The 57671-nt window shown below is 28.9% G+C and carries 53 protein-coding genes (2 of these 53 running past the window's edge); 9 read left to right on the top strand and 44 right to left on the bottom strand.

What is annotated here, in order from left to right; translation table 11 throughout:
* On the bottom strand, positions 1-175 hold the 5' portion of the coding sequence (gene rsgA / locus HNP68_RS03785; RefSeq protein ID WP_183220618.1) for a ribosome small subunit-dependent GTPase A. It extends 749 nt beyond the left edge of the window; 175 of the gene's 924 nt are visible here — the first part of the coding sequence; the start codon lies at positions 173-175; its stop codon lies beyond the left edge, outside the window.
* The gene (murI, locus tag HNP68_RS03780) at positions 172-954 is read right to left on the bottom strand and encodes a glutamate racemase (RefSeq protein WP_183220616.1); all 783 of its coding nucleotides are present in this window, start codon (positions 952-954) and stop codon (positions 172-174) included. The genes rsgA and murI overlap by 4 nt, the downstream gene beginning before the upstream one ends.
* A gap of 162 nt (positions 955-1116) precedes the next feature.
* Here murI and asnS point away from each other — a divergent pair, with 162 nt between their 5' ends.
* Both asnS and HNP68_RS03770 read left to right on the top strand, forming a co-directional pair.
* Positions 1117-2505: an asparagine--tRNA ligase gene (gene asnS, locus HNP68_RS03775; RefSeq protein WP_183220614.1), complete on the top strand. Its 1389-nt coding sequence runs from the start codon at positions 1117-1119 to the stop codon at positions 2503-2505.
* Between the two features lie 23 nt (positions 2506-2528).
* On the top strand, positions 2529-3047 hold the full coding sequence (locus HNP68_RS03770) for a hypothetical protein (protein ID WP_183220612.1): 519 nt from the start codon (positions 2529-2531) through the stop codon (positions 3045-3047).
* Here the strand turns inward: HNP68_RS03770 and HNP68_RS03765 are convergent.
* The 7 genes from HNP68_RS03765 to HNP68_RS03735 form a co-directional block, all read right to left on the bottom strand.
* A complete protein-coding gene (locus tag HNP68_RS03765; RefSeq protein ID WP_183220610.1) occupies positions 3044-3637 on the bottom strand; it encodes a phosphoribosyltransferase in 594 nt (197 codons plus the stop codon). The two genes, HNP68_RS03770 and HNP68_RS03765, sit on opposite strands and share 4 nt — an antisense overlap.
* 187 nt (positions 3638-3824) lie before the next feature.
* On the bottom strand, positions 3825-5249 hold the full coding sequence (htrA, locus tag HNP68_RS03760; protein WP_183220608.1) for a DegQ family serine endoprotease HtrA: 1425 nt from the start codon (positions 5247-5249) through the stop codon (positions 3825-3827).
* Between the two features lie 66 nt (positions 5250-5315).
* Entirely contained in the window at positions 5316-6071 is a 756-nt protein-coding gene (gene map, locus HNP68_RS03755) for a type I methionyl aminopeptidase (RefSeq protein ID WP_183220606.1), read from the bottom strand.
* Positions 6064-7731, bottom strand: coding sequence for a tetratricopeptide repeat protein (locus tag HNP68_RS03750; protein ID WP_183220604.1), 1668 nt, complete (start codon positions 7729-7731; stop codon positions 6064-6066). Before HNP68_RS03750 ends, map begins: the two co-directional genes overlap by 8 nt.
* Positions 7718-8146, bottom strand: coding sequence for a transcription antitermination factor NusB (gene nusB, locus HNP68_RS03745; protein WP_183220825.1), 429 nt, complete (start codon positions 8144-8146; stop codon positions 7718-7720). Before nusB ends, HNP68_RS03750 begins: the two co-directional genes overlap by 14 nt.
* 40 nt (positions 8147-8186) lie before the next feature.
* Positions 8187-9197: a peptidylprolyl isomerase gene (locus HNP68_RS03740; RefSeq protein ID WP_183220602.1), complete on the bottom strand. Its 1011-nt coding sequence runs from the start codon at positions 9195-9197 to the stop codon at positions 8187-8189.
* A gap of 78 nt (positions 9198-9275) precedes the next feature.
* Positions 9276-10469, bottom strand: a complete 1194-nt coding sequence (locus HNP68_RS03735; protein ID WP_183220600.1) for an acetyl-CoA C-acyltransferase — start codon at positions 10467-10469, stop codon at positions 9276-9278.
* A gap of 141 nt (positions 10470-10610) precedes the next feature.
* Here HNP68_RS03735 and HNP68_RS03730 point away from each other — a divergent pair, with 141 nt between their 5' ends.
* Positions 10611-11975 carry a hypothetical protein gene (locus tag HNP68_RS03730; RefSeq protein WP_183220598.1) on the top strand — a complete coding sequence of 455 codons (1365 nt, stop codon included), beginning with the start codon at positions 10611-10613 and terminating at the stop codon, positions 11973-11975.
* Positions 11976-11985: 10 nt separating this feature from the next.
* On the opposite strand, the gene dnaB is transcribed toward HNP68_RS03730, so the two are convergent.
* The 6 genes from dnaB to HNP68_RS03700 form a co-directional block, all read right to left on the bottom strand.
* Entirely contained in the window at positions 11986-13353 is a 1368-nt protein-coding gene (gene dnaB / locus HNP68_RS03725) for a replicative DNA helicase (protein WP_183220596.1), read from the bottom strand.
* 31 nt (positions 13354-13384) lie between these two features.
* On the bottom strand, positions 13385-13885 hold the full coding sequence (rplI, locus tag HNP68_RS03720) for a 50S ribosomal protein L9 (protein WP_183220594.1): 501 nt from the start codon (positions 13883-13885) through the stop codon (positions 13385-13387).
* Positions 13886-13900: 15 nt separating this feature from the next.
* Positions 13901-14191 carry a 30S ribosomal protein S18 gene (rpsR, locus tag HNP68_RS03715; protein ID WP_183220592.1) on the bottom strand — a complete coding sequence of 97 codons (291 nt, stop codon included), beginning with the start codon at positions 14189-14191 and terminating at the stop codon, positions 13901-13903.
* A gap of 14 nt (positions 14192-14205) precedes the next feature.
* The gene (locus tag HNP68_RS03710; RefSeq protein ID WP_183220590.1) at positions 14206-14655 is read right to left on the bottom strand and encodes a single-stranded DNA-binding protein; all 450 of its coding nucleotides are present in this window, start codon (positions 14653-14655) and stop codon (positions 14206-14208) included.
* Positions 14656-14669: 14 nt separating this feature from the next.
* Positions 14670-15098 (bottom strand): 30S ribosomal protein S6, encoded by a 429-nt coding sequence (gene rpsF, locus HNP68_RS03705; protein WP_183220589.1) that lies wholly within the window; start codon positions 15096-15098, stop codon positions 14670-14672.
* A 141-nt stretch (positions 15099-15239) separates the two neighbouring features.
* The gene (locus HNP68_RS03700; RefSeq protein ID WP_183220587.1) at positions 15240-16934 is read right to left on the bottom strand and encodes a PTS transporter subunit EIIC; all 1695 of its coding nucleotides are present in this window, start codon (positions 16932-16934) and stop codon (positions 15240-15242) included.
* Between the two features lie 209 nt (positions 16935-17143).
* On the opposite strand from HNP68_RS03700, the gene trhA reads away from it, so the two are divergent.
* The gene (gene trhA, locus HNP68_RS03695; protein WP_183220584.1) at positions 17144-17848 is read left to right on the top strand and encodes a PAQR family membrane homeostasis protein TrhA; all 705 of its coding nucleotides are present in this window, start codon (positions 17144-17146) and stop codon (positions 17846-17848) included.
* Here trhA and rseP read toward each other — a convergent pair.
* The 16 genes from rseP to HNP68_RS03615 form a co-directional block, all read right to left on the bottom strand.
* Positions 17841-19142, bottom strand: coding sequence for an RIP metalloprotease RseP (gene rseP / locus HNP68_RS03690; RefSeq protein ID WP_183220582.1), 1302 nt, complete (start codon positions 19140-19142; stop codon positions 17841-17843). The two genes, trhA and rseP, sit on opposite strands and share 8 nt — an antisense overlap.
* An 18-nt stretch (positions 19143-19160) precedes the next feature.
* Positions 19161-20018, bottom strand: coding sequence for a phosphatidate cytidylyltransferase (locus tag HNP68_RS03685; protein ID WP_183220580.1), 858 nt, complete (start codon positions 20016-20018; stop codon positions 19161-19163).
* Positions 20008-20700 carry a polyprenyl diphosphate synthase gene (gene uppS, locus HNP68_RS03680; RefSeq protein WP_183220578.1) on the bottom strand — a complete coding sequence of 231 codons (693 nt, stop codon included), beginning with the start codon at positions 20698-20700 and terminating at the stop codon, positions 20008-20010. Before uppS ends, HNP68_RS03685 begins: the two co-directional genes overlap by 11 nt.
* A gap of 4 nt (positions 20701-20704) precedes the next feature.
* On the bottom strand, positions 20705-21259 hold the full coding sequence (frr, locus tag HNP68_RS03675; RefSeq protein WP_006068344.1) for a ribosome recycling factor: 555 nt from the start codon (positions 21257-21259) through the stop codon (positions 20705-20707).
* Positions 21260-21299: 40 nt separating this feature from the next.
* Positions 21300-22136: a translation elongation factor Ts gene (gene tsf, locus HNP68_RS03670; RefSeq protein WP_183220822.1), complete on the bottom strand. Its 837-nt coding sequence runs from the start codon at positions 22134-22136 to the stop codon at positions 21300-21302.
* Complete coding sequence (rpsB, locus tag HNP68_RS03665; RefSeq protein ID WP_183220576.1) at positions 22136-22924, bottom strand: 30S ribosomal protein S2; 789 nt, start codon at positions 22922-22924, stop codon at positions 22136-22138. The genes tsf and rpsB overlap by 1 nt, the downstream gene beginning before the upstream one ends.
* Positions 22925-23150: 226 nt before the next feature.
* Entirely contained in the window at positions 23151-23429 is a 279-nt protein-coding gene (locus HNP68_RS03660; protein WP_183220574.1) for a hypothetical protein, read from the bottom strand.
* Between the two features lie 19 nt (positions 23430-23448).
* Positions 23449-24144: a hypothetical protein gene (locus HNP68_RS03655; RefSeq protein WP_183220820.1), complete on the bottom strand. Its 696-nt coding sequence runs from the start codon at positions 24142-24144 to the stop codon at positions 23449-23451.
* A gap of 87 nt (positions 24145-24231) precedes the next feature.
* Positions 24232-24840: a tetratricopeptide repeat protein gene (locus HNP68_RS03650; RefSeq protein WP_183220572.1), complete on the bottom strand. Its 609-nt coding sequence runs from the start codon at positions 24838-24840 to the stop codon at positions 24232-24234.
* Complete coding sequence (locus HNP68_RS03645; RefSeq protein WP_183220571.1) at positions 24840-26495, bottom strand: 30S ribosomal protein S1; 1656 nt, start codon at positions 26493-26495, stop codon at positions 24840-24842. The genes HNP68_RS03650 and HNP68_RS03645 overlap by 1 nt, the downstream gene beginning before the upstream one ends.
* 2 nt (positions 26496-26497) lie before the next feature.
* On the bottom strand, positions 26498-27163 hold the full coding sequence (gene cmk / locus HNP68_RS03640) for a (d)CMP kinase (protein WP_183220569.1): 666 nt from the start codon (positions 27161-27163) through the stop codon (positions 26498-26500).
* Positions 27147-27890 (bottom strand): pseudouridine synthase, encoded by a 744-nt coding sequence (locus HNP68_RS03635; protein WP_183220567.1) that lies wholly within the window; start codon positions 27888-27890, stop codon positions 27147-27149. Before HNP68_RS03635 ends, cmk begins: the two co-directional genes overlap by 17 nt.
* A complete protein-coding gene (locus HNP68_RS03630) occupies positions 27877-28638 on the bottom strand; it encodes a hypothetical protein (protein ID WP_183220565.1) in 762 nt (253 codons plus the stop codon). The genes HNP68_RS03635 and HNP68_RS03630 overlap by 14 nt, the downstream gene beginning before the upstream one ends.
* A gap of 11 nt (positions 28639-28649) precedes the next feature.
* Positions 28650-29747 carry a recombinase RecA gene (gene recA, locus HNP68_RS03625; protein ID WP_183220563.1) on the bottom strand — a complete coding sequence of 366 codons (1098 nt, stop codon included), beginning with the start codon at positions 29745-29747 and terminating at the stop codon, positions 28650-28652.
* Positions 29748-29759: 12 nt separating this feature from the next.
* On the bottom strand, positions 29760-32462 hold the full coding sequence (greA, locus tag HNP68_RS03620) for a transcription elongation factor GreA (protein WP_183220561.1): 2703 nt from the start codon (positions 32460-32462) through the stop codon (positions 29760-29762).
* A gap of 36 nt (positions 32463-32498) precedes the next feature.
* Positions 32499-33443, bottom strand: a complete 945-nt coding sequence (locus HNP68_RS03615; RefSeq protein WP_183220558.1) for a tetratricopeptide repeat protein — start codon at positions 33441-33443, stop codon at positions 32499-32501.
* Positions 33444-33625: 182 nt separating this feature from the next.
* Between HNP68_RS03615 and HNP68_RS03610 the strand changes: the two genes are divergently transcribed.
* A complete protein-coding gene (locus tag HNP68_RS03610; RefSeq protein ID WP_183220556.1) occupies positions 33626-34753 on the top strand; it encodes a tetratricopeptide repeat protein in 1128 nt (375 codons plus the stop codon).
* Positions 34754-34799: 46 nt separating this feature from the next.
* On the opposite strand, the gene hisS is transcribed toward HNP68_RS03610, so the two are convergent.
* Positions 34800-36173, bottom strand: coding sequence for a histidine--tRNA ligase (gene hisS, locus HNP68_RS03605; protein ID WP_183220554.1), 1374 nt, complete (start codon positions 36171-36173; stop codon positions 34800-34802).
* 130 nt (positions 36174-36303) lie between these two features.
* On the opposite strand from hisS, the gene HNP68_RS03600 reads away from it, so the two are divergent.
* The gene (locus tag HNP68_RS03600) at positions 36304-38193 is read left to right on the top strand and encodes a penicillin-binding protein (RefSeq protein ID WP_183220551.1); all 1890 of its coding nucleotides are present in this window, start codon (positions 36304-36306) and stop codon (positions 38191-38193) included.
* Here the strand turns inward: HNP68_RS03600 and HNP68_RS03595 are convergent, their stop codons facing one another.
* The 5 genes from HNP68_RS03595 to HNP68_RS03575 form a co-directional block, all read right to left on the bottom strand.
* Positions 38194-40086, bottom strand: a complete 1893-nt coding sequence (locus HNP68_RS03595; protein ID WP_183220549.1) for an AMP-binding protein — start codon at positions 40084-40086, stop codon at positions 38194-38196.
* 551 nt (positions 40087-40637) lie between these two features.
* Positions 40638-40946 (bottom strand): PG0541 family transporter-associated protein, encoded by a 309-nt coding sequence (locus HNP68_RS03590; RefSeq protein ID WP_183220547.1) that lies wholly within the window; start codon positions 40944-40946, stop codon positions 40638-40640.
* A 1-nt stretch (position 40947) separates the two neighbouring features.
* On the bottom strand, positions 40948-44163 hold the full coding sequence (locus HNP68_RS03585) for an efflux RND transporter permease subunit (protein WP_183220545.1): 3216 nt from the start codon (positions 44161-44163) through the stop codon (positions 40948-40950).
* 18 nt (positions 44164-44181) lie between these two features.
* On the bottom strand, positions 44182-45147 hold the full coding sequence (locus tag HNP68_RS03580) for an efflux RND transporter periplasmic adaptor subunit (RefSeq protein WP_183220543.1): 966 nt from the start codon (positions 45145-45147) through the stop codon (positions 44182-44184).
* 21 nt (positions 45148-45168) lie between these two features.
* Positions 45169-46344: a TolC family protein gene (locus HNP68_RS03575; RefSeq protein ID WP_221240642.1), complete on the bottom strand. Its 1176-nt coding sequence runs from the start codon at positions 46342-46344 to the stop codon at positions 45169-45171.
* A 191-nt stretch (positions 46345-46535) separates the two neighbouring features.
* On the opposite strand from HNP68_RS03575, the gene yidD reads away from it, so the two are divergent.
* The gene (gene yidD / locus HNP68_RS03570) at positions 46536-46826 is read left to right on the top strand and encodes a membrane protein insertion efficiency factor YidD (RefSeq protein ID WP_183220541.1); all 291 of its coding nucleotides are present in this window, start codon (positions 46536-46538) and stop codon (positions 46824-46826) included.
* Here yidD and HNP68_RS03565 read toward each other — a convergent pair.
* The 5 genes from HNP68_RS03565 to fliD form a co-directional block, all read right to left on the bottom strand.
* Positions 46815-47699: a glycine betaine ABC transporter substrate-binding protein gene (locus tag HNP68_RS03565; RefSeq protein ID WP_183220539.1), complete on the bottom strand. Its 885-nt coding sequence runs from the start codon at positions 47697-47699 to the stop codon at positions 46815-46817. The two genes, yidD and HNP68_RS03565, sit on opposite strands and share 12 nt — an antisense overlap.
* Positions 47700-47713: 14 nt before the next feature.
* On the bottom strand, positions 47714-48613 hold the full coding sequence (locus HNP68_RS03560; protein WP_183220537.1) for an ABC transporter permease: 900 nt from the start codon (positions 48611-48613) through the stop codon (positions 47714-47716).
* 6 nt (positions 48614-48619) lie between these two features.
* On the bottom strand, positions 48620-49738 hold the full coding sequence (locus HNP68_RS03555) for an ATP-binding cassette domain-containing protein (protein WP_183220535.1): 1119 nt from the start codon (positions 49736-49738) through the stop codon (positions 48620-48622).
* 150 nt (positions 49739-49888) lie between these two features.
* A complete protein-coding gene (flaB, locus tag HNP68_RS03550) occupies positions 49889-50899 on the bottom strand; it encodes a flagellin FlaB (RefSeq protein ID WP_183220533.1) in 1011 nt (336 codons plus the stop codon).
* Positions 50900-51025: 126 nt separating this feature from the next.
* Complete coding sequence (gene fliD / locus HNP68_RS03545) at positions 51026-53023, bottom strand: flagellar filament capping protein FliD (RefSeq protein ID WP_183220531.1); 1998 nt, start codon at positions 53021-53023, stop codon at positions 51026-51028.
* Positions 53024-53161: 138 nt separating this feature from the next.
* Between fliD and nagA the strand changes: the two genes are divergently transcribed.
* On the top strand, positions 53162-54367 hold the full coding sequence (nagA, locus tag HNP68_RS03540; protein WP_183220529.1) for an N-acetylglucosamine-6-phosphate deacetylase: 1206 nt from the start codon (positions 53162-53164) through the stop codon (positions 54365-54367).
* Positions 54368-54393: 26 nt separating this feature from the next.
* Positions 54394-55200, top strand: coding sequence for a glucosamine-6-phosphate deaminase (gene nagB / locus HNP68_RS03535; RefSeq protein WP_183220527.1), 807 nt, complete (start codon positions 54394-54396; stop codon positions 55198-55200).
* Positions 55201-55225: 25 nt separating this feature from the next.
* Here nagB and HNP68_RS03530 read toward each other — a convergent pair whose 3' ends face one another.
* Together HNP68_RS03530 and secA are read right to left on the bottom strand one after the other, a co-directional pair.
* The gene (locus HNP68_RS03530; RefSeq protein ID WP_183220525.1) at positions 55226-55837 is read right to left on the bottom strand and encodes a superoxide dismutase; all 612 of its coding nucleotides are present in this window, start codon (positions 55835-55837) and stop codon (positions 55226-55228) included.
* Positions 55838-55851: 14 nt separating this feature from the next.
* Positions 55852-57671: the 3' portion of a preprotein translocase subunit SecA gene (gene secA, locus HNP68_RS03525; RefSeq protein WP_183220523.1), read on the bottom strand. The gene runs 880 nt beyond the window's last position; only the last 1820 of its 2700 coding nucleotides appear in the window; the start codon falls outside the window, past its right edge; it ends in the stop codon at positions 55852-55854.

Genomic DNA, 57671 nt, shown 5'->3' with positions numbered 1-57671 from the left:
CACCATAAATATACCCCAAGACTATGTCTCCTGGAACTAAAGGGTTATACTCCTTACAACCTGTTTCTAATACCTTACCTTTAAAAATTCCTTCATAAATTAATTTACTACCAAGTTCTAAAACAGAATATATATTATTAACCCCCCAAATAACTTCAAATTCAAGATAATTCAAATTATCATTCCTTTAAAATGGAGATTATATTTTTTGCAAAAATTTTGATAAAAAGTTAAATTTTCGTTTTTAGTTAAATAAAACTCATCCACAAAATCAACATCATTTTTATAATAATTGCCTCTATATTCAAAAAAATTTATTGATCTAATTAGACTTTGCACCACTAATTCACGATTTTCATAAACAGGAATTTTTAAAAAATCTTCTATCATTGTCTTAAGATGTAAATAATGGGTGCATCCAAGAAAAACAATTTCTCTACCGGTATTTACAACTTCAAGCCTTAAAGCTTCCAAACACCTAAGAGCGTCTTTTCTGAACTTTTCCCCATATTCAACAAAATTAACAAGCTCTCCAGCAGCTTTTATAATCAAGTCGTCATGTATATTTACTTGATTTTTAACAAATTCGCTTTCAAGTGTAGTATTTGTTGCTATCAAAAGAACTTTTTTTAAAACAAGATCTGAAACTGAACTTACCTCTGGCAAAGTATAGATCACCGGAAAAACAAAATTTAACTTATTGTATACACTAACAGAAATTGTGTTGCAAGCCAAAACTAATGCGATAATATTATATATTTTTTTAAGTTTCTCAATTAAAAAAAAAATTGATTGTAAAAGATATTCTGAGCTCTTTTCTCCATAAGGAAAATTTTTATTATCGGCAACATAAACATATTGGTACCCCTCTATTTTACTTTTAATATATTTAAAATAAGAAAGTCCCCCTATTCCCGAATCAAAAACAATTATTACTTCTTTGAAACTTTTCATTACAAAATAATAATCACCCCTAAAAAATAAAGTATATATATTAATAAAGTTAATTTCAAGAATTAAAATAATAAAAATTGTTGAATGTTTTTTTAAAAAAAGTTTTAAGCTATAATAAAATTGATTTAACAATATTAATAAGTATTTAGGGTAATAAATAAAATGTTTAAAAGCATTAAAGATATTTTAGAAAATCCAATTTTAAACAGTAATGTTACAATAAACGGTTGGATTAGAACTGCAAGAAGTAATGGTAAGATTAGATTTATAGAAATTAATGATGGCTCAACGCTTAAAGGCATTCAAGCTATAATAAACGAAGAAGAAAATCAATTTAGTGAAAAAGACCTAAAACAACTAACAACAGGGGCAAGTATATCGTTAACGGGCCTATTAATAGAAAGTCCCGCAAAAGGACAAAAATATGAAATAAAAACATATAGTTTTAATGTAATAGGAGAAACAGATCCAAAAACCTATCCATTACAAAAAAAAAGACATACTTTTGAATTTTTAAGAGAAATACCTCATTTAAGAATACGAACTAATACATTTGGAGCTATTGCTAGAGTAAGAAATAAAATTTCATACAAAATTCATGAATATTTTCAAAAAAATGGTTTTTTTTATATCAATACACCGATCATTACATCAAATGATGGAGAAGGTGCCGGGGAAATGTTTAGGGTTTCTACACTAAAATTTAATAAACCAAACGATACGCTTACCAATATCGATTTTAAAGACGATTTTTTTGGGAAAGAGGCTTTTCTATCAGTTACCGGTCAATTGCATGGAGAAGCATACGCCATGGCTTTATCTAAAATATATACATTCGGCCCAACATTTAGAGCAGAAAATTCCAACACCACTCGCCACGCTTCAGAATTTTGGATGATAGAACCAGAAATGGCTTTTTACAAACTTGACGACAATATTATACTAGCAGAAAATCTTTTAAAATATCTTTTAAGTTCAATTTTAAACGAATGCTCACAAGATATGGACTTTTTAGAAAATTACATTGAAAAAGGTTTAATTAAAAAATTAGAAAACGTAATAAATTCAAATTTTGAGGTTATTACCTATACTAAAGCAATAAAAGTTCTTGAAAACTCAAAAAAAAATTTTGAAATAAAACCTTACTGGGGAATAGATCTGCAAACAGAACACGAGAGATACTTAACAGAAGAAACTTTTAAAAAACCAGTAGTGGTTATTGATTATCCAAAAAATTTCAAAGCATTTTATATGAAAATAAACAAAGACAATAAAACCGTTAAAGGAATGGACATACTTGTTCCAAGAATTGGGGAGATTATAGGAGGAAGCGAAAGAGAAGATAATTTACAAAAATTAGAAAATAGAATAAAAGAATTAAATCTAAACATCGAACATCTAAACTGGTATCTTGATTTAAGAAGATTTGGCTCCACTCCTCATTCTGGTTTTGGACTTGGACTTGAAAGATTAGTGCAATACTCAACAGGAATATCTAATATAAGAGATTCAATACCATTCCCAAGGACTCCTAAAAATCTTTATTTTTGATCAAAAAGAAAGGAAACAAGGAAATGAAATTAACAAAACTATACAGATTAATATTACTCTTTCTTTTTGCAACAAGAATATTCCCAGTAAAAGATGAAAAATTCAACAATAAATTAGAATTATTTTCAAATGTAGAAACAAAAATCAAAAAAAATTCTAAAACTTACGATCCAAATTCAAACCTCAAAAAGATACAAAAAGAATCAATTTTAAAAGATACAAAAGATAAAAAAAATATAAATTCCAATATATACATACAAAAATCAAAAAAAATTAATTACCCTAACAGGAATTTAAACAATAACATCAATCAAAAAACTGCAAATAATGGAAGTTACATAACAAATCATTATGTTAAAGTTTATCCTAACTATAAAAATGATAACTTTGAAGCAATTAAAAATACTAATAAGTTTTCAGTTAAAAATGAAAAAACTCATGCACTAATCGGTCCAATATTAAAGGATAACCTGGGAATAATAATTAAAATATTAAAAACAAAAGGATATACTTTAATAGAATATATAGAGGACAATAATTAAGATTTATTTTTTGCCAAAAACTTTAAAACCTCATTAAGCTCATCATCTATATATTCGAAACTATTCTTATATTCACTTTCATTCAATCCTGTCAACTCATGATTTCCATAATGAATCCAAGTATTTAATTCTTCTTGGCTAGAATATTTATTAACATAATAATCAGGAATATAATCTACAAATCCATGATCCTTATAATCATAAACTGCTATTTTAACATTTTTATTATCTATCCCCTTTTTTAAAACTTCACCTCTCAAATAAACAATAGTACGACCCGTATCAAAAATATCATCAACAAATAAAACCTTATCGCCCGCCCTTAAATATTTTGGATCATAAGTCCATCCATCTATCATTATTTTTTTTTGCTCATTATAAATATCATAAGATCTAGCAACAACAGCCGCATATAACAGGGGTTTATCTACTTTTACAAATTTAAAAAATTCACTAATAATATTACCAAGATAGGCTCCTCCCCTCAAAGAGACATACATAATATCTGGAATAAAACCATCTTTATAAATTTTATAAGCAAGTTTAAACCCATTAATTCTTATCTCCTCATAAGAAACATATTTTTTCATAATCCAAACTTATTCCTTTTTAATAAAAACAAATTTTATTTTTATTAAATATTTTATATTTTATTTTCAAATACACGCAAATATTTGCACAAAATAAATACATTACAGCCCAAAAAAAAGCTTAATAAATTATACATAAAGCAAAAAAAGGGTTAAGATCGAACTCTTAACCCAAAACTAAAATTCACTAAAAAGAAATTTTAAAAGAATCATTTCCTCTTAAAATTTTATAAGTATTTTTTCCAATCTCAAGAGCGTCGTAAAATTCTCTTAAATTAGAAACACTTTTTGAATTTACAGAAAGAATCACATCTCCTGATTTCATCTTAATACTTGATGCTAAATTTTTATCAATATAATCAACAACAACACCTTTAATCCAATTTCTTAAATTAAGCTGTGCTTTAATATCATCAACTAATGGATACACAACAAAGCCCGGAAGCATTTTTGAAGAAGAAAGCTCTTTATCCTTAGGTCTAACAGCAAGAATAATTTCAATATTTTTTTTGACATTACCCCTTAAAACTTCCACATTTACTTTCTCGCCAGCATAAAAATCACTAATATATGATGTAACGTCTTGAAACACACTCATGGAAACTCCATTAACCTTCACAATAATGTCCCCTGCTCTAAGCCCTGACTTAATAGCAGGTGAGCCTGGATAAAGAGAAGCAATAATTGCAGCTGAAACATCACTACCCTCAACTCCCAAGCTTTTTAGCACTTCAGAATCTCTTGTTTTTAACGGATAAAAAGAAATTCCAAGCCATGCTGATTCAATTTTTTTACCTTTAAGGAAAAAATCCACTGTACTTTTAATATTATTAACAGGAATTGCAAAACCTAACCCAATATTTCCGCCAGAATTTGAAGCTATCCAAGCATTAATCCCAATAACTTCACCTTTTATATTTACAAGAGGCCCGCCTGAATTACCTCTGTTAATTGCAGCATCAGTTTGAATAAATAAATTTCTTGATTGTAAATTAGGATTTGCAGAACGTTGCAATCCACTCACAATGCCCGCTGTAACTGTAAAACTAAATTGGAAAGGGCTCCCTACTGCCATAACCCAATCGCCTATTTCAAGCTTATCACTATCTCCAAGATCAGCTACTTTAATAGTTGCGTCATCACTTTCAAAACTAATAAGAGCAATATCTTTTTTTTCATCTTTGCCAATTAACTTAGCCTTGTGCTTCTTCTTATCATAAGATACAACTTCAAGTTCAGTAGCCTTATCTACTACATGGCTATTTGTAACCACATAAAATAATGATTTTTTTTGAGAATCTCTACCAATTATTACTCCAGATCCTGCCCAATTGCTTTTTCTCTCAGAATCAAATTCTGGCATATCAAAAAAGAAAAATGGAATAGGAAAACTCTGCTTAATTACCCCTGTTGCATGAACTTCTACAGACGATGGTAAAATTTTCTTGGAAACCTCTCTAAAAGAATCTTGCAGAGCTTGTACTGTATTGTCCTTTTCCTCTGCAAAAACAATGTTACTTCTATTAGAATCTAAATAATGCATTCCAATAAAAAACCCAATACCCAAAGCCAAAAAACTGAGAATAAATCCAGAAAAAAACTTTTTTTCCACTTTTATAACCTCCACATAATTACTTAATTTTATAAACAAAATTTTAATATTTGATTAACTTAAAATTTAAACTTCACTTAAAATTACAGGCAATCCATCAACAACAGCAACAGTGTGTTCAAAATGTGCAGAATAACTAAGATCAGATGCAAAAACAGTCCAACCATCACTTCTTATTGAAACTTTATGCCCTTTTAAGTTTACCATAGGCTCAATAGCCAAAACCATACCTTCTTGAATTCTAATATTTTTAAAAAAAGGGGCATAATAATTGGGAACACTTGGTTCTTCATGAAGTTGAAATCCAACACCATGCCCCGTATATTCTCTAACTATTCCAAAACCAAATGGTTTTATATATTCCTCTATTGCTTTTGATATATTTAAAATTCTATTTCCCACTTTCATCTCAGCAATACCTTTGTAAAGAGCAGTATTTGTAACTTCTAAAAGTTTGTCGATACTAGAATCCACACTTCCCACTTTAAAAGTCTTTGCCATATCGCTATAAAACCCATCAAGAATAACCCCACAATCAATGCTAACAATATCTCCATCAGCTAACTTTCTTTTCCCAGGAATACCGTGAATAACCTCTTCATTAACAGACGCACAAATAGTGCCCTTAAACCCATGATATCCTTTAAAAGCGGGCTTGGCTCTATTTTTAATAATAAAGTCATAGGCTATTAAATCAAGTTCCTTGGTGCTAATACCAGGGACAATATTTCTTTCGACTTCTAACAAAGTAAGCGCTAACAAACTAGCTGAAGCTTTTATTTTTTTAATCTCATCTTTAGATTTCAATCTCAGTTTAGTCAAAATTCAACTTCCTTTCTCTAAGTGTATCTATCATATTTTTATAAAGTCTTCCCTCATCAGTTTCGTAAAAAGAATAAGAAGCTAAAATAGCCCCTTTGCCTTCTTCCATTTTACCCAAATAAAGATAATTAATGCCTTGTTTTAAGTAGATTTTTGATACAAATTCAAGCTCATAATCAGTACTAGCATCTTTATCATAAAAACTGCTAGGTAATAAAGATATGCCTTCATTAAAATACCTTTCTGCTTCTTTATAATTTTTCTCAGAAAAACTCAAAACTCCAAGATTATAATAACTTCCAAACATATATTTTTGAGCTTTATTGTCAAGAATTACCTTTTTTGCACTAATAAAATCTCTTTTAAGAAAATAATAATAAAATTTATAAAAATCATACCAATCTTGCTTATTTTCAGAAAAACCATAAATTCTAAAAAATAAATCCAAGTCCTTTAAATCTGAATAAAGCAGCAAATTCCAAGCCAAAAATTGAGCAATATTAGAATTGTACTCTGTTTTATAAAATATTCGCCACAAATAAGACTTTTTTGCCTCATACTCAGAATTTGCATAATTCAATGCAAAATAAATTTTAAAAAATAAAGGGTCTTCTTTGTAATTAGCTATAATTTCATTAGCTTTAGAATAATTTTTAATTCTAAAGTAGATGTTTGCTAAATAATAATTTATTATCTTATTGCCTTTAAATACCTCATTAGCCTTATTCAAATAAGAAATTGCTCTTTTAAAATCATTTTCATTATTAGCTATAAGTGCAAGATTTAAATAAACAAGAACATTATAATCAGGAAATTTTGTATAAAGCTTTAAATATTCATTTTTAGCATTCTTAACATCTCCCTTTTTAAAATAAGCATCAGCAAGTAAAAAAAGTAAAGTGGGGTCATTTCCATTTTCAATAAACTTAAGATTTGAAATTGTAAAATCTAAATCGTTAAGATTGTAAGAAATATATGCAAGCTCTTTGAAAAAGTTTTTGTCTTCTTTAATTTTAGAAAGTATACGCTTGGCAGCCTCCATGTTTTTTTTCTCTATATACAAAAGCATTGCATTTACTAAAAATGCATTATTTTTAAGATTTAAACCGATCTCTTCAAAAATACTAGCATCCTTTTCTCTATAGATTTTATCAATAAATTTGTTAAAATCTACAATCTGATTATCTACACTTAAATTTTTAATAAAAACTTCATTATAAAGACCCCGATACTCTTCACTATCTAAAAGATAGTTATTTGCAATTCTGTAAGCTTCTTTTAAAGACCCAACTTTAAGTTTAGAATAAACTTCTAAAGCTCTAAGCTTCAAATTACCCGGCAAAGCTTTAACACTAAGATTTACTATATCCCCCATAAGACTAAAGTCGCCCGTATATAAAGCCCAAACCTTACTTCTTTTAATAAGAGCTAGCCATTTAAATTCAGTATTGGCGTAATATGATGAAAATTGTATTGCTTTTTTAGCACCAGCAAATTTTTTTCTATCAATATAAAAATCAATTTCTACAATAAGCTTGCTAAAATCTTTTTCGCCTTTAAAAAAATATAAAATATTGGGATTGAAATAGAAATAAAAACCACCTAAAAAACACGTTAATAAGAATAATAAAACGAACACTAAAGTTTTATTTTTTTTCAATACAATTCTCCATATTTTTCAATAAAGCATCAAGTATACCATTTATAAATTTGTAAGAGTTTTTACTGCCATATTTCTTGGCAATCAAAATTGCCTCATCAATTACATCACGCTTTGAATTTTCGAAATTTTGGAACTTCAAAGAATAAACACCCATTCTAAGTATTGCAAGATCAACCTTATCCATTCTATCTAAGGACCAATTCAAAGAAATATCTCTAATCAAGTTATCAATATGTTCTAAATTATTAAAGGTACCATTTACCAAAGAAGAATACAACGATTTAATAGATTCATTTTCTATATCTAATCCTTTATCCTCAATATTAAAAATATCAAAAATGTCGTCCATTGCGCTTTGATTAATATCAATACTATAAATCTTTTGAAAAGCCAAAACTCTAACTTCATGCATTAAGTCCATACCCAAAAAATTATCTAAATAAAAATATGTTTTATTTTAAACTGGAATCCAAAATTTGTATATTTGCAGACTTATTAAGCTTACCATACACATCTTGTTGCACTTGAACAACAATTTGCTGTTGTTGAACATTAATCATGTTATTTCTTATTGCATCCTTAACAATCAAATCTGTAGTAGGCGATACTTTATCATTCAAGCCTAAAAATCTCTGAGCATATTTTTCTGTAACTTTAATAATATGAAATCCTTCCTTTGAAGCAATGGGCGAAGATATATCTCCCTTATTAAAATTAAAAACCTCTTTTACAAAATCAGCCCCAAGAAGATTTTGAGCATTTTGATCGCCCCTCGATAAAAACCCAAGATCTCCATTTTTGGCTTTAGAAGATTCATCATTTGAATATTTTCTTACAGCTTCTTCAAAAGTAATTTTTTTTGATCTTATTTGGCTTAAAATATTTTTTGCTTGATCTAAAACATCTGACCTTTTTTTATCTTTAGTAGAAAAAAATACATGACTAACTCTTGAAATATCAGGATTTACAAATTTAGTTTTATTGGCCTCATAATACTCAACAATTTCCTTCTCACTAGGAGTTTTGACTTCAGAAAACTTAGGCTGAGCTTGCTTTAAAACAAGTTTTTGAGAAGACAAAGATCTTTTCATTGAAGATAAAAGCTCCCCCCAATTTGTACCTTGTTTTTCTATCATCTGCTTTATTTGCTCATCAGTAAGATTTACAAGTCCAAATTGGGTTCTAATTGTTTGCATAACCTCATCATCTGAAATTTGAATTCCTTGTTTTGAAGCCTCTTGACTAAAAAGAACATCTGCTATTAAAACTTGCAAAACTTGCTTTTTCTCAGCAACAGTCAAATCTCGTCCTTGAGTCTTTTTAAATAGATTAACTTTAGAATCAAAACCGGTTTTAGTAATAATTTCATTTTTATATAAATTAATAATAGCAACGGGAGTATTTTGAGCATAAGAGTTAATCCCTACAGTTCCTAATATTACCCAAAATAAAAAACTCTTCATAACATAACCTCTATTAAAGAATCACTTACACACTAATTTAACAAAATTTTACATTTAAATCTAGTTAATAAAACATTTTCATCTATACAAAAAACTAGAAATTCCTTGCCCGCCACCAATACAAACAGATGCTATTCCTTTTGTTTTATTTTTCATTTTCATAGAACGAGAAAGTGTTAATAAAATTCTTGCACCACTAACTGCAAATGGATGCCCCAAAGCAATAGCTCCGCCATTTATATTAATAATATCGCTAGCTATATTGTATTTTTTAAACAAGGCATTTTCAACACTTAATGCTTGAGATGCAAATGCCTCATTCACCTCAATCAAATCTATTTCGCTAGGATTTAAACTTAATTTATTAATAATACCCTCAATAGCAACATAAGCTCCAAAACCCATATAAAGCGGATCAAGTCCCACACTTTTAAATCCTCCAATATAAGCTAATGGCTTTAGCTCTAAGCTTTTTACTTTCTCCTCACTTGCCAAAATCAAAAAACAAGCCCCATCATTTAAACTAGAAGAATTTCCCGCGGTTATTGTGCCTGATTCTTTAAAAACAGGATTAAGGGATGCCAGCTTATTTAGAGTTAAATTATCTCTTATTTCTTCATCACTTGAGACAACCCTGCTAGAATTAGTCTTTTTATCAAAAACAGTTAGGGGATAAATTTCATCTTCAAAATATCCAAGTTCTCTTGCCTTTAATGCCTTTATATGAGAGTTATATGCAAATACATCTTGCATCTCTCTTGTTATTTTATATTTTTCTGAAAGATTTTCAGCTGTAAGTCCCATGGAAATAAAATTTAAAGAATCTATTAAGGCATCTTTTTGGATTGAATCTTCAAGCCCAAAATTACCAAATTTAAGTCCATCAAATCTAATCTTTTTGGGCAATAAATAAGGAGAATTGGTCAAATCTTCCACCCCTCCAGCTAAAACAATATCATTGTCTCCAAGAATAATAGAATTAAATGCAAGCTCTAAAGCCTTAAGGCCAGAACCACAAACTTTGTTAACACTAAATGCAGGCACACTATCGCCCAAACCAGACTTTAAAGTAATTTGCCTTGCAACATTTTGACCAAGTCCCGCAGATATTACATTCCCAATAATGACCTCATCCACTTTACATAACTTGTTTCTTCCAAGTAAAGCTTTAACAACTTTTGAAGATTCATCAATAATATCTAAAAATTTAAAAGAACCCCCAAATTTGGCATTAGGTGTTCTAAGTCCATCAATAATAGCTACCTTTTTCATTACAACTACTCCTTAAAAGTCTTAGCAAGCTTCATTGAATTATACAATAGCTAGCTGTAAAAACTAAGTTTATTCAATAAAAAAAGTAAACTATTTAACCTAAATTACTTAATAAAAAAGCTAAAGTGTTATAATTTTATAATGCGCTTTAGAAAAATAATATTCATAATGCTTATAATTTCTACTTTAAAAGCTTATTCTTATAATCATGCAATCCAATATAAAAATGAAGGTATTGACAAGTATTATTTTGAAATACTAAATGATGGATTTGGATTTTCTTTAAGCGATTTTTTTGATGATTCAAGAAGTGGTTCCCTAATTTTTACTTACACTTCAAAATACAATTTTATGGTAAATATAGAAGCACACATGTTAACTTTTAGAGGCTATAAAGACTCCCCAAAATCTTTAATTAGTAGAACAGACTTAATTGAAATAGGTTTTATGTATTACTTTCCAATTTTATTGCTAATTAATGGAAAAAATTTCGGAGAAATAGACTTAGGGATTGGAATTAAAAACTTATTATTTGGAGACTGGGGAGGACACTTAATGCAAAGCATAATTCACCTCATCTTAAATCAACACCGACCAATTCCAAGTATAAAAAGCTATGATAGCTACAATTACAGGGGATTTTTAAGTTTTGCTCTAAATTATTCTTACATGAGGTTTTTAAATTTAGAAAATTACATGGATTTATCTTATTTTGCAGATTATTTTATCAAAAATAGTATTGGCATTACCTTAAAAAATGAAAATATTGGATTTGATATAAAATTTTACACACAAATTCAAAATCAAATTAACAGCCTTAAAACATATTCAAAAATACAAGAAGCAGAAACGGGAATTGGAATAAATTACCAATTTTACTCTAAAAATTTTTTCATAACAAATAATTTAAATATTAAAAATTTTTCAACCAAAGAAAATTTTTTAAGTGTTGGGGGATTTGGAATCATCATTACACCTGAAGAACACACAAAAATATCAGAACCGAACAATGAATTTAATATTATAAGCAATAATTTTTATTTTGGATTTGATATTATGATCCCATTTAAAATAAGAAATTTAATATTTTATAAAATAACTGAAAACATCAACCATTACTTTTCACTATCAACAAATTATTACACCAATTATAATGAAACTAATAGTTTTACAAATCGATTATCGTCGGGGATCATGTATGAATTTTTACCCCAAAGAACATTCAATCCTTACATCATTTCGGGATTATTTTTTGCCTATAATCAAAATAACCGAGATATTAAAAGCATCTTCAGACCAATAAGAATAAATAACATTCTTCAAGCTGGAATTGAAAATGAATTGGGATTTTTGTTCAAAATGCTAAAATACCACAACACAGAGTATACTTTTAAAATATACTCAAAAGTCAGTTATGTTCCTCTGGCTTATAACCTAGATGAAAAAAAATTAGAAAAACATTCTATTAACTTTAATTATTTAGGAATTGGAGTGGTCATTAAATAACAACATTAAATTAATAATGGTGGTCCTTGTTAACAAACTTAGTAATGTGTGGTAAAAATAATATATCCGCCCTACCTGTAGGGCCATTTCTATGTTTTGCGACAATAACCTTAGTTTCTATTGGTTCTATCTCAGCAGAAGACTCAAATTTAAAATCTTTATCTCTATGAAGTAAAATTACAATATCAGCATCTTGCTCTAATGCTCCCGATTCCCGTAGACTAGCAAGATTAGGTTCACGCCCTTCTGTATCTCTTGTAAGCTGAGATAATGCAACAATAGGAATCTCAAGCTCTCTAGCAAGCTCTTTGAGAGATTTGCTAATCGAGGCAACTTGTTCATGCCTTGGAAGATTTTTTGTTTCAAAAGAAATCAAACTGATATAATCAACAAATATTATATCTATACTATAAAATCGCTTAAGCTTTCTAGCTTGAGTTGCTAAAGTTAGCAAACTAATATTGGGAGTATCTTCAATATAAAGCTCAGAATCACTAATCTCATTTACAATATCATTTAATGATTTTATTTCTTGTCCGGATAAAATACTATTTTGAACTTTAAAGCTATCAATACAAGATTGAGACGATATTATTCTTTTTATTAAAGCATCCGCTGTCATTTCAAGGGAAAAAAATCCCACTTTTTTCTTTCCTTCTTTTCTTAATGCTATAGCAGACGCAATATTTAAAGCAAATGCTGTTTTACCAATACTAGGGCGAGCACCAACTATAATAAAATCACTATTTCTAAAACCCCCAATAAGAGAGTCGACCTTTTTAAATCCACTTGGAATGCCAAAATTTGCTTCCTTTTTTTTCATACTACGTTCATATATCTCATTATGAACACGTTCTGCAATAACCTTAGCATGATAGAGATTTTTACTAGAATAATCTAACTCGATTGAAAGAATCTTTTGTTGAGATTCTTCAACAATCTCATTAATAGTTTTAGTAGAATCATTTATATAATCATTAAGTTCTTTAGAAACATTCAAAATACTTCTACGAACACTCTGTTCTTTTACAATTTTTGCATAAACATTTATAGTTCTATCTGTTGGCAAATAAACTGAAAGTGAATCTAAATAATCTGGTAAATTAATTAAATCTTTTTTAACCAAAAGCTGTGTTTTTGAAACATTCTTAGACACTTCTTCAAAAACAGTAATAGGGTCGATATTCTCTCTTTTTTCATAAAGCGAAACCATTGCTTTGAAAATCAACTTGTGGGTCTCATTGTAAAAATCATCGGCTCTCACATGAAAAGCAATTTGCTCTAACTTATCTGAATTATAAAATATACTAGAAATTACCGCTTTTTCCGCACCATCATTAAAAAGAAGTGCAGAATTAGAAAAAGCTGCTAAAGCCACAAACTACACCCTCTACCCTTTCTCTTTTAGCTTACTCATCTACTTTATTTAACTTTTTATTTAAAGGCTTTTTATCCTCTTGCTTTTTTTCTTTTTTTATCTCTACTTTAATAATAGAACTAATACCTTCATAAAGCTTGACTGTCACATCATAAGTTCCAAAAGTCTTTAAAGTTCCATGATGTATATCTATTTTTTTTCTCTCTATATCAAAACCAAGTTTAAAAAGTTCATCAGCAATATTCAAACTGTTAATGCTATGAAACAATTTTCCAGAATCATTGGATTTCATAAAAAATTCTAATTTAACAAGATCAAGCTTAGATTTCAGATCATTGGCAATTTGTTTTTTTGCCTCTTGCTTTTTTAATATCGATCTTCTTTTTTGATTAAAAATCTCAACATTATGTTTATTTGAAAAAACTGCAAAACCTTTGGGTAGCAAATAATTTCTTGCAAACCCATCTTTTACTTCTACAGTATCTCCCTCTTTCCCAAGGTTAATAAAATCTTCCTTTAATATAACTTTCATAACTACCCCAAACAACTATTTTTTTACAAAAGGCAACAAGGCCATATATCTTGCCCGCTTAATTTCTAATGCCAAGCGCCTTTGATGCTTGGCAGAAGTTCCAGTAATTCTTTTAGGTAAAATTTTACCTTGCTCGGTAATAAACTTTTTAAGAAAATCAAAATCTTTATAATCAGGATGCTTGCCAGAATCACAAAATTTACATGACTTTCTCTTAAAAAATCTGAAATTTGAATTTTTTTTGAAACCATCCTGCTGATTTTCAAATCTTAAATCTTTTTGATTTACATCTCTATCTTTATACATAAACTTAAACTCCATTAAAAAGGTATATCCTCGCTAAATGTATCATCAACAATATCAATATCTTTACTTGCATCTTCTTTTTTATAACTTGACAAACCATTAATATCTGAATCTTGCATTTGAAAAGTATTAGAACCTGAACTAAACATTTGTAAATTATCTACAAATATATTCACCTTACTTTTCTTATCACCCGTATTCCTATCTTGCCAGCTTTCATATTTAAGAGACCCACTTACTACAACTTGTTTACCCTTTTTTAAATAATCATTAAGACTTTCGGCTCTTTTTGAAAAGATAACACAATCAAAATATTGTGGATAATCAATCCATTCATCATTTTTCTTCATTCTTCTGTTATTAGCTAAAGAAAACCTAAGAACAGCCATGCCACTTTCTGTATAAGAAAGCTCAGAATCTCTTGTAAGTCTACCAGATAATACTAATGAATTAATATCAGCCATTATTAAAAACCCTCTTACTTTTCCTGAATATATGAGTTTTCAGAGTCCGCTGATGTTTCAATTTTATTAAAACCACCCTTAAGACTGTCTTTGTCTTTGTCAATATTGTCTCTAAATTCCCTAAAATTTCTTCTTTTAATTTTTTTAGTATTGATCTTTCTAACTATTTTGACCAAAATCATATACCTAAGCAAATTTTTAATTAACTTAAGCCTTGATTCAAGCTCCTTTAAATTATTACCTTCCATACTAAATTCTATTATTTCGTAACGACCTCTGACTTGCTTTTTGATAGGATATTCTAAGGCTCTCTCCCCAATAAAATTACTAACAATATCAGTTGCACCAAAAAACTCTAAAGATTTTTTAACCTCTTCCAAAGAACCTTTATACTCAATCTCTTCACTTTTAAACAAAAAACATGCCTCATACCTTTTAATCATTATTAAAACTCCTTATGGTCTATCGCATTGCAAAATTTGCAACAAAGGTTATTAGTTAGTATATAAAAGAGATTAATTTTTTTCAACAAGAAAAATTTTATTTATAACGCAAAAAAAGTAATTAAAAAATAATCTCAACCCTTAATCTTCTTCTGATTCGCTAAGCTTATAGGCTTTCCCCAACTTGCCTTGTTTTTCAAGTTTTTTATCTTCTTGCATATCAACATAAGTTTTAAAGCCCTTTTTTACATTATCAACCGCAACCATAACGCTAGCTTCAAAAAGACTTTTTGGAGAATAGGTATCAATGGCCTGTTTAATATAATATGCATTAGATCCATAAAAAAGCTGCACCCTACCATTAATAAACCCTATCTTTAGGGCTCCAGCCTCTTTAAGCAAATTATTATCAACAAGCTCAGTATTAACAACATCTACATGCAACCTTGTAGAACAAACATCAATCTTTGTAATATTGTCAAATCCTCCAAGGCCTTGAATTAAAAGATGCGCAATCCCAAGGCTCTCCAGTTTGCCTTCTTGACCTTCAAAAAATGGATCATCTGCAACAAATATCTGAAAATCAAAATATCTATAAAGCCAACTAAAAGTAAAATAATAAAGGGTAAAAAAGATTACTCCCAAAGGTACTACACTAATCCAATTTGTCTTAGAATTACCTTGAAGTATTCCAAACATAAAAAAATCTAAAAACCCAGTAGAAAAAGTATTGCCAATCGTAACATCAAAAAAATTAGCAAGCAGCAATGCAAATCCCGAATAAATCGAATGCACAAAATAAAGCAATGGCGCTGTGAAAATAAATAAAAATTCTAAAGGCTCAGTTATTCCTGTCAAAAAAGCCGTCAAAGCACCAGAAAAAAGAAGCGCTGCAACCTTACTTTTATCTTCATGAACAATTCCCTTATAAACCCCTAAAGCCGCTCCAGGCAGTCCAAACATAATAGAGATATAAAATCCACTACTAATCTTAGCAAATCCTGATGAAAATTTACCAAGTGATGGATCTAACAACTGAGCATAAAATATATTCTTAAGACCCCTAAATGTCTCCCCATTAATCGTCTCCACGCCCCCTAGAGAAGTAAACTCAAAGGGAAAAGATAAAATAGAATGCAATCCCATAGGCAATAACAACCTATTTAAAAATCCATAAAGGAAACTGCCTAAATAATCAAATCTAAAAACAAAAATACCTAAAGATGCGATTAATTTATCAAAACTTGACCAAACCAAACAAAAAAATATAGCCAAAATAACGCAAAAAGGCATAATTATTACTACAGGTACAAAATGGCACTCTGAAAAAAAGATAAAAGGCTTTGGAAGCTTTATATTATAAAATTTGTTATGCAAATAACCAACTACAAGCCCCACCACTAAAGATCCTGCAATTCCCGTATTTAAAGTTTGAACACCAAGAAAATTTATGCGCCCCACAGAAGACATTGCATCCGCTTCAACAAGCCCTGAGAAAGTCTTAATAAAATAATTTTCAGTAATATTAAATGTCAAATAACCAATAAGACCTGCTAAAGCAGCTGTTCCTTGCCCCATTCTTGCAACCCCAATAGAAATTCCAATGGAAAAAATTAAAGGCATATTGAGAAGAATAGCATTGCCTATAGCCTTCATTAGGCCTAAAATATCTTGAAAAAAAAATTTATCAACGTACACAATACTAGAAGAATTTGAAAATACAGACCCAACGCCAATCAACAAACATGAAACTGGTAAAATAGAAATAGGCACTCGTAGTGCTTTAGAAAATTTTTGCAAACTTGTAAAGTTAAATATTTTAATAAAATTAATCATGCTAAACCTCTCCCAATGCTAATTCCAGCAAACACTATCTATTATAAAGCTTTTTTTGCAAAAAAAAACTTTACTTATGAAACAAACCAAATAATAAAAATTTAATAAATTATATAAGATTTAATTTACTCTTGAGAAATACTTACAATTAAAGTAATGTATTATATATTTTATAAATAAATAGAAATAGATTAATCGGAGGCAATATTGTGCTTACAGAAACCAAACTTAAAAATTGCTCGTTAAGTGATGTTAACATAAGTAAAATTCCAAAAAATGAACTTTTCAGCTCTATATCCCACCTTTTTGGAATTATTTTGTCTATAATTGGAACAACAATTCTTATTACAATATCAGCTCTTAAGAAAAAAGATTTACATATGCTTGTATTCTTTATTTACGGATTTTCAACGACTCTATTATATGCAATGAGCACTCTTTACCACATATTTCCGAAAGGAAGCAAGATAAAAAAAATATTTAGAAAATTTGATCATATTTCAATATTTATTCTAATAGCAGGAACATATACTCCTGCATGCGCAATTCTTGTACCAAATAAATCAGGACTAATAATCTTATGTATAGTGTGGGGTCTAGCTATAATAGGAATCATTTTTAAAGCAATATTTACAAATAGCCCTGGGTGGTTTAATGGATCTATATTTATAATCATGGGCTGGATTATAATTTTTAAAATTAAACCTATTTACAAGGCTCTTAACGGAAGAGGATTTTTTTGGCTAGTTTTTGGTGGAATTGTATATACAATAGGCGGAATAGTATACATTTTAAGTAAAAAATTTAATCCAAAAATTAACATGAAAATGCATGATGTATTTCATATATTGATAATAATAGCATCAATATCTCACTTTTGGCTTATGCTAAAATATATTTCTAATTTTAATTAACTACATGCAAAATACCCTTCAAATCATTAAAAAGGCCTAAGCCAAAAAGAAACAGCGCCAAAAAAATACCAAAGCTATAAAAAGAATAAATGGTTTTAGCCTTAAATCTTTTCCCACGTAAAAGTTCAATAAAGGTTATGAAAATTTGCCCTCCATCAAAAACAGGTATTATAATAAAAAACAAATTCATACCAGCAAGAATCAAGCTTAAAAAAGAAATACTATTAATCCAATACAATAGCCCTAAAGAATATGATGAAGAGAGAATGCTTACAATTCCAACAGGACCTGATACACTTTTAGAAGTATTTAAAAAATTTGTTATTAATAAAAAAATAGAATATAAAATATCTTGCAAAGCACTTACAACCTTAAAAAAAGAATTTTTAACAGCACTTGAAACATTCTCTACTTTAATTATCCTTTTTAAAGGTGGCGAAAAATATATACCTATAATTTTATTTTTATCCTGAAATACTAATTTTGAAGAAAAAATTTCTCCATTCCTAGCAAACTTAATCTCCACAACATCTGAATTTAAATTCTTAAGCAAATCATCTAAGTCTCTCTTATTTTTCAAAAGAATATTATCAATACTAATTATTTGATCACCCGATTTCATTCCCGCAATCTCAGCAGGGGAATTTAAAACTACATCTGATACCACAAGGTCAATCCAAGGGCCAATTTCTTTTAAAAAATCTTGCAAACTAACAGTCTTTTCAAAAGAAATAATTTCTTTTTCCCTTAAAACATCAAATGTAACTGTGGACTTTTTCTCCGGAATAATACTTTTCAAATCAGAGAAATATTCAATTTTTTTATTATTAACCTTTAATATAACATCACCATCTCTAAATTTATCTTTCAAAAAAGAATTTTTACTTAAAATATTAATCTTTGAAGGATTATCAAAATATATAACACCCATCATACTTATAAAAATGAAAACAATAAATGAAAAAATCAAATTAAACAGAGGGCCTGCAAAATATATTAAAATTTTTTTGAAATGTGAAATTCCAAACAAAGAATCTTTATCCGCTTCTAATTCTTTATTTGCCTTGAGTTCTTTTTCTAAATGATCAAATCCTTTAAGTTTGCAATATCCCCCTAAAAGGATTGGAGAAAGTCTGTACTCAGTATTATTAATTTTAAACTTTAATATGCTAGGACCTATACCCACAGAAAAAGCTTCGACCTTAACTTTAAAAAGTTTGGCAAATAAAAAGTGACCCAGCTCATGAATAAATATTATAAAACTAAGCGCCAGTACACTAAAAAGAATATACATAATTTCCTCCAAAAATCACTAAGATAAGTATAAATAAAATATGGGACCCGTCAAAAGAAAAGAGTCAATCGAATCAAGAGCCCCACCTCTACCAGGAATGATTTTCCCAGAATCTTTTACTCCAGCACTTCTTTTTAATCCAGATTCAAATAAATCACCAATAATGGTGAAAACTCCAATCAAAATGCCTAAAATAATAGATTCTCCATAGCTTAAATTTATTAATCTAAAAACTACCGCAAATATAGCAGTAAAGACAGAAAACAAAATGCCCCCAAAAAACCCCATTAATGTTTTATTTGGACTAATAATAGTGGGACGATAACTGTTTTTACCAAAAAAATACCCAAAAAGATATGCAAAAGTATCGTTTCCACTTACCATAGCAAAAAGTATTAACATTAAAAATGGTGCCTTGGGTAAAGTTGTAATAGAAACTATAAAAGACATTAATGCACCAGGATATATAAGTATGAAAAGTATTGACGTTGCTTGAGACAGGAAATTTCCGATCTCATGTTCTTTGATAAACACCAAATTAACAATCCAATTGCTAAACACCAGCGCTATAACTAAGTAATATACCACATTCATGCCCAAATAAAAAACATTAAAATGAATATACGTTAAAATTGGAGGCACAAGCCCTAAAAAAAAAGATAATAAGCTTGAAAGTCCTAAAGATTTAAATCTTAATAAATCATTAACTTCTTTTGCAGCAAAACCACTAAATATAAAAATTAAAACATTAAGAAATAAATAATTTTTAAAATCTAAAAATATTAAAAATAAAATTAAAGGAACAAAAAATAAAAATGTTCCTAACCTTGCAAAAAAAGTGAATCTAGTAAACTTACTCAACAAATCATCTCCCAAAATTTCTTATCCTAAATTGAAAACATTCCAAATCCTTACCATATCTATTGCCATAATATTCAGGCCACAAAACATTTGAAAAAATTAATTCAGAATAAGCGATCCTCCATAAGAAAAAATTACTTATTCTAATATTTCCACCTGTACGTATTAAAAGATCAAGGTCGGGCAATTCTGGATTATCCAAAAAACTGGAAAAAGCATTCTCATCTAAAGACTCTAAATCAAAATCGCTTGAAACAAATTTTCTAACAGCTCTAAGTATTTCATTGCGTCCCCCATAATTGATTGCTAAATTTAAAATAAGGTTGCTAAAATTTTTAGAAAAACTAGTAGAATCTTTTATAGAACTTTTCACTTCTTCACTTAAAGACTCAATATCTCCTGAAACTATTATTTTTATCCCATTTTTTTTATAAAAATTAAATTCAGCCCTCAAATAGCTAGCAATTAAAAACATTAACTTTTCTATTTCACAATCATCCCTTTTCCAATTTTCAGTAGAAAATACATAAAGGGATAAATATTTGATACCGACCTTTAAAGAATGCTTAACTATTTCTTTTGCTCTTTTAAGACCTTCTTTATAACCCTCCAAAAAGGACAATCCCTTACCTAAAGCCCATCTTCTATTGCCATCCATGATGATTCCAACATGCCTTGGAAGAGAATTTTTATTCATGGTTTTAAACTTCCATTATTTCTTGAATTTTAGATTCTAAAATCGTATCTATCTTTTTAATATAAATATCTGTGGATTTCTGAATATCGTCTAAAATTCTTTTTAAACTATCCTCTGTGATTTCTGATTCTTTTTCTTGTTTTTTAACCTTATTGTTTAAATCCTGTCGTATATTTCTAGTTGAAATTTTATGTTCCTCCGCTATTTTTTTAGCATGCTTTACAATATCTTGCCGTCTTTCACTAGTTAAAGCTGGAACCTTGATTCTAATAACCGAACCATCACTTGAGGGGTTCATAGAAAGGTCAGAATTAAGTATGGCTTGCTCTATCTTATTTAAGATACTTTTATCCCAAGGTTGAATAACAACAAGCCTTGCTTCAGGAATTCTAATACTTGACACCTGAGTTATAGGCGTTCTTTGGCCATGGTATTGAATAAAAATTTTATCAAAAATATTACTACTAATTCTGCCTGTTCTTAAAGTTTTATATTCATTATCAAGCGATAAAAGAACCTTGCTCATCTTTTCATCTAGAAAAGCCTTATAATCTTCCATATAAACTCCCCCTTGCTGATAAAAAGCAATACATCATTATCTACCCTATTCTTAAATATTTAAACTCAACTATTTCTACCTTGCTTGAAATTGCTTTTGAAATTTCTTCCAACATTTCCCTAACGGTGATTTTATCATTTTTGACAAAACTTTGTTCAAGAAGAGAAATTTCAGCAAGATGTTTTTTTATTTTTCCCGCAACTATACCTTTGACTATGCTTTCTGACTTACCACTAAATTCTAATTGTTTAGCAAATATCTCTTCTTGCTCTTTAATATAATTTGGACAAACATCATCATTTCTCAAATAAATAGGAGCAAACGCAGCCACATGCAACGCTAAATCCATAGCAAAATTTTGCAACATTTTATCTTCAGTTTTAGAAAAATCATCTACTTTAAATTTAACTAAAACACCTATCTTAGATTGTTCACCATGCAAATAAATTTTTACAAATTCATTAGATTGAATTTCGGTAATAAAAATTTTTTTAACCTGAATATTTTCTTTTATAGTAGCTGCTAAATTTTTAAGCTCTGACTCTTGAGAAGTAGTTAAAGAATTTCTTCCGCTCTCTACCAATTCTTTAATTAAAGAATTTCCCAAATTAACAAAATTATGATTTAAAGCAACAAAGTCTGTTTCACAAGAAACAAGTAAAAGCCCAGCATGAATATTGCTTGAATACGAGAATACTCTGCCTTCTTTTGCATCTCGATCAAGTCTTTTCTCAGCAGATGCAATTCCCATTTCTCTAAGTTTTTTTTTAGCCAATTCAAAGTCTCCACCAGCAGAAGACAACGCTTTTTTACAATCTCCAAAACCAGCATTAGTTTCTTCTCTAAGCTTTTTTACATCTTGAGGACTAATAATGATCATAAATTATTTTCCCCCTTTTCAATAGAATCACTTTTATCATTTTTAATTTCAATTTCTTTCATCAAATCTTCTTCATTCAAATTTTCAATTATTTGAATACCGACCTCTTTATCACTTTCCAAAATAGCATCAGATATTATTTTGGTAAACAAAGCAACAGAACGAATAGCATCATCATTGCCAGGGATTGGGCAATCAATAACATCTGGATTACAATTTGTATCAACCACAGAAATAATAGGAATTTTTAATTTTCTAGCCTCATTAATAGCTATTTGTTCTCGCTTAGGATCAATAATAAAAATAGCACCCGGCAGTGTTTCCATGTCTTTGATACCTGTTAAATTTTTAGCTAATTTTAATTTTTCACGATTGAGTTGTGAAATCTCTTTCTTACTTATCATATCAAAAGTTCCATCAACCTCCATCTTTTCTAGCTTTTTTAATTTTTGAACAGATTTTCTAATTGTATTAAAATTAGAAAGCATGCCCCCAAGCCATCTATTGTTAACATATGGCATATCACTTCTTCTTGCTTCTTGTTCAATTATCTCACTAGCTTGCTTTTTGGTTCCAACAAAAAGCACCTTTTTACCATCCTTTATCACGCTTTGAACAAGCTCGTAAGAATCTTTAATTCCTTGCAAAGTCTTTTGAAGATCTAAAATATGTATTTCATTCCTCTCGGAAAAAATAAATCTTTTCATTCTAGGATCAAGCCTTTTTACCTGATGGCCAAAATGTACCCCAGCTTCCAATAAGCTCTTCATCGTAATAATTGCCAAATCAACCTCCTATTATCCTTCTCTTTTACTCACTATGACAACACATAGCGGAGAAATTATACACTCTCTTTTATAAGAATATAATAAAATAATCCAATTAATAAGTCCACCAAGTCAAAACAAACATCTTTCTCTTTAATAAAATTAATAACAAACCACATTAATTAAAAATTATTAAAAGCTAAGTTGATATCTAACTATGCCTAGTTCTTTTTAAAATCATTCTTTATAAATCGTTCTTATTTCTTTCAGAGAATTTAATTAAACTTATTAAAACAACTGAACCTAAAATAGGAAATAAATAAAGAACTAGATCTATTTGCCTTTCATAATAATCAGAATAGAAAAAAGGAATAAAAAATAAAAATACAATACCACCTAAAAAACTTATTAAATAAACTACTATAAACTTAAAATTCAATATGTTTAAAAACATAACAAAAAAGCTTACTAAAAAAGAAACAACAATGTTTGTTAAAATCAAATGAGAAAAAAATACCATCATAATTACTCCTTAAAACCAACTAATCAGATAAACTAAATCCCGATAAATCCCCAAGATCGATAAGAACGGTGTAAGCATCGTCAACAATACTGCCTACACCCATAACAAAAATTGCCAAGTTATATTTGGGAGCAATATCTCTTGTAAAAAAATCGTCATTTATATGCTTTAGATCGATTGGTCTTTTGTCTTTGTCTAAAAAATTAGACTTTTTAATAGCTTTTGAAAAACCTATATACTCCCCTTTGTCAATGTAGGATCTATATATGTTTTGCTTCTCAAGAATCACGGGAGATGAAGAAGTATTTCCATTTCTTACAATAATAAAAGCCTCACCAGGAACATCTTTTCTTAATTCTCCAAAATTTATTTCAAAATATAAGGACAATTTGTTATTGACCCACTCTTTATTTAATTTAAAAACAGGTTTGCCCGAATAAATATTAGAGCTTAAATTTATTTTATAAAATCCCCTATTATTAAATTCACTAACATTGTCAAAAACACCCTTTAAGGCTTCAAAATCTTTTTCTACACTTTTTCGAAAACTACTTATATGATAATTAGCACCTTCTGGATAAAACTTGTAATATATATCAAAACCCCTTAGCTTCTCAGCTACTTGATTAGAAAAATAATCTGCTGGCAAAAAAAAAGCTACTGAATCTCTAGAAATTCGATTATCGATCTTTTCTGGCGAAGGAAGTATTAAAATATTATCAAGACCACACCCAAAAAACCCTAGACAAAATACAAGATATAAGATAAAAAGAATTATAAAACCTCCCTCAAAAAATACAAATTAATTTTGCTTAAGTTCTAAAATTTTATTATTTGCTATATTTATATATAAATTATTTTCATAAGGAAACTTAATAATCTCCTCATACACTTTTAAAGCAAGGTCTTTATCTTTTTCCTCTATCAATACTGCCTTACTCAAAAGAGCTCTCACCTTTAAAAACCCTAAACTAGTTCTATTAATAAGATCCTCATAAACCAATAAAGCGTCTTCTTTTAATCCCATTTTTTCATAAACTGCAGCTTTATTAATAAAAGCAATTTCGCTTTCAATACCTTTTGCCTTAATAACAATATCCAAATCTTTAATAGCATCATCATACTGTGATTGACTTTGCAAGTAAATAGCTCTAGCTAAATAAAACCTTGAAATAAAATAAGATGAAATTTCTTTTTCCTTTGAAATAAGTTCACTTATCTTAAAAGATATTTTTTCTCTCTCTTTAGCATCATTTTCTCTTAAATAGTCATTTAAATCCTTTTCAAGATTTTCTACTATTTCTCCACCACTCTTTACATAATCTTTGCCTAAAGAATTATAAAAAACAACAATAGATAAAAAGACAAAAATAACCGCAATAAAAAAAACTAAAAGACCATTCTTAGCCATTATTCATCCCTCTTTAACAAATTTTCAAATGGCTTATAAGATTCCTCATCATTGCCCTTAAATAAATAAGAAGAAATCTCTTCTCTTGATCTTTGATTTTCATACTCCCTATAAGAAAGCAATACCGATCTGTCTTTAGAATCAATACTTGTTATTACCACTTTAAGCTTATCTCCAATGTTTAATTTTTCAAAAGTTTCCAAACTAGATTCTTTTGTATCTCCTAGTTGAATTTTGCTAATAAAACCCATTATTTTATTATAAACTTTTACCTGAAAGCCTTTTGATTTTTTTTCTACAATCTCAACCTCAATAGCATCGCCTTTTTTATAGCTTTTAGAAAAATCTTCCCAAGGGCTCTCTTCTAACTGCTTAATTCCTAATCTAACATTTCTCTTGCGTCTGTCAACCTCAAGTACTTTCCCATTCACTAAATCGCCTATCTTAAAATATTCTTCAGGATCAATCTCTTCAAGCCAAGAAATATCAAACTTACTCACATAAGCATCTATACCTTCTTCAATATTTACAAAAGCACCCGTTTTTGTAATATTAGTAACAACACCTTGGATAACCTTTCCAATAGGATATTTCTCATTTAATCTATCCCAAGGATTTTCATTGATCTGTTTAATACCCAATGATATTTTTTGATTTTCTTTGTCTATCTCTAAAATCTTAACTTCTACTATCTGACCAAGCTTTATTAATTCTTGAGGACTCTTTATTACTCTTATCCAAGAAAAATTACTTATATGTAAAAACCCTGACAATTCACTGTCAAGTTCAACAACAGCTCCAAAAGGTAAAATTTTTACAACTTTCCCTTTTACAATGCTATCAATTTTATATTTAGCATCTACAGAATCCCAAGGATTTGCTTTTAAGGCTTTAAGGGATAATTCCATTTTGCCTGTTTGTGGATTTATTTTAATAATTTTTAACTTTAACTTATCACCAACTCTAACAAAATCTTCAATATTTTCAACTTGATTAAAGGCAATATTTCTTTTATGTAAAATTCCTGTAACAAAATTTTTAATTTTTACAATCGCACCATATTCTGTAATACGCTCAACTACGCCATCAACCACATCTTCTTCATTGTAAGAACTTACTAGCTCTATTTTCTTAGCAAGCTCTCTTTCTCTTTCTAAAGTGCGCCTATCAAGAATAAGTCTCAAACCATCCGCTTCACTTGCTTCAAGAATATAAAATTCAACAATAAGACCTCTTTTTAATTTCTCATCCTTTGATTTAGAGCTTAAATAAAAAGGCATAAAGCCAGAAACATTTTCATTAATTTGAATCCTATAACCATTTGAAAGTTCAGCCAAAACTTTACCTTTGATTATTTTTTTATTTTGAATATATTCATTTACTTTATCTTGAAAATTTAAAGACTCAAGCTTTTCAACGCTTAAAATCAGACCTAATTCTCCACCTATTCTTACAACAATTGCTTCAAGTTTATCACCAATTTTGGGAATATTTTCAAATTCTTCAATCTTGATAAAGCCTTCTGATTTATACCCAATATCTACTAGAACATAATCCTTCATAATATTAACAATAGTACCAGAAACACGACTTCCAAGCTCTACTCTTTCAAGTACTTTCAAATAATTTTCTTGTAAATCTTTTTGATTTTCCATTCTCACCTCTCTCTTACTTTTTTCAAATTAAACTTTTCTATTATAATATTACATACATCGTCTAATCCTTTGTAGCTTGTATCAAGGTAAAAAACCCCTTTTGATAATTCTAACTTACCATATTGTTTTCTCTTGTCAACATCATCTCTTATTTCTAGAGTACGCTCTAATTCTTCTAAAGTCTCATTCCCATTTCTTTGCTTATATCGCCTCAAAGCTCGAACTTTAACAGAAGCATCAAGATATATTTTGAATTCAGATTCTGGAAAAACAACAGTAGTAATATCTCTACCTTCTATTATATAATTATCATTGCTAAATTTAACAACCTCTCTTAACTTTTTATTCACAATATTTCTTATTCCAATATAAGAAGAATAAAAAGAAACTTGAAAATCAATCTTATCGTTTAAAATTTGACTTTCAACATTCTCTCCATTAAGCAAAAAGCTGAAATTGTTAAAACTTATCTCATTTTCAAGAATCAAATTCAAAAGTCTATTCTCGCTGATAAAATCACAGCTATTCATGGAAGACCTTTGGGCAATTAAAGTTACTATTCTATAAAGATAACCAGAGCTTATAAATTTATAGCCCAATCTTATACCAAGCTCTCTTGCAATTGAACTTTTTCCTGATGCCGAAGGTCCATCAATTGCTATTATCATTTAAATTCTCCAGTCTGGATCTTAACCTATTTATCTTAACTAAAGGAACAATTTTTACTTGACCTTCCTTTAAACTATCTAAATTAATATTGCCAATTCTAATTCTATGAATTTTTTTTAAAAAAACATTTTTGCTTAAAAACACTTTTCTTATTTCCCTATTTTTTCCCTCATCTAAAATCAATCTAGCAGAATTTTTATTTAAAATTTCATAAGATTTTAATTTAAAAAATTCTTTTTTTATTTTTATACCTGACTTAAAAGAAATAAGCAAATTTTCATCAATATTTTTTTTTGATTCAATAATATACTCTCTTTCAACTTTTCCTCTTGGATGAATAATATCATTTGCAAATTTACCATCATTAGTGAATAATAAAAGTCCAGAACTTTTAAAATCAAGCCTACCAATTGAAAATATACGCTCTTTAAACAAGGGCTGTACTAAAGATATTGCTAACTTTCTTCCATTAACATCAAAATTGGAACATAAATAATTTTTAGGCTTGTTAAGAGCCAAATAAATTTTACTTTGAAAGTCTGTAAAAACATAAACTTGTTTCTTATAAACTATTCTATCCCCTAAAACCACCCTATAACCAAGCTTAGCAATAGAACCATTAACCCTTACAAGCTTATTTTTTATCAGATCCTCGCAAAATCTTCTTGAACCTATTCCCTTTTCAGCTAAAAACACTTGAACTCTGGGGGTTTTAAGTGTAGTCATTAATTTTACAACCCCGATACAATACTAATTTATTGTTCAGATATCCTAAATTCACAATATTAAGCATTTTACACTCAAGAGATACTAAAAAATAAGAGAATCTTTCAAAAGAATAATTATCAGCATTAAAATCTAAAAAAGATTCAAAAATTACACTACTCTCTTTATTTAAGATAGAAATAATTTTCATTTTTTTCTCAAAAATTTTCAATTCATATTTATTACAAACAGCCTTAAATTTTTTATTGCACAATAAATTTTTATTAATAACTTTTTCCTTCAATACACTAGACTTTTTCTTTAAATTTTTATTTTTATCATTAGAAATAGCATTAATATTTTTAACAAAATTACCACTATAACCAAAAATAAAATCTTCAATCATTTTTGAGTCATAAAATTTGAAATTCTTTATTTGATTTAATTGTAATTTTTCATTTTCTCTATTCTTACTATGATCTATTAACCTTTCCACAATTTTGCGTCCTACTTTTTCTTTGTATTCAAGCTTTAATGGGAATAAAATTTGCGTCTTCCAATAAAACAAATTGTTAGCAAGATAAAAAAAATCAATAAGTCCCCTAATGCTTATATTAAGATCGCTTGAAACATTTGTGAACTCTTCAATTATTTGATTTAAACTTAAAGTTTTTAAAACATGTCTATTCATGTTAACATATTCAAAAAAAAGCTCTATTCCACCTGTAAAATTATCAAGATTGATGGAATAGCTACTTAATTCTGACATTTAAACTTTCCTTACTGCTCATATTCATTTTCCTTAAATTCAATAGAATTAACATTCTCTTGATCAAAATTATTAAAAATAATTTTTCTAAGACTCTTGTCCAAATCATTTGTAAGTCCTAATTCTTTGCTAAGATATTCAATAACACTCTCTCTCCCCTGTCCCAACTTATTATCTCCTAATGAATACCAAGACCCTGTTTTTTGTATTAAATTATACTTAATAGCAGCATCTAAAATACCAGCTTCTCTTGAAATACCTTTTCCAAAATAAATTACCAATTCTACTTTACGAAAAGGGGGGGCAACCTTATTTTTCACAATCTTAACTCTAATTCTATTGCCAATAACATCATCACTTGAACCTGACCTAGTTACTTGTTCAATTTTTCTAACTTCAAGCCTAATAGATGAATAAAACTTTAAAGCATGCCCACCAGTAGTAGTCTCAGGATTGCCAAACATAATACCAATCCTCATTCTTATTTGATTAATAAACATAATGCAAGTATTAGATTTAGAAAGTATGCCCGTAATCTTTCGAAGCGCCTTACTCATTAGCCTAGCTTGAAGACCAATCTGGGAATCTCCCATTTCTCCATCTATCTCTAATTTAGGGGTTAAAGCTGCCACAGAATCAACTACGATCAAATCAATACCACCGCTTCTGATTAAATGCTCAGCAATCTCAAGAGCTTGCTCTCCGGTGTCAGGCTGACTAAGCCAAAGTTCTGCAACATTAACTCCCAAAGCTTTTGCATAAACAGGATCAAGAGCATGCTCAGCATCAATAAAAGCAGCTATGCCCCCTTCTTTTTGAACCTCAGCAATCGCTTGAAGAGTCAAAGTAGTCTTACCGGACGACTCAGGCCCAAAGATTTCTATTATGCGCCCTCTAGGATATCCACCAATACCAAGAGCTTCATCTAGCACAATAGATCCACTTGATATACTAATTATGCCTTTTCCAACAGGAGATTCTCCCATCTTAATAAGGCTTCCTTTTCCAAAAGTTTTTTCTATTTGAACTCTTGCAAGTTCAATAGCTTCCTCTTTGTTTACTCTCTCTATATTAACGATCTTTTTTCTTTTTTCCTTTAACTTTGACATTCTTAATTTTTCCTAGCTAAATTTTATGGGTTCTATTTTCTTTACAAAATATCTAAAATTAGTATTATTTATAACAAAATTGAGATTATCACCTTCTCTAGAATCAAGTAAATTTTCTCCAAAAGGTGATTTATATGAAATAATGCCTTCATCAGGATTTGATTCCCAGGGCCCAAGTATTAAATAAGATTCATCTTTACCTGTAGTCTCATTTAAAATGATGACCTTAGTCCCGAAACCAACAACAGAACTTTGAAGATCTTTAGTATCTATAACTTTTGCACTCTCTATTTCCAACATTAAAGAATTTAATCTTTTTGTCAAAAACTGTTGTTTTTCCTTAGCAGAATGATATTCAGCATTTTCTTTTAAATCACCAAGTTCACGAGCTTTCCCAATTTCTTTTGAATTTTCTGGAATTTCAACTTCCTTTAAATGTTTAAGCTCTTTTTGCTTTTTATTCAAAGAGCTTAATATGGTTAAAAATCCAATTTCCATTTTCTCACCCGAAAGTTGCATTTTTTCATCTTCAAACTCAACCGAATCAAATAATTGTCTTATTATAGATTTAATCTCTAAAAGATCCTTGGGCGGAAAATCTTTTACATAAAAACAGGTCATATAAACTCTCTTTGCAAGCTCTTCATCTTTAACACATCCTAAGACCGATTTAAGATATTCATCTTTAACTAAAAGATTAATTACCATTTTATAAATTCTTTTACTTGCAACAGAATTATTTTTATTATTAATTCTAATAACACTGTCTGTTAAAATTTTAATCAAATTAGCTAAAAGATCCGAATCTGAATAACTCAGCTCAACAGAATAGGTTTTATAGTGCTTCAAAATCCAAATATAAGCATCTTTGTAGATCTTATAATTTTTTATAACATAATTAAATAATTTTTCCACTTCTTTAGGATCTTCTTTGTAAAGTGATTCAACCAATTTTTTATTAACAGAATGAGGGAAAAGTTCCTTATAGTATAAAATCCAATTACTAAGTTCTTTTTTAATTAAAATAACCAATTCTTTTTTAATTTCTGCACTCAAAATTGAATCAAAAAGATCCACTATTCCTTTTGGATACTCCTTTAAAAGGGATTCCAAATTAACATCTTTTTCTATATTAACTTTTAATGACAATTCTTCAGAAAAATTACCTAAAGACCTAAGAATAACATAAGAACTTATAACATGATGATCGACCTTTGTAAAATTGTTAACATAAATTAAAAAATAGTTGAGCATCTCTTCTTCAATATGCAAATCCTTAACAATTCCTTTAACATTACAATAGTTTATAAATATTTCGTATCTTTTATAAAAATCTTTCTCAATTTTAAATTTATCATACATTTTTTCATTCAAATTGGAAGATCTCTCATTATATATATAATAATCAAGCTTCCCAGAATCCATAACAAAATGGGGATTATCTTTTAAAATTTGTTTTGCCTTCAAGCTCCATGAATTCCATGAACTTTGAGTCATCAAGCTTGGTACTAACTCTTTTTTTATTCCCTTTAAATCAATAGCTTTATAACTTTTTATAATAACTTTTACAGCCCACTCAATATCTTTTTTTACTCTATCTGCAAGTTCCTCTTTGGGAGTTATAGCCTTTAATACCCTAATATCCTCTCTGCTAAGAGGAGAAAGAGCCGTCATTGCCATATCAAAACCAATAAAATGGCCTCTTTTAGAAACAAAATCAACAGTAATGCCATGATCATTTACATCCCTCACTATTCCAACAGACCAAGTTTGGTGATAAACAAAGTTGCCCTTTGCAAAAAATAAATATTTTTCAAAATCTGAATATACGTCAACAAAATTTTTATCTAAGTTTTCAATATCAGATTTTAGAAGATAATCCTCAATATTCTTTACATCTTTGTATCTTTCTCTTAAAAATTTAACTAAATTTTCTCTTGCTTTATGATTTTTATTGTCAAGTTTTAAAATACCTTTTAAAATTTCTATTGTTTCATCAATATTATCAGTCAAAGAGTAATGATCAAACAAATCTTCATAAAGAACTATAGCCTTTTTAAATCCAAGATCTTTTTCAATTTTTTGTAAAATAAGTAAAAAAGAATCAAAATCATCTGAAACATAATGAATAAGTTTTGCCCATACTTCTCTAATTCCTGACATTTGTTTTTTATCAATAAAACGATAAATGGCCTTTCTAAAATAAAAAATTGATTTTTGCAAATCAATAGTTTCATAATAAGTAGCAAGTTGTCTTACAAACACAGTGTCATCAATATCTGCTTCAACAATTCTAGTCCAAATACTTGGAAGCTTATCATTTTCATTATTTTGGGCATATATTTTTGCAAGAGTATAAAGAGCGTGCTTATTTTCAGAAACAGAAAGCATTTCATTACATATATGCTCAACAAGAGTCCACTTTAAATTTTGAGAAAATAAATCAATAACAGCAAGTAAATTCATATCATTTAAAGGGCGCCTACTATATATAAGCATTCCAGAAATATAAAGCCCTGCTATACTTTTTTTAACATCCTTTAAATGTTTGCCACAAATATCAAGCACATCTTCTGTTAATCCCTCATCAATTATATTATCTATTAAATCATCCAATTCTTTTATTTTAGCAAGAGAATAGTTATTAACAACTATTCTTGTCCATTTATCTTCTTGCAAAATACTATCTAATTTTTTTATGGTAACACTAGACATTAAACTCTCCTAACATTGATTTTTAGTGTCAAGCAACTAATTTACATATTGTTGGTAAATTCCCAAGTCTATTTCTTTTATATATAACAAAATCTCATCAATGCGAGCTCTATCCTCTTTTATCCTTACATAATGATCAATAAGCCAAAAATACTTATTAATAAGCCTTGGAAGTAATATACTCTCATTTATTGATCTATAAGACTTTTCTTTAAGTTCATTGCGCAAACTGTAAACAGACTGCTTTAGCTGTCCAAGCTCTATAGGCCTTAATTCTCTTTTAACATTAAAAACACCATTAAGAGAACCATAAACAGGAATCCATTCTTTTATAAGATCATCTGAAATGTTTCTGTCAGACTTAATAAGATCTATTAATCTTAAAATCATATCAGACTCAAGAGAATATATATCTATCTTTTGAGGATTGATAAAAAAAGCCTCTCTGAATAAGACTTTAGCCTCTTTAATTTCATCAACCAGTGCATAAGAATCAGCAAGCTCTGCAACAACATCTGAATTTTCTTTAGCACCTCCTAATATTTGCAAAAAGACATTAATTGCCCTCTCGTAATTTCCCATACCCTTATAAGACTTAGCAATTTTTATTAAAAGATCCAAATTTTCTGGATGCAGTTTGTATATATTTTTATATATGTAAAGACAAGTCTGAAATACAAAATATTTTATAGAATTACGACCTTGCAAAAAATTACAACCCATTTTTTTCAAATATCGACCCGCAAAACTATTCCACTCTCTTATTAAAAATTCTGCTTTTTCATAATCCTGCCCTATTCTATCAAGACTTTCAACTTGGCCATTCCAATACACAGAACTTTTCAAAGCTGTTAAAATTTCAATATTATCAAAATCAAGAGAATGAGCTTCTTCGGATTTTATTAAAGCCTCTTTGAAATTGCCTTTTCTAAAATCTAAATAAATCTCTTTGATCAATTCAATGACTCTTTCTGATGACACATCCCCACCATTTTAAAAATATATAAAAACCCCATTACACTTGATATAATTATATCATTTATCAATTTTTAGTCAAACAAGAACTTAAGACAAAATAACAATATTCTATTTATTATCCTTTTAAAAAAGGATCTTATATTATAATATTAAAAAGAAAATTGTGGGGTCAAATTTTAGCTAATATGGAACCTAATAAAGTTATTAACAAGGCTATTTATTACTATAATTCAAAAAAATATTCACAGGCAATAAAGCTCCTAGAAAAAGAAATCTTTTTCTATAAAAATTACTATTTATATCACTATGTCTTAGGAATGTCTTATCTTCGTGCTGGGAACCTTGGCAATGCCCAAACATATCTTAAAAAAGCTTACACTTTAAACCCTAGCGAACCAAATATAAAACAAGCTATTGCTATACTTTTAGTAAGCCAAGGTAAAGAAGAAAAAGCTATTCAGATATGGCTTAAAATGATAGAAGAAAATCAAGAAGTAGATCGATCAGAACTGTCTCTTGAAATTATTCGAAAAAATCCAATCAAAGGATCTGTTTTTTTAAAAAATAGCAATCTATTTGAAAAATTGTTCCCAATAATTAAAGCAATACCTAATAAAAATTTAACAAAGTTAATCATAATAATTGCTATTGGAGGAATTGTATTTATTTCAATGTTAGCAATCTATTTTATTTTTTATAAACAAAACATAACAATATCAACAAACCTAAAAGCAGAAATAAATAAAAATTTAAACAACATTGCTGCTTACATTGACGACATTAAAATAAGTAATAAAGAAAAAATAAAAAATGAAGAAGGACAATTTATATTAATACTAACCAACAACGAAATTAAAAATTCTTTTGAAAAAATCAAAGTTTATTTAAAAACAGGGAAAGATAATTTTGCAAGAGTGGAAATAAATAAAATATTAAATTCAAATGCATCAGAATCCATAAAACTCAAAGCCAAAAATCTTGCAAGTTTTATCTCAAGACCAGATTTTATTAGCTTTAATGAATACCTAAGCCTAAAAGATATTAAAAAAGATCCATCAATCTATTCAAATGTATATGTAAAATGGGAAGGCGTAGTCAATAATGTCGAAAAAAAAGACAACATAATTCAGTTTGACTTTTATGTAGGATACAACAAAAATGTACTTGCAGGAATTATCCCAACAAAAACAACCTTTGATATTGATATTGATTTTAAAGACAATGTTGAAATACTAGGACAAATAGAATATAAAAAGAATAAACTTACCTTAAATGCAATAACAATTAGGAAAATAGATAAAAATGCAAATTAATCTTAATATTTTTGCTAAAATTTCTCAATACAATAAACATGCAGGATTAAAAAGGAGTACACAGCAACTTTTCATTACATTTGATAAGATTTATTGACTCTTCAAAAGAAAGAAGCAACTCTTCTTTTTTTGTCAAATCTCTTACTTTCATTTTATTTTCTTTGTATTCTTCTTGACCAACAAAAACTAAAAATCTTATCTCTTTACTCAAAGCATATTCTATTTGTTCTTTAATGTTTTTACCATTTTTATTTTTAAAATATACTTCACAAGAAATATTTTTAATTTTAGAATAATCATGATTTCTAAACCTAGTAGCAAGTTCATAATAATAATTTTGCAAAGCACTATCTAGATTTACAATTAAAACTTTAGATCTGGCCTTAGTTACAAATATTTTAATATAACTAAACTTTTCAAGATCAATTATATCCTTTATTCTGTCAACACCAAAAGATCCCCCAACTCCTGAAACCTTTTGAATAGAGTTTGAGAACGAAGAGATTAAATTATCATATCTTCCCCCACTACAAACACTACCCATATTACTACCAAATACCTCAGATTCAAAAACAATCCCTGTATAATAATCAAGTCCACGAGCTATTTTAAGATTTAAGTTAAAAGAATCCTGAATTTTTAATAAACTAAGGTGCTTGAAAACATCTTCTACTCTCTTAATAGATTCGTTGTTATCGCCCAAAATATTTTTTAAGGTTTGTATTTTATCTTTAAAAGTGCCTTGCAAATCTATTAAACTTAAGATCGAATTTACAGTCTTTTCTTCGATCTCAAGAAGCAATTCCTCTTTAACCTTCTCAATTCCTATTCTATCTATTTTGTCAATATTTCTTAAAATAAAAAGGGATTTTTCTTTAATTCCTAAACGTTCAAAAAAAGAATTTAATATACCAAGATGCGAATAATGGATAATAAATTTTTTATTAATGCCTTCTATAAAATTCAAAAAAATCTCTTCAAGGCCATAATACACAACAGAAAGAATTTCGGCATCACCTCTAAAACTATCCTCTCCAACTATATCAAAATCGAATTGCATAAATTCTCTGTATCTACCCTTTTGAGAATTTTCTCCTCTGAAAACTTTTCCAAATTGAGAACGTCTGAAAGGAAATTTTAAACTAGAAATATTTGTGGCAATAAATCTAGCAAAAGGAACAGTTAAATCAAATCGCATGGAAACATCTCTACCCCCATTATCTTTAAACCTATAAATTTGCTTTTCAGCCTCATCCCCACCCTTTTTTAAAAGCAACTCTGAATATTCAAGGACTGGAGTATCTATTAGCTCAAAATTATAAGAATTAAGAACGCTAAATATCTGCCTAACAATATGAATTCGAATCAAAGAATCCTTAGGCAAATAATCTTTAAAGCCTTTTAAAGTTTTAATATCCATTATATTATGCCCTCTGCTATATAGTATCTACTTTTTCAAAGTATAATAACATATAATAATATAGATACAAAAAAAAATGAATAATTTTTATTTCATATAGTCATAAAATAATTTAAGAGGTCTGAAATTCATGCCCAAAAAGATACTTAATAACAATTATCGAATAAAAACAATAGTAACAATATTCTTGGGTATAACTTTGCTAACTATTTACAAATATTTTACGCTAATGGTCTTTAACAACACCCCAGATAACATGATATCTTTAAAATCAAATGATATTACCAGAAGAGGAACAATTTATGATAGAAATGGCAAGCCAATAGCATTCTCTTCAAAGTCTTACTCAATCGGAACAAATCCTCAAAAAATAGAAAATATTGTCAGCACATCTGAAACTCTTGGCGCAATACTCCAAATTGATTCAAGAATTTTGAAGGAAAAGCTCTCTTCCAATAAAGGATTTTTATATATAAAAAGAAAAATAAAAAGGGAGGAATCAGATTTAATTAAAAGAATTCAAGCCGAAGGCAGACTCTCAAACATTGCCTTGTATCCTGATTACACAAGAATTTATCCTTTCCGTCATACTACAAGTAATATTACAGGCTTTGTAGGAACAGATAATTTTGGCCTTGAGGGCATTGAATTTTCTCTAAATAGCATATTAGGAAAAGATAAAACTAAACAACAATTTTTAAATGAAGAATTAGAAACAAACAACATCTACTTAACAATAGACATGGACATACAACAAGGTGTTAGCAAAATAGCTAAAAAATACTTTGAAGAAAATAATCCTGAAAGTTTAATTACTTTAGTAATGAACTCTCAAAATGGAGAAATATTGTCTATGGTTCAATTTCCTCAATATGATGCAAACTTTTATTCCGAATATCCTGAAGAAATACGAAAAAACCTTTCTTCTTCGTTAACCTATGAACCTGGAAGCATCAATAAAATTTTTACAGTTGCAATAATATTAGAAAGTGGGAAATTAAATTTAGAAGAAAAATTTTTAGATAACGGAATATATCAAAAACAATTTCCATCGGGAGAAAAAATTACAATCAAAACATTAAATCCTCCTTATAAATATATAGACTCTACAGAGATTTTAATTTATTCATCAAATGTTGGAATAGCTTACATTACTGATAAAGTTAGCAATGAATACTTTTACAAAAAACTTTTAGATTTTGGATTTGGGAAAAAAGTTGGATTTCCATTTCCTGGAGAAACAAAGGGCCTCTTAAATCATTATTCAAAATGGTCAGGGCGAAGCAAAGCTACAATTGGATTTGGACAAGAAATAGGGGTGTCAGCGGTTCAAATATTACAAGCTGCGAGCGTACTAGGCAATAATGGAATAATGTTAAAACCTAGAATAATAAAAAAAATAAGCAACAATAAAGAAGAAAGCATTAAAAAATTTGATAAAGAAGAAATAAAAAAAACAATATCCAAAAGTTCAGCACAAAAAGTTTTAAAAATGATGAGAGAAGTTGTAAATAAAGGCGGAATTCCAAATCTTAAAATTAAAAATCTTGACATTTCTGCAAAAAGTGGAACATCTCAAGCTATTGACAAAAAAACCGGCAAATACTCAGAAGAAGACTATACATCCTCTATCTTGGCAATATACCCCACAGAAAAACCAAAATATATTATTTATATTGTGTACAGATATCCCAAAAAAATAATATATGGAACAAGAATAGCAGCTCCAATGGCAAAAGAAATAATAGAGTTTATTGAATACCAGCAAAATACAAGCGCATATAAAAAAATCAAAATGCCATCAAAAATCAAGATCCCTAAAATCACCGCTAATTATAAAAACGACACACACTTACCAAATTTTATAAACCTTTCCAAAAGAGAAGTAGTAGATATACTAAAATACTATAAAAATAATATAAAAATAAAAATAAATGGCGACGGATTTGTTTACAAGCAAAGCATATCTCCCAATACAAAATTGGAAGATATAAAAGAGCTTGAACTATATTTAAAATAATCAAATAAATAAATTTTTAATTTCGTTTTTATAAAAATTTAAAATATAATTTCGCTTAATATCCATTTTAATTGACATTTCTTTCCCCACTTCAAATGGTTTTTCTAAAAGAGCAAACTTTAATATCTGCTCAAAAGGCTTAAATCCATTAGTTCTATTGATTAATTTTTTTATTTCATCATTTATAGCCTTAAGAACAAAATTATTTGCAATAATTTGACGTCTATTATTAGCATCAAAAATTTTTTGCCCAACACTTTCGAGATATTTATTTATTTCTTCAAAATTTGGAAGAATAAGAGCACCTAAAAATTTTTGATCTTGCCCTACAACAACCGCTTTTTCTATTAATATTGATTCTTCAAGCTTAATCTCAATTGGAGCAGGCTCAACATTCTCCCCATTATTCAAAACAATTGTATCTTTTTCTCGACCAATAATTTGAACAACATTGTCCTTAGACAACTTTACAATATCACCCGTATTTAAAAAACCATCAGAACCAATAATTCTGCAAGTTGCCTCTCTATCCTTATAATATCCAAGCATTACTTGAGGACCTTTTACAAACAAAATTCCTTTTCCAGGCTTTTTAAGTTTATTTCCATCAGCATCTCTAATCTCAGCAACAGTTCCAGGCAAAATTTTACCACAAGTTCCAATAATCACTTTTTTATACTTATTAGAGGCTACTCCAGGGGAAGTTTCTGTCAATCCATAAGCATTAGCAAGTTCAATTCCAATTGAATTGAAAAATCTAACAACAGATATAGGCATACTCCCACCACCAGTAATTCCAACAACAAAGCTATTGCCTAAGATTTTATTTATTTTATTAAAAATTAAAATATTCCCCAAAGCTTTAAAAGGAAATAAGAAAATTAACCCAAACATTCCCAAAATTTTCTTTATAGGAAAAAACAAGCTAAACCCACTGTCCGGATAAAGCCCCATTACCGCTCTATAGCAAATATCATTAAGAAATGCCAATTTTATAAAAAAATGAAAAATTATTCTAGAAATAAACGGTTTCTTAGAAACTTCTTTGTAAATATTTTGTCTTATTGCAATCCAAAGTCTAGGAACAGCTGCAATATAATGGGGATTAATATTTTTAATGTCATCAAGCATTGCCCTTGGAACAATGGTAGAAAATAAACAAACCATACCCTTGAGAAAAATATTATAAGAAAAAGATCTCTGAAAGGAATGCCAAATTGGCAAAATACACATAAATATTTGACCCACTTGCGTATCAACCATTAAACTAAAACTAGAAACCTGATAAAGAAGATTAGCATGACTAAGCATTACCCCTTTTGGACAACCTGTTGTTCCAGAAGTATATATTATTGTTGCCATATCATTAGAATCAACTTTACTTGCAATGTCAATAATTTCTGAATCTTTTCTCAAATTGTCCCCAAACAAAATACAATCACCATAAGTATAAATTTCAAAATCACCATACTTTAACCTATCTTCTTTATTTATATTTTCAATAATAATAAATATAGGTTTTACTGTGAATTGAATTTGAACAAACATCTCAAGAAGATTTAAATTTTCTAAAATAACTACACCCGGAAGAACAGAGTTAAAAATAATTTCAGCTTCAAAAAGAGTAACATCAGAGCCTTTTGGAATATCAACGGCACCCAAAGATAAAATTGCAAAATCTATCACGGCCCACTCGGCCCTATTTTCAGAACAAATAAATATTTTATCTTGATGTTTAACATTTATTGACTTTAAAAAGGAAGCAAGCTTTAAAACATTGTTTTTTAAGTCGCCATAAGTAACATGGGCATATCCATTGCAAACTTTATATATTTGAGCAATCTTATCCTTTTGTTGATCAGCCACTTCAAAGAATGCCTTTGCTATTGACATATAATCCTCCTTTTAACAAAATTAACATGGTTTATTATATCATTATTAACCATAAATTCATAAAAAAATTATTTACAAAACCCCCTGCTGTAAAAAACATACAGAAAGCTAACAAATTTAAAAAAATCAAAACAAAATTTAAAAATTACTTAACAAAAAGTAATTCGGAATCTAGAAATAAATTCCCATTTTAATGTTTTCACAAATAATATTTTTACTAAATATACATAAAACATTTAATTATTTTCATAAAGATAAAAAAATAATGTTATCACTAAGATTTATTTTATCACTTTTAAGATAATCAGTCACTCTTTTTGTAGAACCTCTTTATTTTTTAAAAATACAAGAAACATAATCTTTTAGCATTAACGCTTCAAAAAATCATTAGATATTCTTGAATAAATAGAATATTTTCTTGGGTGAAAATTTTGCTAAACTTAGCAGCAAATCTTACCCCCCCCCATTTTTATGCTCAAATTTTAAAACATAATTTCTATTATTCAAAAATTTATTACCCAAAATAGTACATAAAATTTTATTCTCAGACATTAATTTTTCAAAACAAAAAAATTAATCCCCTCTGTGGGGTAAGAATGATTCAAATGATCTACAATATCCCTTAATCTATTAACAATAGATTGATTGGAGGTATAAATAATCAGAATAAAATTTTCTTCGGGCCAAACACCATTGCCATGCTTTTCTCCTTTCTTGCCCTTTCCATAAACATTTTCTATCTTAGAATAATATATAGGCTCTCCCAGCTCTCGTTCTACTTTTTCCATACATTCAAGAACATCAAGCTCTAAAGATAAGTTAGAAATTATTTCAATCCTATATCTATAAAATTTAGTCATATCAATCCCCATCTTCTTCAAATAAATTATCATAGCTACTTTTAGTTGAATTATTAATTTTGAATGATTTTTCAATATCTAAATTAGACGCTACTCTTTTTAACCTAAGCTTGAAATTTGAAACAATATTGGAAAAAATTTCAAAAAGCATGGGAATAAAAAACAAAGTAAGAAATGTACTAGCCGTCATTCCACCAATAAAGGTAAATGCAATAGGCTTTAAAAGCTCATTCCCACTTCCACTAGAAAATGCCATCGGAATAAGTCCTATTATTGAAGTCAAAGAAGACATTAAAATTGGTCTAAATCTTGATCGACAAGATTCAATAATTGCTTCTCTTAGACCAAACCCTCTCTTGATCAATAAACCGGTATAGTCTACAAGAACAATTCCCGTATTAACAACAACACCAACAAGCATAAGCATTCCAATTGCAGCAAAAATAGAAAGTTTTTCTCCTGCAAGAAAATGTATAAGTACAACCCCTATTGTCGTTAAAGGAATTGTAAAAATAATAATAAAGGGCTTTAAAAGAGATTCAAATTGAGAAGCCATAATGCCAAACACAACAATAACAGCCATAATAATGATTATTTTAAACTGACTCATAATATTTGAAAATTCATTATATTCTCCTTCAACCTTAAGAACTGTTCCTTCTTTATGGGGAACTTTATTATTAATAAAATCTATAACTTTTGCAGTGACTTGAGTTAAATTGTCATTTGGAGAAATGCCCGCATTAAGATAAATAGTCAAAGCTTGGTTTTCTCTGTAAATAGATTCCTCTTTATTGGTTTTTTCAAAGGTGGCTATTGATGAAAAAGGAATTTTAACTCCAGATGGATTTGTAATAAATATTTTTTCTAAATCTTTTAAATTTTTAACATCCATTCTATCAAGCTTAAGAACAATATCATAATTAAGTCCATTTTCTACATATTGCCCAGCAACAACACCATTAACATTAGCCTTCAATTCATTTAAAATGGTATTCATGTCAATGCCATAATTGTAAGCTAGCGCTCTATCTATCTCAACACTAATTTGAAGTTGAGAATCACTTACACTAAGTCTTGGATTTACAAGTTCTGGAATTTCCTTTTTCAACATAAAAACTAAAGTTTTTCCATAATCCTTTATATACTCAAAATCATTTGCTGAAATTTTAATTTTAATAGAATCTCCACCACCCAAAGCATTACCACTGGAAGAGTCAATATTAAATTCGGGATAAAGATTCCCGATGCGATTCATAACCTTATACTTAATTGCATCGTAATCTATACTTTTAATCAACTTATCTTTTACCTCTTCCTTAAGAGGAAATAATACATTAAAAGTTATTCTCTCAGCACTCAAAGTAGAAATAATACTTTTATATCCTTTAGCCTCACTTTTTACAATTTCTAAAAATCTATTAGAATAAAATTTTGCATATTCTAAATTAGTTTTATGGGGAAAATTTAAATTAATAAAAATTGAGTTATCTTTTCCTCTATTAAAAGTTGTCACATCTAGCAATAATCCTAAAAGTAAGCTACCAATAAAACTAAAAAAAACAATCAACCCAAAAATCAATTTGTGATTTAAAACTATATTTAACAAATTGATATACAAAAATTCTAAAAAATAATAAATACTAGCAAAAAAAGCATCAATTTTCCTAATAAAAGCACTCTTAATATTCTTTTGAAAACTTGTGTACAAGCCAACGTAATGGCTTGATAAAACGGGAACCAAAAAAATAGCAACTAAAAGAGAAACCCCCAAAGAAATAACAATTGTAAATGAAAAGTCTTTAAAAAAATCTCCATATACTCCAAGTTCTGATTTGAAAATAAGAAATGGGCCAAAAACACAAATAGAAGTAAAAGTTGAAGATGTAATAGGCAGCATCATCTCTTGGGCTCCAAGAATAGAAGATGAAATAAGCTTTGCTCCTTTTTGCCTGTATTTGTATATATTATCTATTACAACAATTGAGCAGTCAACAACCATTCCAATCCCAAGTGCAAGACCTGCAAGACTCATAATATTAAGAGAAATATTTACAAAATACATTAAACAAAAGGTCAAAATAATTGCTATTGGAATAGAAATTCCAATAATTATTGTGGCTCTAAAGCTCCTTAAAAAGAAAAAAATAACAAATATTGCTAGCAAGGCTCCAAAATAAGCTGAATTTACAACCGTTGCAATAGACGATTTAATAAAATTAGTACTATCAGACGCAATTTCCAATCTTATATCTTTAGGCATAGATAATTTCAATTTTTCTATTTCACTCCTAACAATATTAGAAACTGCAACAGAATTAGCATCACTACGTTTTTGAACTGATAAAGAAATTGAAGGCAAACCATTATATTCAACATATTCTGACAAATCTTCAAAATCGGTCTTAATATTAGCAATATCTTTAAGTTTTATTTCAATAGCAGATGAATTTATACCAGAAGAAGAAATATCAGGCATCTTATAAGCTATAACTACATTGCCTATCTCTTCAATTGATTTAAATTTTCCAGATACTTGAACCAAATATTCTAAGTTGTTTTCCAATATATTACCAGCTGAAAGTTCAAAATTTTGAGATGCTATAATCGAAGATATTCTTGACAAAGAAAGCCCATAAGACTCTAATCTATTTTGAGAAACTTCAATTAAAACACGTTTTTTGCTTCCGCCATTAACAGTAACAATTGCAATCCCATCAAGCCTTTCAAGTCCAGGTTTAATGATCTCTTCGGCATATCTTTTAAGCTCAGAAATTGGCCTTGCAGAATTAATGATAATTTCCATTACAGGAATATTTTTAAGATTGTATCTAAAAATTCTAGGTGCCTGCGATTTACTAGGTAATGAAGATTTTACCAATTCAATAGCATCTCGAATTTCATTTAGAACCAAGTCCAAATCAGTTCCATGATAAAATTCAAGTGAAACAGTACTATTTTCTTTAGAAGAAATGCTATATATGTTTTTTAAATTTTTTACTGAACTCAAACCACTTTCAAGAACTCTAGAAATACTCTCTTCAACTTCTTTAGGAGAAGCACCAGGATAAACAGTATTGATACTTATTTGGGGGATATCAATCCCAGGCAAAAGGTCTACTTTCAATCTTGAAAAGGTATACAAACTTATCATCATTAACAATGAAAATAAAATTAACATTGTTATTGGTTTGCCAACTACTCTCTTTACCAACATAACAAATCTCCCAATAAATTAAATATTGCTTTCAGATGAAAGACCCTCTCTTGTATCTACCAAATTTATTAGAGTTCCGTCAGAAAGAGTAGACATTCCTTCTACTACAATTAAATCATTCTCTTCAATCTCGCCTGAAAGAGCTATGATATTATCTATTTCAAAAAGTACTCTAACGGGTAACATTTTAACACTTTTGCTTTCTAAATCTAGCTTAAATACAAAGCTATTACCTTCCCTCTCAACAACCGCCTCTCTTGGAATCTTAATTACATCCCTAAAGCGTTTAGTAATAAGTTTAATTTTAGAAAACATACCAATAATCAGTTTGTCTAAATTGCTACCAATAGGTGTAAGATATACCTCAATAGCACGACTTTTAGAATCTAAAACAGGAGATATCTCTGAAACTTTAGCTTTAAATTTTTCATTAGGATAAGCTCCAACTTCAATAATAGCATCATTTCCAACTTTAATATTTGAAATGTATTTCTCAGACACATAAGTTAAAATTTGCTTTGCATCTATTCTTCCTACTACTGCTATGCTAGACTGGGGATTAACCGTTTCGCCAATTTTTTTTCTAATATTTAAAATATATCCTGAGATTGGCGCTCTTACTGGACTTTTCAAATATACAGAACCGGGCCTTGAAGGATCAAGAGTGGCAACTATTTGCCCTTTCTGAACATAAGTCCCAAGCTTTATTTGTAAAGAGGTTATTTTACCTGCAGCATCTGGGAAAATATCTGCTTTAACTTTTGTATCTACATCTCCATTTAAAGACAAATAATCACTCAAAACTCCCTTTTTAACTTTTATAGCAATTACTGGAAATCTATAAGAACTTTCCTTTTCCTTATTAATATTTTTGTCATCTAGTTTGTTTTTGCCCACACACGAAACGTAAATTACAACTAAGCCTAAGGGGAAAAGTAAAAAATATTTTTTTAAAAAAAATTTAATATTAAAAATCAAATTCATAAAAATACCTCTTAATGCTTCTTAATCTAATGAATTTATTAAATCCTTATATTCAAGTATAGAATTGGAATAATTTAATTTATCTTCAATAAATTTCAAATCACTCTGCTTATAAACAAGCTCAATATCATTCAATTTAGAAAGATCCATGATCCCGGAATTAAAAGCATTAAATGCCATTTGATAATTTTTATTAGCTAATTCCACATTAATTTTAGAAGCATCAAGAATCGCTTTATATCTTCCAATATCCTTTCTTTTTTGCACAATACTAGATTTTAAATTTCTAATCTTGCCCTCAATATTGTTTTGCAATATTTTTAATTGGTAGTTATTATCTTGTATTTTTGTAAAACTCTTTGAAAATGGAAATATTTCAGTTAAACCGTAATTTAAGCTAAAAGATGCCAAAAACCCACTTGAAAAACCTTTAGAATTTTCATGAAATGATCTATAAGGAGAGTAAGAAAATGACAAGGAAAAGCTTGGCAAAAACGTATCTAACCAAAGCGAACCAATAAGTTGCTCTGCCATTTTTAAGCGCATATTTAACTCCTTAATCTCTAAGGATTCATTAAAATTTAACTCCTCATTAAATAAAGAAAAATCTATTGTCTCGTCCGGCAATTCTCCAATAATTTCAAAATCTTGATCTGGCTCTAATCCTATTAATAATTTAAAAATTTCTTTTGATTTTTCAAAATTAATAATCTGACCATCTAAATCTGGTTGCGATTTTTTATGCTTAAGCTGTGCATCAAGATAATCTATTTCTGATATCAGTCCATTATTATAAGCAATTCTAGCTTGTTCAAATTTAAGTTTACTATTTTGTATTTGACTTTCAAAAACTTTTAATGTACTTTTTAGAGCTATCAATTTATTATAGGATTTAAGAACATTTAGCTTAATGTTACGAACAGCACTCTCCCTTTCTATTTTTGCATTTTCATACTCCAACATAATAAGTTCAATTCTCTTTAAAACAGAAGGAGACAAAGAAAGACTAATCGCAACTCCAAACCCTAAGCCCCAATAATCTCTCTCAAGCTCACTCAAAGAAGAAGGATTCCTGCTAAGTGTAGAGCTAAGGTTAACATTTGGAATAAAAGCATTCCATGCATTATTTTTATAAAGTTTTTTTATATTTTCCTTATATAAAGCATTTTTTGAATCCAAACTGCTTTCTAAGGCCATATTTACAGCCTGTTCGGGTGATATTTGAATAATTTCTTCAGCAAAAGAAAAAGACACAATTACAAAAATTAAAAAAATTTTTTTAATTTGAAGCCACCTTTATAATAAAAATTAAAACCTTACCATTATAAAACTTAATTAATATTTTCAATCTGTTTGATTAATTATTATAATATAATACAATTCTAAATATGAACATTTTCAAGATTTTCTTTATCTTAAATTATACTCTTATTTTTTTAATAAAAATTTACCAAAACACTTTTTCTAAAGTATTTGGACTACAATGCATATACAAACCCACTTGCTCAAAATATTCAATTGAATGCCTTAAAAAATACAACTTTCCAACAGCCTTAATATTAATGACACTAAGAATAATAAGATGTAATGCATTATTCAAAGGAGGAAATGATTTTATTCCTAAATACGCTCCTATTTCAGCATCTTTAAAAGAATTTCAAAAAAGATTAGTCAAATAAAGCCTTATATTTTTCTGGAATCCACATTTTTACAATTTCTTTATTCTTTTCAACAAATTCAACTGCATTGCGATACTCTTTGCCCGGCTCTTTATCATTTTTATCCATTAAAGGCAATATTAAATCATCATTCCAATAAAAATGATCAAAAACATAATATGCATCAATATCATCATTTTCAAGACCAAGTCTAACAAGAGTGTGCACACTCTCAATCCCCCCCATAATTAAATCAGGATCATCAAGAAACTTAATATCATATCTAGAAAAGGCCCAATGGGGTTTCCACAAAGGAACTAAAATCCACTCATTTCTCTTTATTGAGGAATCTAAACTTGCAAGCATAACACTTTCACTTGAGGGAACTAATTCATACTCTTTACTTAATCCATAATAATTAAGTGCTTGTTCTGTAACAATCTGAGTTCCCGCACCAGCATCTATACCAATCATCTTGTTTTTGAAATTGGACCCTTTGCCCTTAAGCTCACTAATACTAGAAATTGGAACATAACTTGGCACTACAAACCCCTGAATAGTTCCCTCATAATTTGCACCAAGGTCAACAAATTTTGTTTTCAGCTTTTCGTAATAAAATTTATCAGCTGTAGGAACCCAAGAAGACACTGTGCCATCTACCTTCCCAGATGCTAAATATTGATACATTACAGATGTGGTAACTGAAAATATTTCTGCATTATAACCCATTTTTTCAAAAACAACCTTCAATACATTTGTAGCTGCTGTTTCTCCACCCCAATTTACATATCCAATTTTTACCGATTTTAAATTTTTTGAACTCCTCTTTTCATCACAAGACAAAAAAATAAGAAAAATACAAAATCCAATGAATAATTTATATAAAAAATTCATAAAATATCCTCCGTTTATTTATTATATATTTCTAAAAATCTTTTAAATTTATTTTCTTTCTTTGCTCCATAATGATCTGTATTTAAATAACTAAATTTAATAAAGATAGACTGCATAATCCTATCTAAAATAATAGCTATAATAACAACTGCTAATCCAGATATTAACCCCTCACCAAAATTTAATCTTTCTATAGAGTAAATCACAGTCCTGCCCAAACCGGAAGATCCAACCATTGCAGCAATTACTATCATAGATATTGCCATCATTATCGACTGATTAATACCTTCAATTATACTCTGAAGAGAAAGAGGAAGCTGCACCTGCAAAAGAATACGTAAATTACTACTGCCAAAAGACTTCGCAGCTTCTATTACCTCATCTGAAACTTGAACAATTCCCAACCTTGTATATCTAATAACAGGGGGCATGGCAAAAATTATTGTAGCAAAAATAGCAGAAGCTGTCCCCATTCCAAAAAAAGGAATAGCGGGAATCAAATAAATAAATGGGGGCATAGCTTGCATTAAATCTAGAATAGGTTTTAAAAAAACATAAAATCTTGGGAAATATCCCCCAAAAATACCTATAGGAATTCCCAAAATAACAGAAACAAAAACAGAAACAAATATAATAGCGATTGTATCCATTGAAGCTTCCCAAAGATTAAAATACAAAATAAAAAAGAACCCGGGCAAAATTAAAAATATTAATCTCTTTTTTAAGAAAACAAAACTCAACAGGCATACAGTCAAAATAAAAAGAATAGGATTAACAAAAAGAAATAAATCTTTTAAATTTTCATATAAAAAAATTATACTTTTAGAAAAACCTACCCCATCAGAAATTGAAAAATTATCAACCAAAAAATCAAAAAAATTATCTATTTTTAATATAAAAAAATCTTTACTCATAAATTTCTATCTTGACAATAAATCGGAAATTTCATTTAAATTGATATATCCGACAATACTTCCCCTTTCTTTTATTATTAAATAATCTTGCTTATTCAAGTATTCAACAATTTTTTTTATCTCATCATTTAGCTCTAAATCTAAAGATATAAGATTATCATATCTTCTATTAAGAACTTTATTGTATAAACTAAAATTTTCACCTTGATGTTTAATAACAACATTTAAATCATTATCACTACTGGAGTTTAAATCAAAATCATCTTTTAAAATATCTTTTATTTTTAAAATATTTAAAACAGGCAAATTTTTAATAAAATTAGATATAAAATCCGTACTAGGATTGGTTAAAATTTCTAAAGGTTTGCCAACTTGAATAATTTTTCCATCTCTCATAAAGGCAATTCTATGACCTAATTTAAAAGCTTCGATCAAATCATGAGTAATAAACACAACTGTTTTTTTAAGCTTAGCCACTAACCTTAAAAGTTCTTCTTGCATTTCTCCTTTAATTAAAGGATCAAGCGCCGAAAAAGCTTCATCCATTAAAAGGATATCTGGATTAACCACTAATGCTCTTGCTATTCCAACTCTTTGCTTCATCCCTCCAGAAAGTTCATTAATATACTTATATTTTGAATCTTCAAGTCCTACAAGATTTAATACCTCAATAGCACGTTCTTCCCTAATCTTCCTGGGAATATGCTTAACCTCAAGTCCATAAGTAACATTTCTCAATACATTCATATGGGGAAAAAGTCCGAAGTTTTGAAAAACCATTGCAAATTTATCTTTTCTTAAATTAGAAAGATCTTTCCGATTTATAGCATTCATTTCCATGTTATTTACCAAAATAGATCCTGAATCTATTTTGTAAATACCATTTAAGCACCTGACTAAAGTAGATTTACCACAACCTGACATGCCCATAATAACTAAAATTTCATTTTCATAAACATTAAGATTAATATTGGCATTTGCAATAAAAATAGAAGATTCTTTGTAAATTTGCATTCTATCTTTACCTTCTTCATAGTCTTTTATAGCTTGACTTATCTGCTTTTTGTCAACGTAATAAGAAAATACTTTATAACAATCTTTAATTTTAACAGTAACCCTACTCAAAGCAAACTCCTCAATAAGCCTGCATTATACTTTATAACACATCATTATAAATTATACTAAAATTATTAAATTTTGCCGATCTGAAATAAAAAACCAAAAGATCCCTTAAAGGATCTTTTGGTAATAATTTATGCTAATTAAATTAAAATTTTATCTAAGCAATGACAAAACATATTGGGGAACTTGATTAGCTTGCGCAATCATTGCCATTGCAGATTGTGTTAAAATACTATTAGTTGTAGCTGCTACAACCTCATCTGTCATTGTAGCATCTTTTATTTGAGCATAAGATGCTTTAAGATTTTCAATAGCATACTCAGTACTATTCTTTATAGATTCAAGTCTATTTTGGAAAGCACCTAAATTTGCTCTTTGATCACTCACCATTCTAATAGCATTTTCTATTTTAGCAAGCGATGTATTAGCATCAACTGTAGTTGTAACATTAACAGGAGAATTAACTCCACCTTGAGCAGGTGCTGTAGCAGGTGCTGGTTGTTGAGCTCCTTCTTGTTGAGCCCCTTCTTGAACAGGTGCAGCCTGAGCAGATTGAGCTCCCTCACCAGAAAACAGATTTGCAACATTAGCTGCATAAATATTTACAGCTATCGCTTCATCTTGATTTGCTCCCACATGAACTCTTAAGGTCCAAGAAGCCTGAGACCCTGAAAGTGATGCTGGTGTGTTAATTTTTGCAGGTTGCATTCCAAGCTCTTCAGCTGTTTTTACATTTTGAGCAGCAGATTTGTTTGACAACATGTGCATTTGGTTATATTGAGCTTGATCAGCAATTCTATTAATTTCGTCTGTAAGTTGCTCTATCTCAATCTGTATAGAACCTCTATCTGAGTCTGAATATGTGCCGTTACCTGATTGAACTGCTAATTCTTTCATTCTTACTAAAACTTTTTCTACTTCATTCAAATTCCCTTCTGTTGTCTGAATAAAATTAATAGCTTTTGAAGTGTTTCTAGAAGCTTGTGATAAACCTCTTATTTGAGCATTAATTTTACCAGAAACCCCCATACCAGCAGCATCATCAGAAGCTCGATTAATTCTGTACCCACTAGAAAGCTTCTCTTGAGTTTTACTAAGATTAGCAGCATTAATACCATTATTTCTTGAAGCATTAATAGCTGATGTATTATGATTTATAATCATATATCATTCCTCCATGATAAAGTTTAATTATTTATTTTTGGCAAATCCTTTCGCCCTTTAAAAAGAATAGCACAAAAAATTAAAAAAAAGAAACACAGCTAACAATAGCATTAAAAATAATTGTTATCATCTATTCCTTTGATTAAAATCAAAAGCCCTTAATGTATTTTCTTGATCTTTCATGCGCTTAACGGTAAAGTCTAAGGTATTAAGCTCGCCTTCTACTTTTCTCTCTCTATCATCGTACTTCTTTTTATAATCTTCAACTTTATTTTTTTGATTAACAATTTTTAAGTCGTAATTTTTTATTTTATTATAAATAACTCCTCCAGAAGTCACAAGAGGCGATAAACAATCCCCTAGCATTTTGGCAATCCCATTATCATATACTCTGTCACCATTTAGGTCAAATAAAAAAAGTTCTCTAACATTATTGATATTATTGCGAATTGATTCATCAAACTTTTTTTCATCAAGTCTCAAATACCTAGAAAGTCCACCAGAAGAAGAAATAGAATTAGTAAATACCCCCATCTGATTAATTATTGAAAAGTTAGGATCACTAGTAACATAAGGCTTAAAAATTATTGATTCTAGTCTAGATTTAAGATTTTTTAATAAAAATTCAGACCTTAGAATACCTAAATTTTTATAAGCCTCCTCTTTTTGAGACTCGCTAAGATAAGTCAGTTCTTCAACTATATTAGACTTTTGATTATCAAATTGATCTTCATTGGAACTTACAATATTAATCTCAGCAAGAACTTCATTATAAGCACCAATAAAATCTAAAAGAACTCTCTTAATCCCCTCATAATCGGGCTCAACTTTCGCCTCAACCATATCACTTGAAGCTTTTTTTAAACTTAATGTTACATTCGGAACTAAATCATTAATAACATTTGAATCTCTCTCAACATCTACTCCATCAAATTTAATTTTTGCATTCTCAGCAAAACTTTTAGCATTTATTGGCAAATGTCCATCTCTATTTTTTGGATCAAAAACCTCAACATTACTAATCACAATTACTTTATTATTTGCTTTATTTTCAATGTTTATTTCTTCTAGATTAGAAAGAGCTCCAACATCAACTTCAACTTTTTCAAAATTATTCGAAATATTTACTGAAGGAAGCTCCAAAGAACCTTCCTTACTAGATATTCTAACCATATTCATTTGAATATATTTTTTTTCCAAAGGAGTTTTTAAATCAGATCCAAGATCAACCACGCTATCTTCACTGTCAACCTTTGCATCCTTAAACGTAGCTTCTCCGGGATTAAAAATAATTTTACTATCAGGTTCTTCTAAGCCTGTATCAAAATACTTAACTTCAAATTTAATTTTACTCCTAGATGTAATTTCAATATCTTCAGGAATTTCAATCGATATCTCTGAAAGTGGATTTAAAACAAGGCTATTATTTTCAAAAGAAAGCCTATTATTATTACTAGATTGATTTACAGCAATATCTGAAAGAATCGGATTAAAATTGGTTTTCAGCTCGCTTAAAATGCCAATTTGCTTAGCAAAAGACAATCCTTCCCCTTTGATAATAAGTTTATTATCTTTACCTTCCTTTAAAGATTCTAAAATAAAACGACTATTCCCGTTTTTATCACTTTTTACTATTTTTGCAGATAAAAAACCTTTTCCCTTGTTATTAATATCTCTCACAAGTAAATCAATATTACCATTACTTTTTACATTAATTTCTTTCTTGCCAACTAAAAATATATAATCACCCTCTGGAATTGTAACTTTTTTAGGATCAAAGTTTGAAGACAGAAACACATCAGCCGATGATATTTGATCAACAATTAACTTATGAGTTTCATTCTTGGATCCATATCGAGTAGACAGGGTTAAAATTTCGCTATTGCTAGAATTCCCCGACATTAGATTAAAAGGACTGTTAAGCGATGTAATTTCTTTCGCAAGAGAATTTAAAGTAGAAATTTTTCTATTAATTGAAAGCCAAGCACTTTTTTCTTGCTCTAAAGATTTAAGTTTCTCAAAAGAAGAATCGATTTTGGCCTTATCGGGCTTCAGCATGGATTCACGAATTTCTTTAGTATTATATTTGCTCTCAAGTCCAGGAACAAAAAATCCTGATGCCATAATAATGCCCTCCAAAGCACATTATATCATTAATAAAATTGAAAATAAAACATGAACTTTAAAATAAAAATTTTTAAAAGCAAAATTCTTCTAAAAAGATTAATGTTTATAGTAAAATGAATTAAAAGGAATATAAAAATGCCAAATTTTTGCTTATTTAACTCAAAATCTGTTTTAACTGGAAATGATAAACTAGATAATTCAGCAGTCCTAATTAAAGATAACAAGATTTTCGACATTGTTACATCTGACAGACTTAAAAAAATGGATTTAGGAGAATACCAAATGATTGATACAAAAGGTAATTATATAACTCCTGGCCTTTACGACAATCATATTCATGGATTTCACGGTTATGGTACAGATCAATGTTCAACAGAATCAATACTTAAAATGTCAGAACATTTGGCACAATACGGTGTAGTAGGATTTTTACCAACTCTTTATCCAAGACCAATAGATGAAATGATTCAAACAATAAAAGCTTGCACAGCAGCAATCGGCAAAGAAAAGGGAGCTAAAATTCTAGGGCTTCACCTTGAAGGGCCTTTTTTTTCTCCCGAAAAAAAAGGAGCACACCCTATTTCTTATCTTCACGAACCTAGTATTAAAGTTATGAAAAAACTAATAGACGCAGCTGGTGGAATATTTACAGGATCAAACGGCCAAAAAAAAACAAACATAAGTACAATGACTGTTGCTCCTGAGCTTAAAGGTATGAGAGAGCTTGCAATATTTTGCCTTGAAAATAATATAAACCTTCAAGCAGGCCACACAAACGCAAAATATGAAAATATGATCGAAGGATTTCAAGTTGGAATACTCCACACAACCCATTTTTTCAACGCAATGTCAAAACTTGACCACAGGAATCCAAATGCAATAGGAGCAGTATTAATACACGGTGATGTTTCTTGTGAAATTATTGCAGATGGTCATCATATACACCCAAAATTAGTTTTAATGCTTAGAAAGCTTAAGGATATAAGTAAAATAGTGCTTGTAACTGATGGACTTACTCCAAATTTTCAAACTTCTGGAAAATTAATTGCAAACGGAGATGAGGTTTATATTGCAAAAGATGGATTATTCCACAGCGTAAAAAGCAACACAATAGCTGGATCAACACTTACAATGATACAAGGTCTTAAAAATTTAGTAGAATTCGGCTACAGCTTAAGTGATGCTGTTCAAGCAAGCTCCTATAATCCAACAAGAATTCTCAATATTGATAACAAAGGATTAATATGCCATGGATATGATGCAAACATCAATGTATTAGATAAAGATTTTAACCTAAAGTTAACAATGATAGAATCTAAAATAATTTTTAACAATCTCTAACTTTAAACCATTTTAAGGAGATCACAATGAGACTAATAATCAGACCTACATATGAAGATATATCAAAGTGGGCAGCCAATCATATAGCACAAAAAATTAACAAATTTTCTCCAACAAAAGAAAAACCGTTTGTCCTTGGGCTTCCAACAGGCAGCTCCCCAATCGGCATGTACAAAAATTTAATTGAATTAAATAAAGATGAAAAAATCTCATTTCAAAATGTCATAACTTTTAACATGGATGAATACATAGGAATTGAAGAAAATCATCCTGAAAGTTACCATTCATTTATGTGGAAAAATTTTTTTTCTCACATTGATATTAAAAAAGAAAATATAAATATACTAAATGGAAATGCTTCAAATCTCGAAAAAGAATGTGAGGAATATGAAAAAAAAATCAAATCTTTAGGGGGAATCATGCTTTTTGTAGGTGGAATTGGACCTGATGGTCACATTGCTTTTAACGAACCAGGCTCATCTTTAACATCAAGAACAAGAATTAAAACTTTAACCCAAGATACAATCATTGCTAATTCAAGATTTTTTGAAAACAATGTGAAAAAAGTTCCCAAAAGTGCACTAACTGTTGGAATTGGAACAATTTTGGATTCGCAAGAAATTTTAATAATAGTAAATGGACATAACAAAGCAAGAGCATTAAAGCACGCTATTGAAAAAGGTGTTAATCACATGTGGACAATTAGCGCACTTCAATTGCATAAAAACGCAATTATAGTATCTGACAAAAATGCAACTTATGAATTAAAAGTAGGAACAGTAGAATACTTTAACGACATAGAAAAAGAAAACTTTAATAATGACTTAAAATAAGCTATTTAGCATTTTAAAATAAAAGCTAATCGTTGGCTTCATTATAAATTTTTGAAACTTCTTCCCAATTTAAAGCCTTTAAAAAAGCATCAACATATTCAATTCTTCTATTTTGATATTTAAGATAATAGGCATGCTCCCAAACATCAATACCCAAAATTGGTTTATAAGACATCATTATAGGACTATCTTGATTAGGCATTGAAATTACTTTAAGCCCACTGTCAGGACACAATACTAACCATGCCCAACCACTCCCAAAAATTTTCATCGCAGTATCTTTCAAGCTAGCCTTAAGAACATCTAAACTTCCAAAAGTTATATTAACATCATTTGCAAACTTTTCTAAAAGATTATTCTTACTTCCTGGTTTTAAAGTTCTAAAATACAAAGTATGATTCGAATAGCCCCCAGCATTATTCCTTATTAAAGTTTGAAATTCATCTGGAAAATTATGAATATTTTTTAATATGTCTGATACGTCTTTTAAATGGCTTTTCCCCATTTTTTCTAAAATAGAATTCAAGTTCATTACAAAACCGTTATGATGCTTGCCATGATGAATTTCCATAGTTTTAGCATCAATATAAGGCTCAACAGCATCATAACTATAACCAAGTTCTGGCAATTTAAACATAAAAACCTCCCGTTCTAACTTTTACCATGACAAGTTTTATATTTCTTTCCACTTCCACAATAACAAGGCTCATTCCTACCTATTTTAGGGGAACTTCTAACCACTTGAACATTAGAAACGTTTTTATTCTCATTAATAATAATTTCTGAAAGTTTTTTGTGGATTGAATTAATATTTTTAGATTTATTTACTGACTTATAATCAGAAGAATTATTATCCAATTTTAACTGGAGAACTCTCCTTATGGTAGAAACTTTAATATCTTTAATAAGCTCGCTAAATATCGAAAATCCCTCTTCCTTATACTCTGTAATTGGATTTTTATTAGCATAAGACCTTAAATAAACAGCCTCTCTTAAAGAGTCTAAATTTGCAAGATGCTCTTGAAATTTAAAATCAATATTTTTCAGATATTCATACCTTAAAAATTCATTAAAAAGATCCCTACCAATTAAATTTTCCTTTTCGTCTAAATTAGCCTTTGCTATTTGCATTAGCTTATCCTTTAAGTCGAAAGAATTAATATTTTCAACAGATCCAAGACTCTCAAGCATATAGGCAAAAATTAAATTTATTTCATTTAAAAAAACACTTGAAACTACACTACTTTTTGTACCCTCAAGCAAAAAATTAAGATATTCCTCTAAGGCAATAAGAATACGATCCTTAATAGCTGTATCTTCAAGAATAGAATTTCTCTGGGCATAAATAAAATCTCTCTGCTTTGTAATAACATCGTCATACTCTAACAAATGCTTTCTAATTTCAAAATTTCTGTCTTCTACCCTTTTTTGGGCATTAATTAAAGATTTAGTTAAAAGAGAATGCGTAATAGGCTCTCCCGTTGCCATTCCAAGCTTGCCCATCAATGCCCTTAAGTTATCTCCAGCAAAAAGACGCATTAAATCGTCTTCAAGCGAAACATAAAATCTTGAACGCCCAGGATCACCTTGCCTTCCGCTACGCCCACGAAGCTGATTGTCTATTCGCCTTGATTCGTGACGCTCACTACCAATAACGTAAAGTCCCCCAAGACTTTTAACTTCATTATAATCTTTTAGATAATTTTCTCTTTCATTTTTAACAGCCTCTTGAAATTCTTCAAGGCTTACATTGGTTCCAATTTTTTTTCTAACCCTGTGTTCAATATTGCCTCCAAGTTTAATATCCGTACCACGACCAGCCATATTGGTTGCTATTGTAACTGCATATTTTGCCCCAGCTTCAGCAATAATAAATGCTTCTCGAGAATGATTTTTTGCATTAAGAACTTCATGCTTAATTCCTCTGTTTTTAAACATAGCTGATAAAATTTCGGACTTCTCAATAGAAACAGTTCCCACTAAAACCGGTTGTCCCTTTTTGTAAGTTTTATAAACCTCATCTGTAATTGCATTAAACTTAAATTCTTCCGTATAATAAATCGTATCATCCTCATCTATTCGCGCTAACAATCTATTTGTGGGAACTACAACTACATCAAGATTATATATTTTATGAAACTCCTTAGCTTCTGTATCGGCTGTACCCGTCATACCAGAAATTTTATCAAACATTCTAAATAAATTTTGAAAAGTAATGGTTGCCATGGTCCTATTTTCATTAGCAACTCTAACCCCTTCTTTAGCCTCAATAGCTTGATGAAGTCCATCAGAATATCTTCGCCCTGTTAAAACTCGACCAGTAAATTCATCTACAATCTCAACCCCAGAATCACCGACAATATATTCTCTATTTTTTAAAAAAAGTAAATGCGCTTTTAAGGCTTGAGTCATATAATGAACATAATTAAAATTTGAATCAGTATACATAGACCCACTAATAATGCCTTTAG

The sequence above is a fragment of the Borreliella yangtzensis genome (assembly GCF_014201775.1).
Lineage (GTDB): Bacteria > Spirochaetota > Spirochaetia > Borreliales > Borreliaceae > Borreliella > Borreliella yangtzensis.
Note: the sequence above shows the minus strand (reverse complement) of the source record. Positions and strands in the feature narration are given on the sequence as shown.

What these genes read in the sequence shown, in the direction of transcription:
- recA (WP_183220563.1), bottom strand. Translation starts at nt 29,747, where the DNA reads ATGTCAAAGTTAAAGGAAAAAAGAAAAAAGATCGTTAATATAGAGAGA.
- HNP68_RS03730 (WP_183220598.1), top strand. Translation starts at nt 10,611, where the DNA reads ATGCGCTTTAGAAAAATAATATTCATAATGCTTATAATTTCTACTTTA.
- murI (WP_183220616.1), bottom strand. Translation starts at nt 954, where the DNA reads ATGAAAAGTTTCAAAGAAGTAATAATTGTTTTTGATTCGGGAATAGGG.
- HNP68_RS03635 (WP_183220567.1), bottom strand. Translation starts at nt 27,890, where the DNA reads ATGACTACACTTAAAACCCCCAGAGTTCAAGTGTTTTTAGCTGAAAAG.
- HNP68_RS03770 (WP_183220612.1), top strand. Translation starts at nt 2,529, where the DNA reads ATGAAATTAACAAAACTATACAGATTAATATTACTCTTTCTTTTTGCA.
- hisS (WP_183220554.1), bottom strand. Translation starts at nt 36,173, where the DNA reads ATGGATATTAAAACTTTAAAAGGCTTTAAAGATTATTTGCCTAAGGAT.
- cmk (WP_183220569.1), bottom strand. Translation starts at nt 27,163, where the DNA reads ATGATAATAGCAATTGATGGACCTTCGGCATCAGGAAAAAGTTCAATT.
- rseP (WP_183220582.1), bottom strand. Translation starts at nt 19,142, where the DNA reads ATGTATATTCTTTTTAGTGTACTGGCGCTTAGTTTTATAATATTTATT.
- frr (WP_006068344.1), bottom strand. Translation starts at nt 21,259, where the DNA reads ATGGAAGATTATAAGGCTTTTCTAGATGAAAAGATGAGCAAGGTTCTT.
- HNP68_RS03595 (WP_183220549.1), bottom strand. Translation starts at nt 40,086, where the DNA reads ATGTCAATAGCAAAGGCATTCTTTGAAGTGGCTGATCAACAAAAGGAT.
- rplI (WP_183220594.1), bottom strand. Translation starts at nt 13,885, where the DNA reads ATGAAAGTTATATTAAAGGAAGATTTTATTAACCTTGGGAAAGAGGGA.
- nagB (WP_183220527.1), top strand. Translation starts at nt 54,394, where the DNA reads ATGAGACTAATAATCAGACCTACATATGAAGATATATCAAAGTGGGCA.
- rpsF (WP_183220589.1), bottom strand. Translation starts at nt 15,098, where the DNA reads ATGATTAAAAGGTATGAGGCATGTTTTTTGTTTAAAAGTGAAGAGATT.
- HNP68_RS03765 (WP_183220610.1), bottom strand. Translation starts at nt 3,637, where the DNA reads ATGAAAAAATATGTTTCTTATGAGGAGATAAGAATTAATGGGTTTAAA.
- HNP68_RS03575 (WP_221240642.1), bottom strand. Translation starts at nt 46,344, where the DNA reads ATGGCCTTAGAAAGCAGTTTGGATTCAAAAAATGCTTTATATAAGGAA.
- nagA (WP_183220529.1), top strand. Translation starts at nt 53,162, where the DNA reads ATGCCAAATTTTTGCTTATTTAACTCAAAATCTGTTTTAACTGGAAAT.
- HNP68_RS03660 (WP_183220574.1), bottom strand. Translation starts at nt 23,429, where the DNA reads ATGATGGTATTTTTTTCTCATTTGATTTTAACAAACATTGTTGTTTCT.
- HNP68_RS03630 (WP_183220565.1), bottom strand. Translation starts at nt 28,638, where the DNA reads ATGTCAGAATTAAGTAGCTATTCCATCAATCTTGATAATTTTACAGGT.
- HNP68_RS03610 (WP_183220556.1), top strand. Translation starts at nt 33,626, where the DNA reads ATGGAACCTAATAAAGTTATTAACAAGGCTATTTATTACTATAATTCA.
- HNP68_RS03560 (WP_183220537.1), bottom strand. Translation starts at nt 48,613, where the DNA reads ATGAGTAAAGATTTTTTTATATTAAAAATAGATAATTTTTTTGATTTT.
- HNP68_RS03565 (WP_183220539.1), bottom strand. Translation starts at nt 47,699, where the DNA reads ATGAATTTTTTATATAAATTATTCATTGGATTTTGTATTTTTCTTATT.
- HNP68_RS03650 (WP_183220572.1), bottom strand. Translation starts at nt 24,840, where the DNA reads ATGGCTAAGAATGGTCTTTTAGTTTTTTTTATTGCGGTTATTTTTGTC.
- HNP68_RS03700 (WP_183220587.1), bottom strand. Translation starts at nt 16,934, where the DNA reads ATGATTAATTTTATTAAAATATTTAACTTTACAAGTTTGCAAAAATTT.
- HNP68_RS03600 (WP_183220551.1), top strand. Translation starts at nt 36,304, where the DNA reads ATGCCCAAAAAGATACTTAATAACAATTATCGAATAAAAACAATAGTA.
- nusB (WP_183220825.1), bottom strand. Translation starts at nt 8,146, where the DNA reads ATGCATGAAGTTAGAGTTTTGGCTTTTCAAAAGATTTATAGTATTGAT.
- uppS (WP_183220578.1), bottom strand. Translation starts at nt 20,700, where the DNA reads ATGAATAAAAATTCTCTTCCAAGGCATGTTGGAATCATCATGGATGGC.
- fliD (WP_183220531.1), bottom strand. Translation starts at nt 53,023, where the DNA reads ATGGCATCAGGATTTTTTGTTCCTGGACTTGAGAGCAAATATAATACT.
- HNP68_RS03735 (WP_183220600.1), bottom strand. Translation starts at nt 10,469, where the DNA reads ATGAAAAAGGTAGCTATTATTGATGGACTTAGAACACCTAATGCCAAA.
- asnS (WP_183220614.1), top strand. Translation starts at nt 1,117, where the DNA reads ATGTTTAAAAGCATTAAAGATATTTTAGAAAATCCAATTTTAAACAGT.
- HNP68_RS03645 (WP_183220571.1), bottom strand. Translation starts at nt 26,495, where the DNA reads ATGGAAAATCAAAAAGATTTACAAGAAAATTATTTGAAAGTACTTGAA.
- rpsR (WP_183220592.1), bottom strand. Translation starts at nt 14,191, where the DNA reads ATGTATAAAGATAGAGATGTAAATCAAAAAGATTTAAGATTTGAAAAT.
- HNP68_RS03585 (WP_183220545.1), bottom strand. Translation starts at nt 44,163, where the DNA reads ATGTTGGTAAAGAGAGTAGTTGGCAAACCAATAACAATGTTAATTTTA.
- HNP68_RS03590 (WP_183220547.1), bottom strand. Translation starts at nt 40,946, where the DNA reads ATGACTAAATTTTATAGATATAGGATTGAAATAATTTCTAACTTATCT.
- yidD (WP_183220541.1), top strand. Translation starts at nt 46,536, where the DNA reads ATGAACATTTTCAAGATTTTCTTTATCTTAAATTATACTCTTATTTTT.
- HNP68_RS03580 (WP_183220543.1), bottom strand. Translation starts at nt 45,147, where the DNA reads ATGAATTTGATTTTTAATATTAAATTTTTTTTAAAAAAATATTTTTTA.
- greA (WP_183220561.1), bottom strand. Translation starts at nt 32,462, where the DNA reads ATGTCTAGTGTTACCATAAAAAAATTAGATAGTATTTTGCAAGAAGAT.
- HNP68_RS03710 (WP_183220590.1), bottom strand. Translation starts at nt 14,655, where the DNA reads ATGGCTGATATTAATTCATTAGTATTATCTGGTAGACTTACAAGAGAT.
- flaB (WP_183220533.1), bottom strand. Translation starts at nt 50,899, where the DNA reads ATGATTATAAATCATAATACATCAGCTATTAATGCTTCAAGAAATAAT.
- HNP68_RS03530 (WP_183220525.1), bottom strand. Translation starts at nt 55,837, where the DNA reads ATGTTTAAATTGCCAGAACTTGGTTATAGTTATGATGCTGTTGAGCCT.
- HNP68_RS03740 (WP_183220602.1), bottom strand. Translation starts at nt 9,197, where the DNA reads ATGAAGAGTTTTTTATTTTGGGTAATATTAGGAACTGTAGGGATTAAC.